Here is a 57671-nt window from a genome sequence, read left to right on the forward strand (position 1 = left end):
GGGCATACCGTTCACCAATATTACCTCGGCGTTAGGCAATTACAATCCGCAGGCGAGTATTGCTGCAGGGCGGATAAAATCGAATGCGCAATATTTCCAGTATAAAATGAGGATGTTCACCGGCATGCAGGGGTATACGCCCATCCTTACGAACGTCTCTCTTGTCTTCGACAACAGCGTCGATACCCTCGCTGCCGTGCGGCGTCCGTATCTCTATGCCAGCAATATTACCAGCGGACGGCTGGTGCTGTCGATAAGCAATTTCTATGACCCGATAAACACGAGGATACTCGCACGCAATCGCCAGACCGGTGCCGTAGTGCGACTCAATGTCATCGATATGACGGTGGCAACCTACGATACGATCCGCGCCGTGACCGCCGATATCGCACTTCCGTTCGGCAATTATGACCTTGTCATAAGTAATACGACCGATCCGAACCCCGTCGTTTGGCTCAAGGCCATTATGGGCGGTTTGCCGGAGGGTGAGCCGATCGATCTCATATCGATGCATCGGACCTACAAGCCGGATGTCGATGGGAAGGTGAGCCTTACCGTATCGCTCAACATCGCCGGCAGCAGACAAATGGATTTCGAGGTGTATAACTCTTCCGGTGCGCTTGTCCATCGCACGAGCGGCAGCGGTCTGCCCGGGGAGAACACCATCGTATGGTCGCCGCGCGGTAGCCGGATACCCCTCGGTATCTATGTCTATCAGGTGCGCATCTCATCCGACAGCGGCACGGTGTTCAGTAAACGCGGCATGTTCGTCGTCGCGAAATAACCGCGTTCCGACACGTGCTATTATTTACAAAATCCCCTGTACACGTATAATGTCATGAACGAGGAGCATTCATGACGATACGTTTTCACGGTGTGCGCGGCTCGACCCCGGTGCCCGCCGCCGACATGATGAAATACGGCGGCAATACCGCCTGCGTCGAGGTCCGCTCAGCTAAGGGCACGATATTAATACTGGACGCCGGTACCGGTATACGCGGCCTCGGACACTCGCTGATAAAAGAATTCAAGCGCAAGCCCATAGAGGCGCATGTTCTTCTCAGCCATACGCATTGGGACCATATCCAGGGATTCCCGTTCTTCATGCCCATCTTCAACAAAGCGAACCGCTTCCATATCTACGGGAAATCGCGGTATACGAAGTCGCTCGAAGAGATAATGTCGGGGCAGATGGAGCATAAGTATTTCCCGGTCAGTCTGAATGAGCTCGGTGCGCATATGGATTTTACCAAGGTCGAGGACGGGACATTCACCCTCGGCAGGGATGTTCGGGTAACGGCCATGGAGCATACCCATCCCGGCGGCGCATATGGCTACCGCATCGAGGCGGACGGGGCCGTGCTCGCATATTCGACCGATACCGAGCACCCTGGGAAAGATCTCGACGAACGCGTCATCGATCTTGCCCGCGGGGCGGATATCCTCATACATGATTCGCAGTACGACGATGAGGATATCGTTACGCATGCGGGATGGGGGCATTCATCGTTTCGGCAAGCCGCTGCTGTTGCAGCCAAGGCGGGAGTGAAAAAGCTCGTGCTTTTCCATTACGATCCGCTCTACACCGACGCCAAGGTCGATTCGATCGTGCGGAAAGCGAAAAAGCTGTTCAGGAACACCGTTCCTGCGCGCGAGAATTCGTCGATAACGCTCTGAATTGCCCGGGGCCGGACTTGAACCGGCATGGCCGTTACAGCCAACGGATTTTAAATCCGTTGCGTCTACCAATTCCGCCACCCGGGCGTTCTCGTCGGCCGGGCGAATGCGTAGCGCCCAAGCCATCCATGCGCGAGTCGGCATCCATGCCTCGCGCAGCTGGCACATCCTTGTGCCACGCGTGGCGCATGGTAGCACAGTGACGTCAAAATGCAATACCGAATTGACAATTTCGCTGCAACGGATTATAGTGAACACATGCGTATGGAAATATTTGAGGAACTCCTGCCGCTCGCTGCGTGGGATACGCATACGCATCTCGAGTCATCGCCGAAGATCGGCGCCCGCGATATCTGGGACATCGTACATTACTTCTGGTTGAGGCAGGAACTTGAAGCGGCGGGGTATCCCGCGCAGGCGGAAAAATTACCTGAGCCGGAGCGTGTCGAAGCGCTTGCGAAGGCTTTTTCGGAATCCCGGACGACGCATTGGAACCGCATCGTGCGCCGCATGCTCAAGGACCTCTACGGGGTGACTATCGACGGTACAGCGAGCATTCACGACGCGAATGAGCGCATCAAGGCGAACGCGGCCGATCCCGCATGGCCCAGGCAGATATGTGCGCGCGGTTCTCTGTTCCGTATCGTGGCGGGTATTACCGCGCCCAATGACCTTGCATCGCTCGCGGGCATCATCCATTCAGTACCCGTATTCGACAGATTGAACGATCGTGTCATCGATGCCGTGCTCGTTTCGCAGAAGCAGGCGGACAAGGCCGCGGAGGTCGCCGCGGAACTGGACAGTGCCGTCGGCGCGCTGTACGACCAGGGTATTCGTACCGTACGTATAGCACCGTACCCGTTCGACGGCATGGACGGCGCTGCGAAAGTACCCGTGCTCGCTGCAACAGGCAATACGCGTGATGCGGTGAGGCTTGTCCTCGGGCATGCGCTTTTCTCCTCGCTTGCACGTCGGTCGTTGCACGTGCAGCTTTTTACCGGTGTTCGGCGCAGGCCGACCATTGCCGTTTCCGTGAACGATACCGAGCGCATACCGCGCATGAACGAGATATTCGAAAAATACCCGACGATAATATTCGAGGTGCTCAATGCCGCGGAGCTGTCCGCGGTCGATCTCGTGCAGTCGGCGCGCGCGCGGAGGAACGTATACTGCGGGGCGCCGTGGTGGTTCTCCGTACGTGCAAGCATCATACGCGCGAACATGCAGTACCGCATCGAGGCACTGCCGGTGTCCCGCTCACTTCTGCTCGCGTCCGATGCGCGCGTGATAGAATGGGTGTATGCGAAAACGATATTCGTGAAGCTTCTGCTCGCGGATTTCCTTTCCGCATCGATTGAGCGTGACTGGCTCGACAGGGCGGATGCGCTCTATGCGGCGTCGTGGTGGCTGTCGAAGACGGCTGAGCGTATCTACCGTGAGGATGCCCCGGCGAAAGCGTCCGTACCGCCGAATTAGGCGCGTCCGAAGAATTCCCCGTAAATGGCGGCTACTGCTTTCGCATTGTCCTTCGCCTTAATGCCGAACATCATGCTCACTTCCGACGAGCCCTGATTGATTATCTCGATATTGACGTTCGCTTTCGCGAGCGCGCCGGTGATGCGCCCTGCGATGCCGACGATGTGCCGCATGCCTTCGCCGACGACCATGAGAATGGCGATACCGCGTTCGACGGCCACATCATCGACCTTGAGCTCATTGCGAATCTTCGCGAGCACGCGTTTTTCCGTCACTGCATCGAAGAATTTTTCGCGGACGATGACGGAAAGATTGTCTATGCCCGACGGCATATGCTCGAAGGGTATCTTCTCTTCCTCGAGGATCTTCAAGAGCCTGCGCCCGAAGCCTATCTCGCGGTTCATGAGGTATTTGCTGAGGTAGATGCAGGCAAAACCAGCGTCGCTCGCGATGCCGACCACCGGCGTGTCCGTTATCGTGCGGCGCTGTACGATGCGCGTTCCCGGCGCCGACGGATTATTCGTGTTGCGCACGTTCACCGGCACACCGCCCTGATACGCGGGGACGAGCGCTTCTTCGTGGAATACGCTGAATCCGGCATACGAAAGCTCGCGCATTTCGCGATAGGTGAGCTCGGCTATCGGCGCGGGATTCTTGACGATAGCGGGCGATGCCGCGAACACGGAATCCACATCGGTGAAATTCTCGTACACCTCGGCGCCCACGGCACGGGCGAGTATGGCGCCGGTAATGTCGGAGCCGCCGCGGGGAAAGGTCACGATATCGCCGCGGGGGGAAAAGCCGAAAAATCCGGGAAATATCACGATGCCCTTCGCGTTCTTGAGCTTCTTGAGCGAATCGTATGACTTCTCGAGCACCTGCGCATTGCCGAATTCATCGCTTACCATGAGACCGGCGGTGCGCGGGTTGACGTACTGTGCTTTCACGCCGCGACTGACGAGATATGCCGCGACGAGCTTGGCGCAATTGTCCTCGCCTGCCGCTTTCATGTTGTCGAGATATTTCTCCCTGTCGCTCGTATGCGAAACGAGCCGTGAGCGGAAATCCTTCTCGATGGTGCCCATGATGTCGTTCGGTACGGAAAGTTCATCGGCTATCTCACGGTAGCGCGAAATGACGGCCATTATCTCCTTTTCTGCGCTCTTCGTCGACAGATATTTTTCCGCCGCTGCGATAAGGAGATCGGTGACCTTGGTGTCCGTCTTGCTGCGTTTTCCCGGCGCGGAGACGACCACATACTTTCGTGCGCTGTCCGCAAGGACCACATCGCATACGGTCTTTATCTGCTGTGCCCCGGCAAGCGATGTGCCGCCGAATTTCGCGACTTTCATGGTAATCCTCGTGTTGAATGAATGCCGCGGGGATAATATCAGATGTGGGGGATGCTGTCAAATGCATACAGAGAAAAATTCATTGTCATAAGGGAAAAGAGAAACCACGGAGATCACGGAGAAAAGCCTGAGAGATCAAAGTCGAGAAGTTGACCATTTTCTCCCGAGTGGTGAACCTGTTGCAATTTTCTTCTCAAATATATTTCCACTGTACTCTCTTGTATTCTCTGTGCCCTCGGTGGTTTTCTTTTCTTGCGTGATAATGCGGGTGTACCGATAAATGTCTAGCGATAAGATAATGTATCCTCTGATACCTTACGGAATTCTATTGACATAATTCCGGCGGGTGATAGAATCACGAACTACTATTGAGCTTGAGGAGATATCTATGCGAGCGGGGTTGCTTCTATTATCATTCCTTGTGTGCTGTACGGTCGGCTTTGCTGCGGACGCAGCGAAAAAACCGGTCGTCAAGAAGGTCCGCGTCGGCGTGCTCGATTTCAAGGCGAATAGTGTCGCTGCCATGGAAACGACGCTCGTCAACGACATTTTCCGCAATGAACTTGTCGACAGCGGAAAGTACGATGTGCTTGACAGGAAGAACATGCAGAGCATCATGTCCGAGCAGGAATTCCAGCAGACAGGCTGTACGGACAGCGAATGCGCAGTGAAGCTGGGTAAAATGCTCAATATGGAGTATATGATAAACGGCGTGCTCGCGAAAACGAGCGGCAAGTACTTCCTGAGCGTCGAGATGATATCGGTGGAAAGCTCGAAGATAGAGAAAACCGCGCGTGTGCAGTTCGAGTCGATGGATAAGCTCGAGAAGGCTATCGTAGAGCTCGTAGAAGGTTTGACAGGAGAGAAAAAACCGGAAGATATTTCGAGCTATTCATTTTATATTGAGGGGATATACGCCGGTTTTCTGATAACATACGGCAGGATGAGTTATTCTGTCCCAACGGAATTGCCCTACGAAACGGGAATGGGCGGCGATATATTCCTCCGCGGCCGCCTTTTCGGCAAAAAGAACGACGTGCTGAAATTGACATGGATGATCGGGTGTGAAGCATACATAACATCGATAAATACGAATAACGGCGGAGCCGAGCGGAGCCCGGGTCTTTCTGCCGCTTCAGCTATATGGATAAACCCCTATATATGTCCGCTTGTCGGCGTTACGCTCAAGCTCGGCCCGGTGAATACTATCATCGCCGGCCAGGCGGGGTATCTGTTCCTTATGGAGCGTGCGACGCTTAACGGTATCGAGTATACTCAGATGTTCAGCATGATGACGCTTGGCGGCGTTATAACATTCGATATTAAGTTGTTTGATGTAGTCGGGATATTCCTGAAAAATGAATTCACCTATCACGTTTTCCTGGGAACAGGCGGGTATATAGACACCGGCAGTATCAACTATAATTCGTTCAAAGGCTCGAGCACGCTCGGGATAATGTTCTAAGGGAGATGAAAATGAAATACTCTATACAGCTGCTCTCGGCTCTGTCCGCGTTCATCATACTCGGCACTGCCGGGTGTACGCCCAATGCGCGGCCATTCGAGCTGCTCATGGGCCTTGCCCCGCTAGGGGATGTTGATTTTCTGAATCTGCCGAATGTAACGCCTTCATCAGTAACGGTGTATTCGAACGGGGCGGGCATATATGACCCTCAGATATTCATGAATGACAGCGGATATGACCTGACCGTAACCGGCACCAATGTTTTTGTCTTGAGAAAAGACAGATGCGATGTCGTCTCAACAAACGGCATACTCCTTCATACGGTAATTATCTCGAATACTCAGATGGATTATTTCGGCATTGAATCCTGCGTTGGGAGTTTTTACATGACAGGACGGACTGCAACCGGGATGAAAGTTTACTTTAAAACAAACCTGGCTGCTTCTTCAAATATTAATCCCGGCGATTACGGCTGGGGCGGCAGCGAATTCTATGATTTTCAGGCAAAGTACATGAAAATTAATCCTGCTGACGGGAGCTATTGGTTCATACGCTATCATCAGCCGATACAAACGGAAAATCCTTATCCCGAAAGTGATAGCCCGCCGATTCAGGAACAGATACGCAAGTATCGATACGCATTCAGTGTTTCAAATTTGACGCATTCAGCACTGTATGATAATAATATGCGCTTCCTTGTCGGGCTTCGTGTCCCGGCCGGTCAATGCTTCGGAATGGCTTTCCATCGCGGTAAATTGTATGTGATGTATCGTACGCCCACAATCGATAACGGTACTGTCCGCTGGGATAATGGCGAGGCGAAAACAATATTTATCATCGATCCGAGAACGTTAACGTATGTCGGCAAAGTCAGTCAGAGGATGAGCGGTTATGCGAACGGACTTGCCAGCGACGGAGTGAATCTGTATACAATTGGCCAGCCGTTTATCGAGAACTTTTCAGGATATAGCGGGACGTTCCTGGTAAAGATGAATATACCGAACTGACGCTACATGACCGGCAGATCGCTCGCACCCATGAGGTATTCATCGATGAAGCGCACTCACTCCTTGAATTCCGATGGGATTCAGCTATACTGACCGCATGAATGAGAACACCGTAGCGAATTGGATAAGCCTTGCGGAATACGATCTTGCCACCGCTGATTCGATGTTATCGGCAGCGCGGTATCTCTACGTGGCATTTACCTGTCAGCAGGCGATTGAAAAGGTTCTGAAGGCATATTATGTGTATCGATACGGAAAAACGCCTCCGTATACGCACAATCTGAACAAACTTGCGGAAGAAACCGGTCTTGCTGAGGCTATGAGCGAAAAGCAGATATCATTCCTTGACTCATTGAACGCTTATTATATTCAATCGCGGTATACTGAAGAAATACAAACTCTTTCGGTATCGTTCACGCACGAAAGAGCGGTTGCACTTATCGCAGAAATGAAGGAGGTGTACCAATGGCTACGGTCAAAGATAGCGATACGATAAGATCGGTGACAGCCCGATATGCATCATTGGTGCAGAGTTCTTTTCCTGGTGCCAGGGTATTCTTATACGGATCGTACGCAAAAGGCAGCGCGACCGGTGCAAGCGATATCGATATTGCGGTTGTGCTCGACATTGCCCATGGGGATAAGATCGAATATGCGACACGATTATTCGGCTTGGCGCGAAAGGTCGATGTTTCGATAGAGCCGTTCTGTGTTTTCCGTGATGAATACGATGATCCGCCGGCTGCAAGTATCCTTTCCGAGATCAAACGAACCGCCATACCAGTTGCGGCATGATGACTCGTCGTTCCGAACACTACATGACCGGAATGAAACGCACCTCCATCCTGCCGTTCGCCTATGCTCATATGGCAAACATGTTTTCGAGACAATTTTCTATTGAGGTGTGCACACACGGGGCTGAAGCCCCGTGTGCTCTTTCATTCTATATGTACAAAGCACGGGGTCTTGGCCCCGTGCTTCTTATCCCTACATGACCGACAGATCGCTCGCACCCATGAGGTATTCATCGATGAAACGCGCCGTACGGCGGCCTTCGGATATTGCCCAGACGATGAGCGACTGCCCGCGGCGCATGTCGCCTGCGGAGAATACGCCCTTTACGCTCGTCATGCCGTTCGCGTCGGTCTTCACATTGCCGCGCTCGTCGAACGCCGTGCCCATATCGGTGAGCATGCCTTCCCTCACGGGGCCGAGAAAGCCTATCGACAGGAGCACGAGGTCGGCCTCTATGGTGAATGCGCTGTGCGGCACTTCCTTCATTATCGGGGCGCCCTTCGCGTCCTTCTGAGAGAAATCCACGCGCACACATTCTATCTTCTTTACCGCGCCGTTCATGCCGAGAAAACGCTTCGTGAGCACGGCCCAATCGCGTACGACGCCTTCTTCATGGCTCGATGTTGTCTTTAAGAGCATGGGGAATTTCGGCCAGGGATACATATCGGTGCGCGAGTCGGGGGGCATGGGAAGCACTTCGATCTGCACCACATGTTTCGCGCCCTGGCGGTTCGCCGTGCCGACACAGTCGCTCCCGGTATCGCCGCCGCCTATCACGACGACGCTTTTATCCCTTGCATCGATGACGGCCTCGCTGAACGCTTCACCGGAGATGCGCTTGTTTGATTGCGTGAGATACTGCATGGCGTAATAAATGCCCGACATCTCGCGTCCGGGTATGGCAAGGTCGCGCGGTTTTTTCGCTCCGCCGGCGAGGCACACCGCGTCGAATTCGGCGGTGAGCTTCGATGCGGGGTATGCCGGCGATCCGACGTCGGTGCCGGTGACGAATGATATCCCTTCTTTTGTGAGGAGATCGATGCGGCGGTCGAGCACCCATTTCTCGAGCTTGAAGTCGGGTATGCCGTAGCGCATGATACCGCCGGCGAGCTTTTCCTTCTCGAACACGGTCACCGTATGACCTGCGCGATTGAGCTGTGATGCACACGCTATGCCTGAGGGGCCGGACCCGACAACGGCGACCTTCTTTCCCGTTCTCTGTACGTGCGGACGCGGCGTTATGATGCCTTGGCGGAACGCATACTCTCTGATGCCGAGCTCATTTTCGCGTATCGATACCGCCGCGTGGTTGATGCCGAGTACGCAGGAATATTCGCACGGGGCGGGACAGACACGGCCGGTCACTTCGGGGAGATTATTCGTCGAATCGAGGAGCTCGAAGGCGCGGCGGTGGTCGCCCATCATCATGCGGTCGTTCCATTCCGGTATGATGTTGCCTATGGGGCAGGCCCAGTGGCAGAACGGTATCCCGCAGTCCATGCAGCGCGACGTCTGCGCCGTCGTTTCCTCGACCGAGCGTTCAAGTGCGACGTGTCTGTAATCCTTAAGGCGTTCGTACACCGGGCGGTATTCCTCGTGACGGCGGCCTATCTTCAGGAACGCATGCACATCCTTCTTAGCCATCGTATGCTCCTGCCAGACGCATCTGCTTATTGACGTCCTTCGTCTCAAGTATGCGCTTGTATTCGAGCGGCATCACCTTGATGAACCGTTTCTCTGCCGCGCTGAAATCGTCGAGCGCCGTTCTTGCCGCAGGGCTTCTGGTGTATCGGAAATGATTATGGATGAGGGAACGCACGAGCGTCGTGTCATAGTCGTTGAGTCCGGAGAGCTCGACCATATCCATATTGCATTTATCCCTGAAGTCGCCGTCGATGTCGTATACATATCCGATGCCGCCGGACATGCCCGCGGCGAAATTGCGTCCTGTCCTGCCGAGAATGACCACGCGTCCGCCGGTCATGTATTCAAGGCCGTGATCGCCCACGCCTTCGACGACGGCATAGACGCCGGAATTACGTATGCAGAACCGCTCGCCGGCAACGCCGCGTATGTACGCCTCGCCGCGTATGGCGCCGTAGAACGTCGTGTTCCCGATGATGATATTTTTCGCGCTGTCGTATGAAGCCTGCTTCGGCGGATAGATGATGATGCGCCCGCCGAAAAGCCCCTTGCCGACATAGTCGTTCGCCATGCCCTCAAGTTCGAAGGTGATGCCGTTGGTGAGGAAGGCCCCGAAACTCTGGCCGGCGATGCCGGTGAAACGGGCATGTATCGTGTCGTCGGGAAGCCCTTCCTCGCCGACACGCTTGCAGACCTCGCCCGAGAGCATGGCGCCTGTCGTGCGGTTCACATTGCGTATCGGGAGCTCGATAGAAACGGCCTTCTGTTCGTTAAGCGCGCTTGCCGCTTTTTCGATGAGCGTCCTGTCAAGCACGTTCTCGATGCCGTGGTCCTGCATTATCGTTCTGCGAACGGCGACGTTCTTCGGCACGTCCGGGCGATAGAATATGCGCGAGAAGTCTATACCCTTCGCTTTCCAGGGGAGTATGGCGGTATTCGTTTCAAGGAGGTCGCTCCGCCCGATGAGCTCGTCGATGCTTTTTACGCCGAGTGCGGCCATTTCCTCGCGTGCGTTCTCCGCGATGTAGGTGAAGAAATTGACGAGATGATCGACCTTCCCGCGGAAGCGCCGTTCGAGGAGTTCGTCCTGTGTGGCGACGCCGACCGAACAATTATTGAGATGGCAATGCCTGAGCATGACGCAGCCGAGCACGATAAGCGCGCTCGTGGCGAATCCGTATTCCTCCGCACCGAGCATGGCGGCGATGACAAGGTCGCGCCCCGTGCGTATCTGGCCGTCGGTCTGGAGGCGCACACGGCTCCTCAAGTCGTTCATGACAAGTGTCTGATGCGTTTCGGCGAGCCCGAGCTCCCACGGGAGCCCCGCGTGTTTTATCGAGCTTAACGGCGAAGCGCCGGTACCGCCGTCGCCGCCGGCGATGAGTATCATATCCGCATGGCCTTTTGCCACACCGGCAGCAATGGTGCCGACACCAATCTCGGACACGAGCTTTACGCTTATGCGTGCCGATGGATTAACGTTCTTGAGATCGAAGATGAGCTGCGCGAGGTCCTCTATGGAATAGATGTCGTGATGCGGGGGAGGGGATATCAGCGTTACCCCCTCGGTGGTGTAGCGCGTACGTGCTATCACCGCATTGACCTTATGGCCGGGGAGCTGTCCGCCCTCGCCGGGCTTGGCGCCCTGCGCAATCTTTATCTGCAGTTCATCCGCGTTGATGAGATAATTCGTCGTTACGCCGAAACGTCCGCTCGCCACCTGCTTTATCGCGCTCCGGCGCGAATCGCCGTTGGGGAGTTTCGTGAAACGCGCGGGGTCCTCGCCGCCCTCACCGGTGTTCGACATCCCGCCGATGCGGTTCATGGCAATGGCTATCGATTCATGCGCGCCGCGGCTTATCGAGCCGAAGCTCATCGCACCGGTGACGAATCGCCTGGTGATGTTCTTCGCAGGCTCAACATCCGAGAGCGCTATCGCCTTCGTCTTTTTGAACATGAACATGCCGCGGAGCGTGCCCGCATTCTTCGACTGATCGTTGATGAGTGCGGCGAATTCCTTATAGCGCGCGTAATTGCCGGTGCGTGTGGCTTCCTGTATAGCCGCTATCGTCTCGGGGTTCCAGAGATGATATTCACCGTCGCGCCGCCATTGATAGAGTCCGCCGCTCACGGTCTTCTTCGCTATGCCGTATGCGGTCGTGTGCCGCATGAGCGTCTCTTCGGCGATGGTATCGAAGGTGATGCCGCCGATGCGCGAGACGGTTCCCGCGAAACAGCGTTCTATCACTTCCGGGCCTACACCGAGCGCCTCGAATATCTGCGCGCCGCGATAGCCCTGCAGGGTGGATATGCCCATTTTCGAGAATACTTTGAACAAGCCCTTCTTTATCGCTTTGATATAATTGTACACCGCTTTGGCATCATCGATGGGTACGGCGAAATCCTTTACCGCGTGGCGCACCGCTTCGTAGGCGAGATAGGGATTGACGCAGTCCGCGCCGTAGCTGAAAAGAAGTGCGAAGTGATGGACCTCGCGCGGCTCGCCTGTTTCGAGTATGAGATCGGTCTTTACACGAAGTGAAACCTTTACCAGATGATGATGCACCGCCCCGACGGCGATGAGCGCGGGAATGGGGGCGTTATCCGCGTTCACGGAACGGTCCGAAAGGATGATGAACGATATGCCGTCGCGTACGGCCTGTTCAGCTTCGGCGCAGACACGGTCAAGCGCCGCTTTGAGATCGTTCTTCTTTGCATCGAACACTATCGGTATACGCCGGGTGCTGAATCCGCGCGATGCTAATGTCTCCAGCCTGAGCATTTCCTCATCGGTAAGGATGGGGTTCTCAAGCACAAGACGCTTTGCATGCTCCGGGCTTTCTTCGAGGATATTGCCCTGCGGCCCGAGATAGCTTTTCATGCTCATCACTATCTCTTCGCGTATCGGGTCTATCGGCGGGTTCGTTACCTGCGCGAAGAGCTGCTTGAAATACGTGTAGATATGATGCGGCATGTTCGACAGCACCGCGGGCGGCGTATCATTACCCATGGAGCCCACCGGCTCCTCAGCGTTCTCCGCCATGGGCTTCATGATGATACGCATGTCCTCGCGCGTGTAGCCGAATGCCTTGAACTGCGTCACCGCATTGTCGATGGCAGCCGGTGTTTTTGCTGCCGGCGGGATGTCGCTGAAGAGTATCGTGTTCGCCGTCCATTCGCTGTAGGGCTTCTGGGAAGCGACGGTATCCTTCACCTCGGCATCATCGATGATGCGACCTTTTGCGGTATCGACGAGGAATATCTTTCCCGGTTCTATGCGCCCTGAAACGGCGATATCCTCCGGCGGTATATCGAGCACGCCGACCTCGGAAGCCATGACCACCATGCCGCTCTTTGTCTGTATGTAGCGCGCCGGGCGCAGGCCATTACGGTCGAGGAGCGCGCCCACTTCGGTGCCGTCGCTGAACGCAAGCGCAGCGGGCCCATCCCACGGCCCCATGAGCAAGGCGTGATAGAGATAGAAATCCTTAAGCTTCTTATCGATAAGCTTATTATTCTCCCATGCCGGGGGGACGAGCATCATCATCGCATGCGCGAGCGAGCGTCCCGAGAGGAGCAGGAGCTCGAAGGCATTATCGAGCGCGGCGGAATCGCTGCCGCCGGGGACGATGAGCGGGGAGAGATGCTTTATCCTGTCGCCGAAGAGCGGGCTCTGTATCACCTGTTCGCGCGAACGCATCCAGTTGACGCTGCCCTGCAGGGTGTTTATCTCGCCGTTGTGCGCGAGATAGCGGAAGGGCTGTGCAAGGTCCCAGGTGGGGAAGGTGTTGGTGCTGTAGCGGGAATGTACGATGGCGATCGCGCTTTCTATCGACGGGTCGGAAAGCTCGGGGAAGAATTTCTCCATCTGATCGGGCATGAGAAGCCCTTTGTAGGAGAAGGTGCGGCAGGATAGATTCGTTATATAGAAGAACTTTTTCTGTTCAATGGATGAAGCGCGTACTGTATTTTCCGCCATCTTCCTGACGAGATACAGTGAACGCTCGAAGGACAGCGTGTCCGTCATAGCCTTGCGGCGCGCGATGAAAGGCTGTTCTATGACCGGTTGGCTTGCCTGCGCGGTCTTGCCGATCTCTTTGCCGTTGACCGACACCGTTCGCCAGCCAATGATGGAAAGCCCTTCGGCGTTCACGGCACTTTCGAGGGCGCGCTTGCATGTATCGCGCTCTTCTTTCTTTTGCGGGAGGAAGACGAGGCCGGTACCGTATTCGCCGACAGCGGGGAGTGAGAATCCGGCGTCCGCGGATACCTTCTCGAAAAAGCGATGCGGCATCTGCATGAGAATGCCTGCGCCGTCGCCTGTCTTCGGGTCCGCCCCGGTCGCCCCGCGATGCGAGAGACGCCGCAGTACTTCAAGGCCCTGCGATACTATCGTGCGGGAACGGCGTCCCTGAATATCGCAGACGAAGCCCACGCCGCAGCTGTCGTGCTCGAATGCCGGATCGTAGAGGCCGTGAGTACTCATGCAGTATCCTTCTCGTTGCGCTCAAAGGCTAAGAGCGTGCACCGCCCGTTATTTCAGCCGATAGCAGATGACCTTCTGCTCCTGGGCGTCGGCGGCTACACCGATGCCTTTTGCGTTCGTCGTATCGATGACCCTGATGACATCCTTCCATTTCGCGCGTGACGGCACCAGTTCTTCCAGTATGGAGGGCGAGCCCTCAAAGAACGTATGGTTGAAGAAACTGTCCGCCTGCCGCGGGAAAAGGGCGAGATAGAGCATATCCCATTCCACGAGCTCGTTCAAGAAATGCGTTCCGAGCGATACATCGGGGACAAGGTCTTCGCGCATCATCACGAGTTCACAGAGTATCGTCGTCCTGTTTATCTCGGGGAATGTCACCGGTATGCCGAGTTCGGGTGAGCTTGTGCCCCAGCGCCCGGGGCCGATGAGCATGACATGCATGCCGACCGGGGTGAGCCTGTTTATCTCGCCGATGGCATGCGCTATCTCGTAGCGTTCGCGTTCGGGAAGTTCGCTGTATTTCTCGGGCACGATATAGATGATGCGCCCGATGCGCGACATGCGGCTCTGGCCGACGACGGCCGAGCGCGCCTGCATGATGATATCGTCGTGAGCGACCTCTATCGCGGGGATCTTGGCGACATCGGCACCCTTTACCTGGAGCGGGCGGCATTGCACGAGATTGATGCGATAGTTCTTCTCCGCATCGAAGTTGGCCGTATATTCTATATCCACGGGATAATCATACGCCCCCTGCAGGATCGAGAGCATATCGCGCATATCCTTGGCGAATGGTGTCGATGAAAGCAGCGTATCGAACGTAAGCACGCGGTCGGTGCGAGATGAGCTTCTCTCCGATGTGCCGGTCGTGGTGAAAAGATCGAGCATCGCTTCCGGGACGGCGCCTGCGATGTCGGTGAAATATCCCGACACGAGCTGATTGGCCTCAAGATCGAGATAGTCGACCTTGCGCTGCGAGTATTGGCGTACCGCATCGAAGCTCGCTTCCGGGCGGCGTGATGGATCGTTCAGTGCGACAAGCCGCGTATAGTCATCGTCCGCGCGATTAACGGCACGCGTGCCGAGGCCGAAGACGAGACGGAGCACGCCCGCTTTCGGATCTATGCCGCGATTCCATACGAACGGATTGAACGAGAAGCCGACACCGGCCATGGACGGGTAGTAATGTCTGCCGTATGCATCGCCGGATACGCGCATGACGAGGAGCGCCATCTGCTCGTCCTTGTCCAGAAGGCCGCGGCTTGCGCGGTAGCTCAACGCGCGTTCGCCCATGGAGCTCGCGTAGATGGAGCGCACCGCCGCGAGGAAATCCTCAAGACGGCGTTCGAGCGGCCCCTGATTGGCGCAGAACACGCTCTCGTATTTACCGGCGAATGAATTGCCGAAATTATCCTCAAGGAGAGAACTGGACCGTACGATGAACGGCGATTGGCCGAAATGATCTATCATCTTTCGGAAACGCTCGACTATGTAGTCGGTGAACCGCCCGGTGAGTATCCTCCGCCGCGCCTCCTCGGCGCCTTCGAGGAAACGTTCCGGGTCGCGCTGCTTCTGGCGCATCCACCACACGCCGTTGCGCACGAGGAACGTGTAGAACACGTCCGAACCGATAAAGAAGCTGTCATGCGTTTCGAGTACATCCATGAAACGGGCATCGGTCTTCCTGAGTATGGAGCGCGCGAGGAGCATGCCGACGGATTTGCCGCCGATGAGGCCTGAGCCGATCATTCGCTTGGCGATGGCGAGCACATCCTCGAGCGTCATGTACTTGCCGACGAGCGAAAGTATCTTCTCGTCGCGCGATATTATCATACGGCAAAGCTGCGTGAACACCGCGTTCACGCGGTCTATGCGGGCGCGTCCGGCACGCACTTCCTTGAGTATCTCCTCCGCCTCAAGCGCGGTGCGCGCGGAGAAGTCCATCGATTCGTCGATGTCGGTGAGGTCGGCGTCGTTGAGTATATCGGCGATGACGGTGCTCGATGTTATGGGAGTGAACTCGTCCCTGCGCATCTCATGCAGAAGATGCATGGTCGGTGAATAGCGGTGCTGCACCTTGACGGGACGGACATAGATGCGTGCGTTATGGCGTATCACATCGAGGAGAAGCTGCGTCGTTTCAGCAATGGGCGTCGTCGCATGCTGCGAGTGGCGGTCGCGGTAGAGGGCGAAATAGGTTATCGTTTCAAGGTCGTAGAGATAGGGGCAGGTGAGCATGAAGAAATTGCCGAGCATGCGGTCCGAATACCAGTCACCGGCCAGTTCCGAGAGGCAGTCGAACACGTAGAACGCGCCGCGTCCGCATTTCTCTATCACCGAATGGATGGCGGCTATGAACGTTTCGAAACCTTCTTCGGGTTTGAGCGTATGTATCTCCGTGCACTGTTCCTGGCCGAGCAGCGCCGCATGGCTTGCGAAGCGGAAGTAGATGAGCTTCTTGCCGGCCTTCATTGCGGCCGCGGCATAGGGGCGGACGAACGCCGAATAATCCTCGATGGAGTCGATCTGCCAGACGACATTGTCGCCGGGGATGAGGCCTTTCAATACGCTGTCAAGGCCGCTCATGCCGGTGGATAGCTTTATGTCTTGGGTGTCCATGATGTTGTGACCGCGGTAGATAATACATCAAAAAATCGTGTAGTCAAGGACATTTGAAAACTCCTTGTATTCACTCAAAAGCCGCGGAAGATACTCGACGGCATCAGGTGTGTATATTTCATACATCATCGATGCCGGGAGGCGTCTTCCGCCCTCGAACCGAGATAGAACAGAAAGCGAACACAAAGCGAACGTAAAGCGAACAAGGTCCGAAGCCGCTTTGGACCGCCCTGCCGCCGCTACGGGTGGCCGCGTATTGTTGAAACCATGTCGTCCTCCTGTCGTTTTCCGTTTTCATCGCCCGCTGTGCGAACTGTTCCGCGGGTCATGCGTGGGAATATACGAAGGAGGGGCGAATTCGTATAGAGTAGGAACCTACTGTTTTTTCGAATTTGATCTTGGAGCCGGAAAGATAGGAGAAAATATGTTGGAAAGAGGAACCTCGCGACGACGCGAAGCCGCGACGGGAAGCAAGACGAAGAGAAGAGATATCACGCAGAGGCGCAGGGAACGCAGAGAATTAGGAAGAAGAATATTACGTGACGACGTGATAGCTGTTTTACAGACCGTTTACAATTTACAATGCGGATTATGCCGTCTTTGAGAAGAGCGGTGTTGAAGTTGAGAAGCAGGCCGAGTTTAAGGTTGGTCAGCTTAAGATACGTAAGCAGTTGCTTCTTATGCACAGCCTGTACGAAAAGTCTGAGATGATGTATAATGCGTTGAAGAAATAATGGGCGCGCGCTTTGGCAACATTCGACGACTTGTTACCGTCAAGTCTCCACCGGATGATAACGATCCATTAGAGACGAAGTAGCACAAGCAAGCATGTCGCATGCCCTCTCCAAAAGATGATGGCAGCCGGAGGGCTGAATGGTTAGCGATCAGCCCTCCGGCTGACTGGCGAGTGCAATTTCGCTGGAATATGGTATAGTAGTAGTGGTATGCGTAAGTTAAAGATATATCTTGACACGTCAATAATCAGTAATCTGTTCGCTGATGATCGACTTGACTGGAAACAAACGACGAATGAGTTATTTGATGCAGTGTTGCCAACGGGCGAGTATGAGTTTTATCTATCAGATGTCGTGATTCGTGAGATTAATAAAACGAACGATGCTGCCCTGCGTGAACGAATGATGAATGCGGCAAAGAATAAAAACATTACAATGGTGCACTATAATGAATTTGAGGTGCTGTCACTGGCGAAGCAATACATTTCCGAGGGTGCATTGCCGCCGAGATCAGTTGATGATTCACTGCATGTTGCGATAGCGACAATATCGGGCATGGATATTTTACTGAGTTGGAATTATCGACATTTATCAAATATTGAGCGTGAGCGTAAACTGCATACAGTAAATATCAATGAGGGCTATACGCTGCCGCTGCGCATCACAAATCCGCTGGAGGTTATCCATGACTGACAGTAAAATGCTTGAGATGGTGCGTGAAATAAAGGATGACTCATACGAAGAAGTGAAACATTTGCCGCTTGATGAACAATTAAAACAAATATTGCATGACAGTCATGTCGTAGCAGATCGATTGGGGTTCATACCTGCGATACCAAAACAAAAAGAGACGGAACACGCATAATTGTTAAACAGGCGTGTGTCGACCGTTCGTCCGCGAGGCTTCACTATTCGCTGCGTCGCCGCGAGCGCTGTTCTTCATGCATTCGATATTCGCAATATCGGTTGATTTTTACCCGCCGGTGCGGTACTATACGCATGCAGGAGCGAAAACGCAGGTGAAAAACGCCCTTCATTTAAATCTCAAGCTGAAACAGCAGCTTCGCTTAAGCCCGCAGATGATACAATCCATCGGGCTTTTGACGCTGTCCAATCTTGACCTGCTTGCGCATATAGAGAAAGAGCTTGCCGAGAACCCGCTCCTTGAAAGCGACGAGAAAGGCAATACGGTCGAGATAGACCAGAACATCATGAACGACCCCGATATGCCGAGCTATGAATGGGTCGATTACCTCGAGGATTCGTCCGACCTCGGCATGCCGCGCGATAATGACAAGGAAGATTCGAAGCGCCGCTTCATCGAGGGTGGCATTGCCGAGGAAAAGGAAACGCTTTACGACCATCTCCTTGGCCAACTGCGCATGTCTCTCGGCGATGAGAAGAAGATCGAGCTCGGCGCGAAAGTGCTCGGTTTCATCGATCGTGAAGGGTATCTCTCCATGTCGAGCGATCTCATCGCGCTTGACCTCAATGAGCCCCGGGAAGATGTCGACAGCATACTTGATCTGATAAAGACGTTCGATCCGCCCGGTGTCGGCGGGCGCGACCTGAGAGAAGTGCTGCTTCTCGAGCTCGCTGCCTATTCGCCGAGGCAGCCCCTCGCGGAGCGCATCGTCGCCGATCACCTCGATGCGCTCTCGCAGAAGGATCATGCGCTTATCGCAGCAACGCTCAATGTCGGCGTCGATGATGTAGCGCGTTCCGCAGCGGTCATCCAGACCCTTGAGCCGTTCCCCGGCCGTGCGTTCGATACGACGAAAGTGCGGTATATCGTCCCTGATATTCGGATAGATAAAAAGGACGGCGAATGGCACGTTGAGCTCATCGATGATTTTCTTCCGGCACTTTCCATAAGCGAGAAGTACAGCGCCATGCTCAAGAAGAGCCCCGGCGAGGACGGGGGGAAATTCGCCTCGGAAAAGCTGTCGTCCGCATTGGCGCTCATCTACGCGATAGAACAGCGGCGGCGCACGCTCTATAAGACCGGCAAGGCGCTCATCGAACTGCAGCGGGATTTCTTCGAGCATGGTCCCGAGCATATGAAGCCGCTCCTCCTTCGCGACGTGGCAGGAGCCATAGGCATGAGCGAATCCACGGTGAGCAGGGTGAGCAACAGTAAATATGTCGAAACATCGTGGGGCATATTCCCGGTCAAATTCTTCTTTTCGGTGTCGGTACGGTCGTCATCGGGAACGGATTCCAAGCAGTCGGTAAAAGAGAAGCTTCGGCGCATCATTGCCGAGGCCCCGGACAGTCTGTCCGATGAGAAGCTCAAAGCGGTGCTCTCGGAACGGGGTATACATATCGCCCGCCGGACGGTTGCAAAATATAGAAAAGAGCTTAAAATACTTTCCTCGCGCGACCGCTGACAGGATTGTTTCGTGCACGAGTGACGTCGTTCTACAGGTCGCGTACGCATGAACATACAACGGAGATACGCACAATGCATGTGAACATCCAGGGACGACACGTGAAAGTGGGCCGCGGGCTCAGGGAACATATCGCCAAGCGCATGGAGAAGTTGAAATTCTATTCGAAGAAGATAATCGACGCGCATGTGCTTCTCATGAAGGTGAAGTTCGATCATACGGCGGAAGTGACCGTTCTTCTCAATGGGAAATTCTTCCGCTTCGCAGAGACGGCATCGACGTTCCACGAGGCGATAGACCTGGTGTTCGTCAAGATAGACCGGAAATTGAGGAGCACCAAGGCGATCATCAAGCATCATAAGCATGATGCGGGGCTTAAGAACGCCATCGCGCGTGCCGAGCCGGTGGAAGAGACCATTCACATCGATTATGCACCGTTCTCGGATAAACCGATGGACGAGGTCGAGGCTGTCCTTGAATTCTCGCTCGAGCGCGATCCTGTTTCCGGCTATTTTCCCGTCGTGAAGAACCGCGATATGATGAACGTGCAGGTGTCGCGCATACCGGTATTCCTTTTCCGCAACGGGAAGGATATCGTGGAATACCGATATCAGCCGGGGAATATCGTTACGACGGTGCTCGGTTTTGACGGCTGGTACGAACGCATCGTGGCGGTGTCCGGCGGGTCTTCCGTGAATTATGCGAAGAAGAAACGTGCTGTCGTTCCCGAATGCAATGTGGCGACCGCATCGCGCACCGTTGCCGCGGGCGGCAGCAAGCGCTTTCTTGTGTTCCGCAACAGCGTGACCGGGTCGATAGAAGCGGTATGCCGGGACGGAAAGAAGATCGTCATCATCAGCGAAGGACGCTGAGGCCCCGAACATCCTGGAAGGAGGCGACGTGCGATGAAACTTGTCGACTGCATGGATGAGCGCTCCATCATCCTCAATATAGCGGAATTGGAAAAGGAAGCGGTACTGAGCCGGATAGTCGCCGTGCTCGCCGAGAACAACCTTATTGCGAATCAGCAGGAAGTGGAGAAGGCCATACTCGCCCGCGAGCGGCTCATGTCCACCGGTGTGGGGAGCGGGATCGCCATTCCGCACGCAAAAACGGACAAGGTCGACAAGATAACGATAGCCTTTGCCACCTCGAAGGCCGGGATACGATACAAGGCCGTCGACAAGAAGAATGTGCATGTCATATTCATGCTCATATCTCCCAAAGAGGCGGCGAGCGAGAACCTGAAGGTCCTCACCATCATCGCGAAGATACTGCGCGGCAATACCGCGCTCACCGAGAAGCTCCTCAAAGCGGAGAACCCCCGCGACGTCATCGATCTTATCGCCAAAGAGGAAGCCAAGATACAATGAGCCGCGTTTCTATTGAACGCCTCCTTGCGATCAATGACAAGGCCGAGAATACGCTCAAAATGCGTTCGCTCACCGGGACGACGGGGTTCGACAATAAACTTGCGAGCTACCACATCAATCGCCCGGGCATGAACCTGTTCGGCTACTTCGATAATTTCGGCTATGACCGTATACAGATATTCGGCAGGGGAGAGATAGGGTATCTCGCGAAGCTCATTGCCGCGGACGATTACCGCACCATCGATGAGATGTTCTCCTATAAGATACCGCTGTGCGTGTTCACGAACAATCAGGAGCCGCCGCCCGCGTTCACCGACCGCGCCCGCGGGCATTCGATACCGGTATTCGTCACCGAGCACTCCACCGGCGACCTCATTGAACGGCTTACCACTATCCTCGAAGAGGAATTCGCCCCGCACACGACGCTGCACGGCGTGTTCGTGGAAGTGTTCGGTGTCGGCGTTCTCATAAAGGGGAAGAGCGGCGTGGGGAAGAGCGAAGCGGCGCTTGAGCTCATACAGCGCGGGCACCGCCTCATCGCCGATGACAGCGTCGATTTCCGTGCGCTGCGCGGGAGCATGGTCATCGGTTCGAGCAATCGCGTGCTCAAATACAATATGGAAGTGCGCGGCATCGGCATCATCAATATCGCGCGTCTGTCCGGCATGTCGGCGATACGCAACAAGAAGCGGCTTGAGCTCATCGTTATACTTGAGGACTGGAAAGAGGACAAGGAATATGACAGGACCGGGCTTGAGGACCACACCGAGAGCATTCTCGGCGTCGAGATACCATCGCTCTGCATACCGGTGCGCCCGGGACGCAATATCCATATCCTTATCGAGACCGCGGCGAAGAACGAGCGGTTGAAGCTGCTTGGGTATCACTCCGCAAAGGAATTCAATAAACGCGTTATGCGCCTCTTCGAGGGAGAAGAGGACGATACGGGTTTTTGATCCGTGGGACCGATTGAAATAAGGAACGGAAGTTTTATGACGCTTACGACGGTACTCGAGGTTAAGAACAGGAACGGGCTCCATACGCGCCCGGCGGGCATGCTCTGCAATATCGCCAACCGTTCGAAATACGGCGACATCGGGATATTCATGGTGCACAACGGCATGCGTGTCGACGTGAAGAGCATATTGAACGTTCTCACCCTGGGGGCGGTGTTCGGCGCCAAGGTCGTGCTCGAGATAGAAGGCGAGGATAAGGACAAGCCGATGATGGAAGCCTCGACAAAGGAGATCTCCGAATTCTTTGACTCCGGCTTTGACAACATTGCCCCCGATCTTGAAGCGGACGAGGCCGCGGATTATTGACAGTTGCCGGAACAGGGATTTTTCTTACATTAACGCCGAGCGGATCTCGTACGAGGAGAATTGACATGGGTACTATCGCAGAAACATCGGATGCAGGATTTGAAGCCGACGTGCTCAAGAGCAGCGTGCCTATCCTCGTCGATTTCTGGGCACCGTGGTGCGGTCCCTGCCGCATGCAGACGCCGATACTCGAGAAACTTGTCCCCCGGTATCAGGGGAAAATAACCTTTCTCAAGCTCAATACCGATGAGAATCAGGATACTGCCGTCAAGCTCGGCATAACGGGCATACCGACGATGATCATCTTCAAAGGCGGCCAGCCGGCGGAACGACTTGTCGGTCTGCGTACCGAAGCACAGCTCATACAGATCCTCGATGCTATGATCTGATCGATACACGACAGGAGGCCTTCATGTTCGTGCGAAATTGTGTGCTCGCGGCTCTGATCGTTCTTGCGCTCGGCTGCGGAAAAAAGGATGCCGTTGTCAGCGGCGGTGTCATGCCGGTCAGTGCGGCGGCGTTCGATGCCGACGTGCTGAAGAGCACCGCGCCTGTCCTCGTCGATTTCTGGGCGCCATGGTGCGGTCCCTGCCGCATGCAGGCACCGGTGATAGAGAAGCTCTCTCAGGACGATGCCTATAAAGGGAAAGTGAAATTCATCAAGTTCAATGTCGATGATGACAATAAGATCCCGTCATCGTACGGCATTACGGGAATACCGACGCTCATCATATTCAGGAACGGAAAACCGGTCGAGACGATGGTGGGCCTGCGCACGGAAGATCAGCTTAGGGCAGCGCTGAATAAGGTGCTATAAGAACAAGGGCTCATGAGCCCTTGTTCTCTGCCGTAGATGTCCTGTTCTATTTCCCCGCTTTTTTCTTCGCGTTCTCGACTATCGTCATGAAGCGCTTGCCGTACTCCACATAGATGCGGTACATCTCCGCTTCCGGCGACTGTATCGATGTGTCATGGAATACGAGCGCCATATGCGGTTCAATGGAAAATCCGCCGTCATAGCCGCGCTTCACCATGTCATCGATGATGCGAATGACATCGCCCTCGCCCTCGCCGGGGTATTTCCAGTCGACGTTCGCGTAGAAGCCGTTCGCCGGCATATCCTTGAACACACCGTCCTTGATATGCACATATTCGATGTGGTCGCGTACGGCGGAGTAGAATTCCCATGCGCTCTGCCGTTTATCGGCAAGACCGGCCTGCCTGTCGTATGCGGCGACGGGATTGCCCGTGTCGAATACGAGCTTGAACGCTTTTGACTTGATGTTCTCGATGAGCTTCAGCGTATGCGCCTGTGAAAGCCCGCCGTAATTCATGCAGTTCTCATGGAGATACATGACGCCCGCGTCCTCGCACATCTTCGACAGATGCGTCACCTTGCGGAATATTTCCTTTTCTATCTCGGGTGTCGGCGGGTAATTATCGAGGGCCATCTTGAAGCTCATGGCGCGTATGTACTTCGTGCCCAGGCGCTTCATGCGCGGCAGCGCACGCGTGAGCTCCTCGATGCTTTTCTGAAAATCCTCTTCCCTGTCGGGATACTTCGCCCAATTCGCCACGGCGCTCCCGAAACAGTTGATAGTGACCCCGGCGTCCTTGAGCTTGCCGGCGACCTCATCGAATTTCGCGTCGGTAATATCGGTCATATTAATGCCTTCAATGGCGCGGGATTCGATGTTCGTCCAGCCGAGCTCTTTCGTCGCCTTGATCTGAACGTCGATGGTCTTGCCAGCCTCGTCGGCGAATCCGGTAAAATACATCATGTGCTCCTTGAGTTATTGTGAATGAATTATAGCATTCCTCAGGGATTTTACTATAGACAAAGCCGCGAAATATATGGATAAATGCGTTTCAGAGGGCATTTCGCTTGACGTTTGCTCCCGGCTGCAATACAATCGGACCGGACATTGGTCGATGCGATAGTGAGCGAACAATAAACGTGAAGCAATGAAAAGAATATTCATCATACTTCTCCCGATCTGTCTTTCCGCATCGGACCTCGCCGTCATTGTCACCGAGGGCCGAATGCCGCTTGCCGACGTATCGGTGACCGTGCTTGAGACGGGACGGGAGATGTTCACCGATGAAAAGGGCAAGGCGGTGATGGCAACGCTCACCAACGGGACGTATACGGTGATAGCGTTCCTGTCAGGATACGGGCGTGAAGAGCGAATGGTCGCGATAGGAAGAACGAATGTCAGTATGGCGATAGCGCTCACCGCCGCGGTCACCAATGCCGCCGCGGAGATAATCGTTACCGGGAAACGCAATCAGGGGACGGTGACCGGCCAGTCGTCGATGAAAAAGGACGCGATGTTCCGCACCACGCAGATAGCGATGAACGATGCCGCAAGCGCGCTCCAGTCCCTCCCCGGCGTTGCATCGTCGGGCGGCACCTTCGACAGCCGCATGTTCATACAGGGCGGCGACCAGAGCGAATGGTTCTCGATGATGGACGGTATTTATATCCCCGTGCCGCAGCGTTTCGCGGGCCGCATATCGATGTTCAACCCCTCTGTCATCGATCGCGTCGATCTCTACACGGCGGGGTACCCCGCTTCGTTCGGACAGGGATTGTCGGGCATACTCGATGTGAGAACGGTCACCGGCGACCGTTCGAAATGGACGGGGTTCATCGATCTCGGCATCGCCGCGTTCGAGGCGAAGTTAGAAGGGCCGATAAACAGCAATCTCACGGTATTTTTTGACATACGCCGCACGTACTACGACTTCGTGGCGCCGATATTCATAAAGGAAGAATGGCGCGAGAACACGCAGTTCCCGTATCTCCTCGACGGGCTGTGCAAGCTTTCCTGGTTCATTACCGAAGAGGACATCCTGGCGCTGAGCCTCTACGGCTCATCGGAGGGGATGGATTGGAACATGGCGATAACCTTTGACGGGCTGGTGACATCGTCCCTGCCTCCCGGTGCGGCGGGCATCGATCATTACGCGGTCTTGAACGGCATCGTGGAGCTGCGCTACGAACACCGTTTCGGCGAGAACGATTATGCGGAGGTGTTCGGCGCCGTCATGCCGCGTGCATCCACCGCATGGCGTACGAGCGACGGCCTTTCGTCGACGTTCAGCAATACGGACAATGAGATGTTCTATGAGGCGGGTGCGAACTGTTATATCAATTCGCTTACGGGGCATAAGATAGCCTTCGGCGGCATCTATGTGCCCCTCGTTGCGAGCGCGTGGTATCGCAACGATTATTATGCGACGAATGCGAGCGGGAAATATATACCGTACAGCAATTACAGCCGCGGCTATCCGGATATCGTTGCCCACTATGCCGGCGCCTATGTCATGGACGACTGGTCCATTGTCCCGTCGCTTATTTTTCAGGCAGGCGTGCGGGGGGAGTATTTCTTCTATACGCCGGAGTATCAGATAAACCCGCGCGGCGGCATCAAATGGGAAATGACGAAGGACGTGTCGCTTTTCGCCCGCGGCGGGGCCTATTCGATGTTCCCGCTCAACTGGAATTACATCAATACCAATACGGGCAATCCCGCGCTCTACAGCCAGAAGGCCGTGCATGCGATAGGGGGCATCGAATTCGGCAATGCGCAATATGCCGCCAAGGCGGAGGCGTTCCATAAGCGGTACACCGATGTCGTCGAGCGCGATCAATCGAACCGTTACCGCAACAGCGGGGATCGTACCGTCTACGGCGCCGACGCATACTTCCAGAAAAAAGAGGAGAAGAACGGCTGGGTGAACGGGTGGGTGTCGTACACCTATGTGCATGGGCTTGAGAGCATTCGCGGACTTGCGGTGCCGCTGCAGCCGAGCAATGTATGTTTCATCCCGCCGTATCTTCGAGAACATACGGTAGCCGCCATTCTCGAGCTCACCTATCGTGCGAACGATGCGACGCCGTATCTCAACTGGCTCAACGGCGTGAAATTATCGTTCGATTTCCGGCTCACCAGCGGCAAACCCTATACGCCCGGCATCGGGGTGCTCACGAACACGGGACCCGGGTACACGAACTATTCAGTCATCTACGGCGCGTACAACAGCATGGTGTCGCCGCTCGTGCACAATCTCGATATCAAGCTTACCATACCGATATCTCTTTTCACGCTCATCGATCTCTTCAATGTGGAGACGACGAGCGCAACGTACATTTCCTTCGTCAATGTTTATGCGATGCGCAATGTGCTCGATTATTCGTTCCGCATAAGCGCGTCAAAATCGCTCGAACAGCGCGAGATCCTTGATTTCCCTTTTCTCGCGACATTCGGCATGCGGATTGATTTTTAACGGTATATCCCATATACTCTACGCCTCATGAGAAGGCTCCCGACAAAAATACTGCTCCTTGTTTCATGCGCGTTTTTCGCCGCAGGCGTGTATATGCTGAGCGATTCCATAGTCCGGCGCTCGCAGCGCGCGGCGGAACATATCGATGCGATCTTTGACCGACGTGCCATTATCCCGGCGGTAACATCGTTATCACTCGCCATGCTCGCGTTCATGGCCGGCATGGGGATACTGCGTGCCGACGGTTCAGCGATGATACAAAGGACGCGCCGATGACCGATGCCGCTCTTGAGCTCAGGAAGCTCCCCTCCGCATCGCTCAGGAAGATATTCTCTGCATGGCATGCGCCGTTCGGCAATTTCAAGGAATTGGCGAAGCGCTTCTCCGACCCCGCCATTGTGCTCACGCAGATAGCGGCCCTTTCGGAGCGTCAGCGGCGCATCATCGTGCTCCTTTCGTTCGAACACGCCGAGGTCGATGCCGGGTCCCTCGTTTCCAAACTGCATGAAGCCGTTAAGCGCGAGGTCGACGCCTTTCACGATATTCAATGTCTCGCCGAACTCGGTTTTGTCTATCTCAGGCGTAAACGGGGGCGGCTCAATCAGGTCGAAGACAAGGTATTCCTGTTCCCGCCGCTCAAAGGCATCGTGCATGCCGCGGTGCTCCGCGATGTGACCGATGCGAGTCCCGGCACGGGCGAATACGACAAGGTGGCGCTGAAAAAGCACGAGCGCGCCGTGCGAACGCTGTATGAGGCCGGCGGATCGCTCACCTGCCGTTTTGCGGACTCGATATTCACGCTGCCCATGATAGCCGAACTCGCTCATGCGCGCATACTCTCGCTCTATCTCGTCAATGACCCGGTCATGCTTGCGGCCGTGCTCTCCCCGTCGGTGCGTGCCGATATCGAACGGCGCAATAAACGCGACGCATCGCGCCTTGAATTCGAATACAACCATTACGGTCTCGTGAACGATATCGAGTCCTTTCTCTACGCCCTCGAATCGCATCGCATACGCAAGCTCAAGAACGGCGCGTATGATCTCTCGATCATCGAGAAGAACGGCATGTCGCTCGTGACCCCCGGCATATCGGTCGCCGAGATCGCGGGCATGGCTGCATCGCTTTTTCTCGCAAAAGAGAACGGCGACGGCGATCTTATCATCTCCGCTGAGTATGCGAATTGGCGGACGGAGCGCCCCGAATGGAAGATGGAACGGGTACGCTCGCTCTACCGGGAAAAAATGCCCGAGCTTGCCGATGTGAAGGCCATTATCAGCGCCGAGCCGATGACGCTCGCGACACTTGCTGCCGAGCTCAACCGGCGCGTACCCCGCTATTCGGCGCCCGAGGTCCTGCGCATCGTACGCACGCTCTTCGTACTCGGTGAATGCGAGGCGGGCGGGGTATCCGGCGCCCATATCGATTCCGTACGTACCCATGAGATATCATCAGGCGGGAAATGCCTTGTCAGCAACAGCTTCGAAGCGGTGGTGATGATGCCCGCGGCTTTCGACAGCGAGTTCATGTATCTGCTCATGTCGTTCGCGGTGCGTACCGAGCGTGCGCAGGTGCACACCTTCGTATTCACCGAGGAAAGCGTTCTGAAGGGCAAGCACCTTCTCGCCGGCGAGAGCGATCCGCTCGGTCATTTCCTCGAGCTCTTGAAGAACGCGCATGCCGCAGGGAAACCGCTTTCCAGGAACGTCGAACTCTCGCTCAGGCGATGGTACGATCGTTCCCCGGAGATAACGGTGCATATGCATGCGGTGCTTCTTGAGGCGGACAGCCCCACACGGCTCGCCGAGCTTGCGGTGAGCGCGAAAAAAGAGGGGCTGCATCTTGAGCGTATCGCCGAGCGTCATGCCCGCATCGTCTCGCCGGACGCGCACCCGCGGAAGATCACGCGGTTCCTGCGTAAAGAGAAGATGATAGCACGCATCATCGATTGACATGAATAGGCATTCTGCCATCGAGAACAGCGGGTTGCAACCCGCTGCGCATGATCCCTTGTTCCGAACGTGATCATTCGTAGATCGTTTTACGGGACCGTTGTGCTTGGACTTCGCGGCACCGGGGCGTTCTCTTCTTCCCGGCGTGCGATCTCTTCTGCATTCGGATATACGATGCGTCCGTGCAGGGACGACATTATCTCGTTCACGAACGTATCCTCGATATGAGCGAGGTCCTTGAGCGTAAGCCCGCTTTCGTCGAGTTCCTTATCCCGTATCTTGTCATTGATGATGGCGCGCACGAGTTCCAATATCTTCTCGCCGGTGGGGTTGGGTATCGTCCGCGAGGCGGCTTCCACCGAATCGGCTATCATGAGCACCGCCGATTCGCGTGTCTGCGGTTTTGGACCCGCATATTGATAGAAGTCCTTGTCGATGGTCCCGCCGTGCTTGAGCGCCTGATTATAGAAATATTTTATGAGCGATGTGCCGTGATGCTCCTTTATGAAATCGATTATCTTCTCCGGCAGGTCGTTCGCCTTCGCGAGCTCCACGCCGATGCGCACATGCGATTTTATTATCGTCGCCGAGAGCGAGGGCTTGATGTTCCGGTGCCGGTTCTCCCGCGGCGTCACGTTCTCGATGAAGTAGACCGGGTTCTCCATCTTGCCGATGTCATGATAATACGCCCCCACGCGCGCGAGGAGCGAATTCGCGTGTATGCGTTCACAGGCGGCCTCGACCATGCTGCTTAAGGTGAACGAATGATGGTAGGTCCCGGGCGCGGTGATCTGGAGCTGCCGAAGGAGCGGCGCGTTCAGATCGGAGAGCTCGAGGAGGCGGAACACGGTGGCCGTGCCGAGCATATGCTCAAGCCCCGAGAGGAGCCCTGCCGCGATGATGCCCTGCGCAATGCCGATGATGACAGCGATCACCGCTTCCGCCGCTGTCACCGCAAGCGTGACCTCGTTGCGAAGACCGTCGATGACGCATCCTGCCGCAAGGATGAGACCGACGGCGAGCCCGCCGGTGAGTATCTCGTTGCGTTTGGTGAGGTTCTCCGTTATGAGTATCGCCGCGACCGAAGCGCAGAGGAGGATGAACAGATCGAAGACCGTTCCGTAGGTGACGGCCACCGCGAGGAATGAACCGATGAACGCCATGAAGAACGCCGGGCGCTTGCCGAGTATGAGCACGTTCATGACGCTGAAAAGCGGCACCCAGGCGATGAGATACATCGGCACGGAGACCGCTTCCCTCGATACGAGCGTCGGCACGAACTGATAATGCATAAGATGCGCACTGATCGCGATGACCAGATATTCCACTGCAAGGAGCGTGAATTCCTTCACATCGGTAAGTATCGAGGATACGTAGCGGGTGAGATAGAGCACCGCGAGGATGACGAAAATGGCGAGGAACGCGGAATCGAGAACGATAAGACGCAGATTGTAATAGGCAAGGTCCTTGGCGAGCGCCGAGAGGAGCGCTATCTTCTCCTCAGTGATGACATCACCCTTGGCCACGATGACATAGCCGCGTTTATAGACGTCCATGACCGGCTTCGTCTTCTCGAGCAGTTCCGTGAGCTTACGCTCCGTAAGAACGTCATCGTAGATGATGGTGGGCCTCAACAGGGAGGAGGACAGCTCGGCGAGCGCGGCGATCTTGTCGCTCGGGAGGAAATCGAACTGGGAGAGCACGATGGCGCGCATATCGCGGACGGTGTCCTCAAGGAAATTGATGGCATCGACATCGACCGTCGTCGTTGATATCTCCTTGTCCGTGTTCCGGTACAGGGTGATGCCGTTGCGCATCTTGAGTATCGTCGCATCGGCCAGGTTCGCACGCGCGATGACGCCGCGGTCATACAGCCGCGCGAGTATCGCGATCGTCTTTTCTTCATACCGGCTCGCCTTCGAGTAGAGAATGAGGTTCTTGAACGCCTCGAACCCGATGCGTATCTGCGTATCCGTCAGAAAGGTGCGATAGGATTCCGCGAGGGACTGCTCGCTCTTTTCCGCTTTTTCGAGCGCGGTGAAGACAGCCCGGACATTGCTCATGGACGCCTTCACGATGTGCGCGCGTACTTCGAACACGGGCCGGAAATTATTGATGATGAGCTCGCGGCGCTTTTCGGTCTCGCGCCTGTTCTCGAAGCGTATGGTCTTCGACGCGACGATGTTCTCCGGGGCGGTATCGCCCGGCTTGAAATTGGCCCGCGCGCCGGCATATCCGCGTGCGAGCAAGATGAGCGTGGCGAGGAAGAGCACGATCACAAGCGCGTATTTATAGTACCGTATCGGGTCGAAGCGGCGGTGTGTCGTGCGGCCGTTCTTCGCCATCTATGCTTTCCCCGATTCGTATGCAGCGAGCACGTCGCGCACCAATGGGTGTCGGACCACATCGCGGCGGTCGAATTCCTGCAGGGCGATGCCGCTGATGCCGGCAAGGATGGAGAGCGCATGCACGAGCCCCGACTGCGTGTTCTTCGGCAGATCGATCTGCGTGATGTCGCCGGTGATGACCATTTTCGAATTCTCGCCGAGCCTGCTTAAGAACATCTTCATCTGTGCAACCGTGGTGTTCTGCGCTTCATCGAGGATGATGAATGCGTTGGAGAGCGTTCTCCCGCGCATGTATGCGAGCGGGGCCACCTCGATGCGGTCCTCCTCGTCGTAGCGTTTTATCGCCTCGTACGGCAGCATGTGATTGAGCGCGTCGTAGAGCGGGCGCATGTAGGGGGATATTTTCGCTTCGAAATCGCCCGGGAGGAAGCCGAGACTTTCCCCCGCTTCTACCACCGGCCGCGTGAGTATGAGGCGCTCATAGCGTTCTGTGACGAGATAGAACACGCCGAGCGCCACCGCGAGATAACTTTTCCCGGTACCGGCCGGACCTGCAGTGAACGTGATATCGTGCGTTTCCATCTTTTCGATATATTCGGCCTGCGCGGGGTTCTTCGGTACGATATGGCGGCCGTTCCTGGGGATCTTTATCTTCTTTGACAAGGTCTTTCCGCCGGGGTAGGCGGGGTCTTCGAGCTTACGCTGTATCAGCTGCTCCACCTTGTATTCATCGAGAAGGACATCGCTCCGGGTGAGGGCGAGCAGTTCTTCGAGTATGCCGCGTGCGGAATGAACGCTCCCGGTCTCCCCGCGAAGCGTAAGCGTGGTGCCCTTGGCGAATATCTCAAGCCCGCAGAGCGCCTCGATGCGCTTGATGTGCGTGTCGTGACATCCGCATACGGCCGTGAACTGTGATGTCTCATCTATGGTGATCGATGCTGTCATTGGTACAAGTGCCTTCGGGCGCGGCCGGCGGCCATTCCCCGATGGCAAATTCTATCAGAACCGGGGGGCAAGTCAAGCGGTAAAACGACGGCAACTCGGCTCATGTTCGGCTATTATGCTCTATTTCAGGGATAAAGAGCGCAAATGCCGCAATAGCGGCGAGACGGCCGGTAAGCGGCTCGAACGATGCCCCCGCGGCGAGGAACAGCGCCGCCGCAAGAGCAGTCTGCATCCAAGGGGTCTTTTTCTTACGATCGAACAGCACATAGAGAACAGCGACCGACAGGATAATGACAATGGTTCCCGTTACCGGTGCAGGGAATACCTTTCCGATGCCGATGGCGTACGCGATACGGTCCGCCACGGCTTTCCCGTACGAACTCGCTATCGATGCTGCGGCAAGTGATGCGGTGATGAACACGGCAATGGCGAGGGGCGCGGTGTTGAGCCCGTTCCCCCGTACCTCAAGAACGATGCGCGCTGAAAAATAGATAATGGCCGCGGTATAGAAATACGCTGATGCATGCGAGAAATAGCGCGATACGGCGAAAAGGGAGCCGTGAGCACCGCTCATCATGACGAGGGTATGGATAGCGGCGGAGACGGCGGATGCACCTGCCATGATGATGAGCGCACGATACGTTTCATCATGCGTTCGCCGGAAAGCGGTGTAGACGCTTGCTGCCACGAATACGAGGTAGCACACGGCCAGCGCGCGTATCACGAAGGGGATGACGGGCGGGTACGCTCGCACGGATGCGAAGACGAATACGGCGATAAGGAATCCGGCGAGCGAAATACCCCTGACAATATCGGTTTTGGTCTTGCGCTGCGAGGAAAGTATATCGAAGGCAAGGAGGAATACGAAAATGCTGCCGGCGAGATAGGAAACCGCTCCGACCAATTCGCTGACGACGGGGACATAGAGGAGCGCCGACACCAGACGATTGAGAACGAGATCGAAGAGGAGCACCGCACAGAAGAGCCTGAGAAAAAAACCGCTCTTGAGCGGTATGAGCTCGAAAACCCTCACGCGATCAATACCGGTAATGGTCCGGCTTATACGGGCCGTCGACCGGCACGCCGATGTAGTCCGCCTGTTTCTGCGTAAGCCGCGTGAGCTTGACGCCGAGCTTTTCCAAATGCAGCCGCGCAACTTCCTCGTCGAGCCTTTTCGAGAGGCGATAGACACCCGGTTTGTACGTGTCCTTATTCTTCCAGAGATCGAGCTGCGCGAGCGTCTGGTTGGTGAACGAATTGGACATGACGAACGAGGGGTGACCCGTCGCACAGCCGAGATTGACAAGGCGCCCTTCGGCGAGGAGTATGATGCAGTGCCCGTCGGGGAAATAGAATTTATCGACCTGCGGCTTTATCGTAACGCGCTTGACGCCTTTTTCGTTCATGAGCTTTGAAACCTGTATCTCATTATCGAAATGCCCGATATTGCAGACGATCGCTTCGTCCTTCATCAGTTTCATGTGTTCGAGCGTGATGATGTCCGCGTTGCCGGTCGTCGTTACGAAGATGTCCGCTTCCTTGACGACGTCTTCGAGCGTTTTTACTTCGTAGCCCGCCATCGCCGCCTGCAGTGCGCATATCGGATCGATCTCGGATACGATGACGCGGGCGCCGAACGCGCGGAGCGACTGGGCGCTCCCTTTGCCCACATCGCCGAAACCGGCGACGAAGGCCACCTTGCCGGCCACCATCACATCGGTAGCTCGTTTTATGCCGTCACAGAGCGATTCGCGGCAGCCGTAGAGATTATCGAATTTCGATTTTGTGACCGAATCGTTCACATTGATCGACGGGACAAGAAGCTCGCCCTTCTCATGCATCTGATAGAGCCGATGGACGCCGGTAGTCGTCTCTTCGGAAACGCCGCGCCATGATTTGACGACCGTATGCCAATGCTTCGGGTCTTCCTTGAAAACGCGCTTGAGCACGGCATAGAGGGCTTCCTCTTCCTCGCTCTCAAGCTTCTTGTCGAGGAGCTTCGGGTCTTTCTCGATCTTGAAGCCGAGATGTATCATGAGCGTTGCATCACCGCCGTCGTCCACGATAAGTTCCGGCCCGAGGTTGTTCTCGAATGTAAGCGCGTTGTAGGTGAGCTCCCAGTATTCTTTGAGCGTTTCACCCTTCCACGCGAATATCTTCCTTCCTTTCTCAACAAGTGCGGCCGCGGCATGGTCCTGCGTCGAGAAGATATTGCAGCTTGCCCAGCGCACGTTCGCGCCGAGTTCGACAAGCGTGTCGATGAGCACGGCCGTTTGTATCGTCATATGGAGGGAGCCCGTGATGCGTACGCCGGAAAGCGGTTTTTCCCTGCCGTACTTCGCGCGCACCGACATGAGGCCGGGCATTTCCTTCTCGGCCATTTCTATCTCTTTATGCCCCCATTCGGCGAGGGTCAAGTCCTTTATCTTGTAATCGGTGCCTTCTTTCAATGATGTTTTCATGTTCACGATTTTCTCCTCGAATTCATAGCGCGTGATATACTATATGATTGAAGGTGAAAAGTCAATTGCGATCGGTTCTCAGTGTCATGGCGTGCAATTTTATCCATCGCCGGGTATATTTTGTGCATTGACAAAGCGCCGACGGGCATCTACACTGATGTCAGCAGCCTATGGAGTCATACTCATGTGGAAAAATATCATGGCGATAAGTACACTGGCGGTCGCGAGCCTCGTGGGATCGGTAACGATCGGTTTTGAGAAAGGCAAGGATGATACCTTCACGTTCCTCAATGATTCCTATGCTTCGATAATCGCCGATGGCGCGCTATCAGGTTCGGCCTCGCTTCGCATCGATACCCGCAAAAGCACGTCGGTGTGGAACCCGGGATTCGCGACCGCGCAGGGCCTCCTGAAAGCAGATACTGAATACGTGATATCGTTCACCTGCAGGATACTCGAGGCGGAGAAGGATGCATTCGTCCACGCGCTCATACGCCCGCTCGATACACCCAACGAAAAACTCGATGCCGAGCGACTCAATTTTACCGATATCGGCATTGTGAAGAAGCTGAAGATGAAATTCAGGACAAAGGACAATAATACCTACGCGCTTCAGATACACACCAGGAACAAGGTGCTGTGTCTTATCGACGACATCGTGATCACCGAAGGGACCGGCGAAACGTTCACCGGCATAACAGCCGGAAGTTCCTATACGAAACCGCTGTCGACAGCGACAGGGTCCGCGGACTTCACTATCGATATGCCCGCACGAGCGGAGAAGACCGTATCGGTCGCCGATTTCGGGGCATCGCCGGCATTGAGCGATAACCGCAGGCAGTTCGCGGACGCGATCGCGTTCTGCGCCTCCAATCGCATCGGCAGGCTTATCGTGCCCAGGGGCGTATATCGATTTACCGATAACAACCCGATACGCTTCGAGGGTCTGACCAATTTCGAATTCGACGCGCAGGGGTCGGAATTCATCTGGCGCAAGGAACGCGGCACGCTTGTGGAGATACATACATGCGAGCGCGTATTGTTCCGGAATTTTTTCATCGACTGGGATTGGGAGAAGGACCCTGTCGGAAGTATCGTCAAAGCGACCGCGGTCGATCTCAACGCCCCATCCATCGATCTTGAGTTCGTCGATCATACCCGTTTCCCGCGGCGCGACATGCGCATAGGCATCCTGGAGGCGCTCGATCCAGCGACGATGTCGGTTGGCTATGAGAACGGCTTTACTATCGGATTTGAATTCTATAAGGGACGCGCCGACACGCCCCCGGCAAAATACGAATGGCTCTCCGATAATTCGATACGCCTCTACGGAGTATCATCCGATCAGAAATACAAAATGACAGCATTTGTAAAACCGGGCGTCCTATTCCGTATCCGCCATTATGTCTATGATATGGTCGGTATCTCGATGGGGAATAATACGCATCTGACATTGTCGAATGTGACCGTGTACTCATGCCCGAGCCATGCATATCATTCGTTCGGCGAGCAGCATCATTGGCAATTCCTCAACACGCATATCATTCGCCGTCCGGGGACGAAGCGTCCGCTCACGTGTTCAGCAGACCATCATCACATTTCACAATCGCAGGGTTTTTTCAAAATGGATGGATGCGAATTCTCGCTCGGCGGCGACGACTGCCTCAATGTGCATGATACCACGGGGTTCGCGTTCAAGACCGGCGAGAGAACGCTAAAGACCAAGAATTACGATCCCGGATCGCTCCGTGTCGGTGATACGGTAGAACTGCGCAATGACGACTATTCGCCGACAGGACATATCACGAAACTTGCCGAAAAGAAGGGCGCCGGAGGGCGCAACGGAGTGTACGACCTCACGTTCGAGGATGCGCTGCCTGAGCAGAAAGGGACCGGTTTCATCCTGTTCAATAAACGCTACGGTTCGCGGAACATCATCATACGCAATTCCTATTTTCACGACAATAAAGCCCGCGGCCTCCTCATCCTGGCGAACGATGTGACCATAGAGCATAACCGGTTCTTCCATAATGAGATGGGGGCGATTAAGATAGAGACCGGATACACGTTCAATGTGTGGAGCGAGGGCTACGGCGCATCGAACATCGTCATACGCAACAATAAGTTCGAGAACGTGAACCCCATCGGCGCCTATGTGAACGAGAAACAGCCTGTCATCTACATGAGCGTGTATCTGAAGAGCGATCCGTCGGTAGAGAAGACGCTCTACCCGATACTGAACACCATCCTTGTGGAGAAGAACGAATTCATCAATAACCCCGGCGTCATCGCCTATGTCTGTTCGGCGGGGAATGTCGTTATCCGGGAGAATGTGATACGCAATACGGTGCCGCGGATCGAAATGCAGAAATATCGCGGCGCTGTCGGCGTTTCCCATGCGGGCGATGTGAAGATCATCAACAATACCTGGGTGCGTACGTCGCACGCGCCGAGACCGGGCGTGTTCACGGATGATGAGACGACGAGGGATATCGAGATCGAGGGGAACACCATTGTTGATAAATAGGGCATTGTACATCTGCACGCTCCTCATCATGGCAGCGGCCGTGTTCGCCGATGAGATACAGGTCATAGACGGCAAAGAATTCATCATCAGCAATGGCAACGCGTACAGACGGGAGAACGGGCACTGGCAATTGTTCGATCGCCTCTATGACCCCGATTTCTACCGCAAGAACTATATCGAACGCGGCGGAAAGGTGTTTCGCGCTGCGGACGGAAGGGAATGGGAGATGTCACGTTCATTCGCTGCTGATCTTGAGGGCGTGAACGACATTCGGGGGCTTATCGGTGAGAAATGCCGCTTTACCGAATTCACGCTGCAGTCGCCGAGAACGCCGACGGTCAAGGAATATGTCGCGTTGCGTGCACGAATCCTGAAAGGTGAAAGCGGCTTCCTTGACAATGCGATAACGCTTGAGACGAACATCGTCCACGGAGGGACGCGGTCGCTGAAATGCATGAGCGTGCCGGCGGGTTTCGGGATGGTCTGCGCCAAAACGTCGGTGAGTACCGAGTTCATTCACTTCCGAAAAGGCGACCATTGCTGGTATTCTGCGTGGTACTATATCGACGAGGGGATGCCGTTCACGATAGTCGATATCGAAAGTTCCTGGATAGCACAGTCTCCCGGCCCGCGCATAGCCATCGACGACAGGGGCGTGGCATATATCGAGCTCAAGTGGGCCGAGAAGCCGAAATACCGCCCGAAAGACAGCTCGGTCACCGTACCGCGCAAGCGCTGGTTCCACATCGAACTGCATCTGTTGTTTTCCGAGAAGGCCGATGGCATCATCGAGCTATGGCAGGACGGCAGAAAGACCGTAGACGCTGTCGGCAGAACGCTCCCGCTCGCCGATACGATAATGAACAGCCTTGAGATCGGCATCAGTGCGAATCTGCATGACCGCAAGACGGTTTTATATGTCGATGATGTGCGGATCTCTGAGCTGCGGTCCATGCATTGAACGGAAAAGGTAGAATGTACATGGGAAGACCAACTGAGGCGTCCGTTATCCTGCGTTCATCGAGCAATTGGTGGCAGATAATTGCGCGAAAAAAACCACGTAGCTCTCCGTTGTTCCCGCACGTGAAAGAGTTGTTCGACGGTATGAGGGGCTTGGAGATCGGCGGCCCAAGCGGTCTGTTCAATGAATATTACCCGATCTACCCGATCGCTGCCGCTGTTGATGGATGTAATTTTTCATCGCGAACGATGTGGGAAGGGAAGCTGCATGAGGGGGAGAATTTCAGCTACGGGGATAGGGTCGGTCATCAGTACATTCTCGACGCCGTTGATCTGAACACGATCCCGTCAGGGAGCTATGATTTCATTATATCATCGAATTGTCTTGAACATGTCGGTAATACGATCAAGGCTGTGGTCGAATGGCTTCGTGTGCTGAAATCGGGCGGCGCGATCCTGATAGCGGTGCCGAACAAGCGATACTATTTCGACCGCAAGCGTCCGGACACGACCATGGAGCATGTGCTCAATGATCACAACGCGGATATTGATGAGCATGACCTGACCCACCTGGAAGAGATCGTGCGCCTTCACGATTACCGCAAGGACAGATCGGCAGGGTCCCCGGATGATTTCCGAAGGCGGTCAATGAACAATTTCGAGAACCGGTGCCTTCATCATCACATATTCAGCATGTCGTTGCTCGAGCAGATAGCCGATCATTGCGGTATACGTGTCATTGCACTGGAGGAGCGGCTCGACCTCACGCTGATCGGACAGAAAAGATAAGTGCCGTAGTCCCTGTTGATCGGGACGTATCCCGCTTATCGTGTACCGCAGGACATTATCTCCCCGATATACATGCGGTGATAATCCTTCTTCGGATAATTCTTATCGATCGATGCATCGATGAAATTCCGCGGGTCGATGTCCTGGAAATATATCTTCCTGCAGTCGATGATAAGCCGCGCCTGCGAGAACGCCACGCCGGCAGTCGTTCCCACCGCGGTCAATCCAGTGACTTTTGCCTTGTCGATATCACGGCCGGACTTGGCGCCGCAGACATTGAGCGCTTCCCGGTATTGTTCCTCGAAGAACGAGAGCGTGAATGATCCGGCCCGCTCAAGGAAACCGTATGTGTGCCGCCCCGGGCGTACCACGCACCAGGCGATGTTCCTGTTCCAGAGCACGCCCAATCCGCCCCAGCTTGCCGTCATTGTGTTGTACGATGCTATCGTGCCTGCCGTGATGAGCATCCATTCCCTGCCGATCAGCGAAAACACATTGTCGATCGCTTCGGTCTTGATGTCGGTGAATCCGATCATAATGATGTCCTTGTTTGGGATGCGTCGCACCGGGGATTGTATATCACCGAGCATCTGGTTGCAACCATCTGTTCTCGATGGTCCGGGCATTCCCTTGTGTTGCATTAATCCGGAATGATGCTATAGTATACGCGTAACGTGTTGCGTCTTGTATCGATCTTACTGCCGGATCCGGCCTTCTTTGCAAAGTCCCAGCGCGTACCGAACCGGATGTATCAAATACCGCGGAAAACCGCAGAACAATATGTGCCGGAAAAAGATCAACGAGGCACACCATGCAATTCACTGACTTCAAGCTTGACGAGCGCTTATTACACGCCGTTCAGAAACTGGATTACAGCACCCCGACGCCCATTCAGGAGAAAGCGATACCGATATGCCTTGACGGGCATGACCTCATCGGCACCGCGGCTACCGGTACCGGCAAAACAGCCGCGTTCGTACTGCCGATACTCCACAGGCTTATCACCAACCATGCGGAGCACCGCTCTCCGCGCGTCCTTATCGTAACGCCGACGCGGGAGCTTGCCGAGCAGATACGCATGGTCGTGAAAGGGCTGTCGCACGGCACGCATATACGTTCTGCATCGGTCTACGGCGGCGTCGGTTTTGACGATCAGCGTCGCGCACTTACCAACGGTACGGAGATAATCGTCGCCTGTCCGGGACGGCTCCTCGACCATATGCAGCGCATGAAGGTCGATCTTACCCATGTGGAGACCGTCGTTCTTGATGAGGCCGATCGCATGCTCGATATGGGATTTCTCCCGGACATCAAACGCATACTCGATGCGCTCCCGCGCGAACGCCAGACGCTCCTTTTTTCGGCGACATTCGCGAAAGAGCTCATGGACCTCGTGCATCATTACCTTCGCCATCCAAAACGCATCTCGGTCGATACGGAAAAACCCGCCGAGACCGTCGATCATTGCTTTTATCCGGTGCGCCAGCATCTGAAGACACCGCTCCTCATATCGCTCCTTAAGACGACGGAGCATCGGTCCATATTGATATTCACCCGCACGAAACATCGCGCCAATCGATTGAAGGACAATCTCGAACGCGCGGGCTTTGCCGCCGGCGTGCTCCATTCCAATAAATCGCAGAATCAGCGGCGTCAGGCCATGGACGGATTTCGCAGCGGACGGCTTGCCATGCTCGTCGCCACCGATATCGTCGCGCGCGGCATCGACATTAATACGATATCGCATGTCGTTAATTATGATATCCCGGATACGGCGGTCAACTATATACACCGTATCGGTCGTACTGGGCGCGCAGCACGCGAGGGAGATGCGATAACGTTCATAACACCCGAGGACAATGCCGAGGTGCGTGAGATAGAGCGTCGTCTCGGCAAGCGCGTCGAGCGGCGGGAACTCCCCGGATTCAATTACAATGCTGAGCCGCCGCCCGCATCCGAGCGGATGTCGTACGGCACGGGGCATCAGCAGGGAAGACAGGGCCATAATGGCGGAGGACGCGGCGGACGTTCGGATTTTCCGCGCGGCGGACATGCCGGTAATAGAACACATACCGGCTCCGGGCATGGTCGTCCCCCCGCAGGTACGCACGCTCAGGGCGGGCATGATCGCCCCGCGCACGATGCACAGCCCAAAACGAATGATCACGGCGGGATCGGAACGCGCGGCCTTCACGGCGGATATGGCGGTCAAGGGCACCGGAAGCCGGGGAAACGCCCGCATGGCCGCAATCGGCGGTTTCGGTAGACATGTGTCCATGCCTGTTTTATGAGCGTATCTCATGATTCGGCTGAGATAGTGCGTTTCGCAAGGATATTGACATGTACTATTTGCATGATAGATTGACAGCATGAAGAAAAGGAACGATACGGAAAAGCTCCTGCTCATCCTGCCGGCCTTCAATGAGGGCAAGGCGCTGCCGCCGCTCCTCGCAGCCTGTGAGCGTACGCGGGAGATCATCCCGCATCTGATCGTTGTCGTCATCGATGACGGCAGTTCCGACGATACGGCTCATGTCGTGCGCTCGTTCCGCCGCCCTTGGTGCAGGCTCGTGCAGCACAGGAAGAACATGGGGCTTGCCGCGGGCATGCGCACCGGGATAGCCTATGCGGTCAAAACGTCGGGCAAGAACGATCTCATCGCCGTCATGGACGCGGATAATTCGCATCAGCCGGAGCAGCTTCCGCAGATGTGCGGGAAACTGCGTTCGGAAGTGTATGATGTGATCATCGCTTCACGATATCAGCCGGGTTCGAGGTCGGCAGGTATTCCGCCCCATCGCCAGCTCTTCAGCAATGTGATGAGCGTTGCGTTCCAGATGATCGCCCGCGTGCCCGGCGTACGGGACTATTCATGCGGGTTCAGGGTATATACTGCGGCGGTGCTGAAAAAAGCGCTCGACAAATACGGTACTATCGATGCGTTCATAACCGAAAAGGGCTTCGCCTGCATGACGGAGATACTGCTGAAACTGGCGCATCTGCCCGGCGTGCGTATCGGCGAATGGCCGATGGACCTTCGGTATGACAGAAAGCCCAGCGTTTCAAAGATGAACGTATGGAGCACCATTCGCGATCAGATAGCACTGGTCATGCGTCACCGCTGATGTCATGCCGCGCATAAGGGCATGGATCAGAGCACGAACGCGCTTTACCGCGCCCGTGCGATAATGGATGCTATCGGCGAATCGAATACGACGCGCATTGATCTTCGTATCGAATAGGGAAGACTGTTCGTCGCTCTTCGATCGAGCATGACTATCGATCCGCCGTTCGTATAAAATGCCTCGAGGTCCCCCGGGCGAACATTCGTAAAATACGGAGCATGGAAGGCATATCCGTCGTATATCATTACCGGCTGTACATATATCTGAAATAAAGGGAAAAGCGCATATGGCGTTTTCGTGCGATTGAGCTCGGTGATGATCGGCCGATGTTCCTCCCATCCCGACCAGTCGATATCCTTCCATTTTGGTGTGAATGCCGCAACAGCCATGCCGGCAGCGACGATGGAAAATCCTATCACTATCTGTTTCCCAAAACGCCATGATGTCGTTCCTGCGGCAATGAGCACGGCCATGCCGTAATAGATGGGGAGCACATAGGCATATCGCTTTATGCTCGCAAGCTGATACAAGCCGAGTATCACGAATATCCAGATGACGGCATACCATCGCAGAGAGAACGCTCCGTCGTGCTTTCGCCGTACCGTACGCACTATCGTGTCGATGACGGCGTAGAGCAGAAAGGGGAGATACGGCCAATACGTATCGCCGATCTTCCTGAAATTGATATCGGCGCTCATTATCTGGGCCCCGTGGCCGGAGCCTTTCCCCGGAAGGAAATACGCGAGCTGGCGCTCCCAGAAATACGTACGAACGAACACCTCTCCGTGGCGGGATATCATGCCGATATGCCAGGGGAGTACAACGGCAAGGAAGGTGATCATGGAGCTGTACAGGAACGGGTCGCGCAATCGGGCACGGCCGTTGGGGAGCGCAAGGCAATAGATGCCGACAGCGGCGAGGGGTATTATCCCGGAAACGCCCTTCGTCATGACAGCGATACCGATAGCCGCACCGAAGAGGAGATAGTATGACCGATGCCGGTCGGCGAAAAAGAAGAGCAGGAAGGCGATATAGAGCGATGCCGCAAGTACGCCGTCAAAGCCGACGCGGCGGGAGAAATGCAGAATCTGGAATGTCGTCCCCGCGATGAGGCTCGCAGCGAAGGCGGTTCGCTCCCCTGCATCACGGCGCAGCAGCACATAGCCGAGCATCACCGATACAAGGCAGTAGAAGGCGATGAAGGACCGTGCGCCGAACGATGTGGCGCCGAACAGTTTTATCCCGAGCGATGAGAGCATGAGCATGAACGGCGGCTTTTCAAAGTAGGGCGTGCGAAGGAGCGTATCCTGTATCCCGAAGATGTCCCCGCGCACGGCGAAGTCATGCGCCATGGTGACATGATACGTATCATCGAAGAATTTTATCAGATTGGCGCCGAGCTGTCCGAAGAACGTACAGGCGAGAACGGCGATAAGGAAAGCGAGCCGGACATTCGGTGACCCGCAGAACGACAGTATCTGTTTTATGGAACGCATAGATGGGAGCGAGTATATCGATTTTCATCGGTTATGACAAGTATCGTGTTTGATTTTCCCATGATGCCGATATACACTTGTTCCATGTCAGATCTGCAGCATGGGAATTACGACGCCATTGTCCTCGGCGGCGGTCCGGCGGGACTTTCCGCAGCGCTTCGCCTTGCCGAGCGCGGCATACGCACGATCGTCATCGAGCGGGGGAAGATAGGCGTAACACAGAAGACGTGGCTCACGTTCGACTATGCGCTCAACGAGCACGGTCTTGCCGATGCGGTGCGGCATCGCTTCGAGAAAGTGACGTTTTCAAGTTATCTCGGCAGCAGATATACCATGACATCGCCGTTCCTTTTTCCCATCGACGAAGGGAAGGCGCTTATCATGCTCGCGGAAAAAGCGCGTTCGCACGGCGCGCGGATAGCGGAGCAGGAGGAGTTCGTCAATTACCGCGTCGATGAGCTCGGCGTTATCATCGTCACATCGAAACGGGAATACCGCGCCCGTATCGCCGTTGATTGTACGGGGCGAACATCGCCGCTGCCGCGGAGCACCGGATGCATGAACGAATCCATCGATATGGGATGTCTTGCGTTCTTCCTTAAAAAAAGCTCGGGCTACGATGCCGCTGAATGCCTTCTCTACGATTCGTTCTTCCCCGGTTCGGATTATTTCTGGCTGGTACCGCTCGGCAAGGACATGCTCATGGCAGGCGTATTCTTCTTTTCTGCGCTTACACCGGCGAACATGGCGGAAAAAGAAGCCCTCCTCCAGAGATATATCCGCATAAAGAAGGTCACGGGTACCGTTCTCGAACGGCGTGCCGGCAATATCCCCCTCGGGGAGCAGCGCAGCATCGCATCGGAACGCATGATATTCTTCGGCGACAGCGGGCATACGCCGCTGCCCTCATCGGGTTTTTCCTTCTCGCGCAGCCTTGAAGAATCGAAGATACTCGGGGAATTCTGTGCGCTGTATCTGGACGGCAAAAAAAAGATATCCGACTATACGACGATGACGCTTGCCGCGAAGATACCCGGCATTGAGCTCCATCTGGTGATATCCGATATGCTCGCGAAATTCTCGGACGGCATGCTCAACAGGGCCATCGGGGCTATGAACAGGCTTGATGAGTCGTTCATCGTCGATTTTCTCTCCGGCCGCGATATGAGCGTGGTGTTCTGCGCGAAGGCGCTCATCGCCATTTCCCAGACATTCAGCGTGAGCGAGCTCACCGCTCTCTCGCTCAAGCAGAAGTACCTGACGATACTGCATCGATTATACCATCTCCTGCCGTCGATACCGCAGGCGAAGCTCGTAACACAACTCACCGATTTTGCACGCACGGTCATCCATTCGCTCAGGGATGAGTAGCACGTCTGCCGTGTTGTCCAACCCGGAGCGTTTGACAAACCGGTCCTGTAGACTATAATCGTATCATGTATATACGATCTCATATCGTCCTTGTGTTCGTCTTATGTGCGCTCATGCCTCTGTCGGCCCTCGAGAACTCGGCGCGCGTCGTGCGTGTCATCGGGACCGCCGAGGTGTTGCGGCTTAAGGCGGCAACATGGATGCTCTGCGATGTGAACATGCGGATACTCGAAGGCGAGCGTGTCCGCACCGGGCTGCGTTCCAATCTCGAGCTTGAGCTTTCCGACGGCACGGTCATAAAGACCGGAGAAGCGACCGTCGTCGATCTTTCGGTGGTGAATCTCGAGACGAAAAGCCGCCTCGATCTGCTCACCGGGAAATTGCTCAGCAAAATAACGAAGATAACCGGCGATCGATCGTTCGTGATAACGACACCGACGGCGCTCGCATCGGTGCGCGGGACGGAATTCGGCGTAAGCTTCGAGCCGGGGACGAAAGAGAACAGGATAGTCGTGTTCGAGGGGGCCGTTGCCGTAAGCCCGTCGGGGGCGGCGAGCAATGAAATGCTCACGCTCAAACGCAATGAAACGGTCACGTTCAGCAAAGCGGCGATACCCGTGACGGCGGAGATATACAATCCGGTCAAGGATGCCGACGTGTGGGACCTTAAGAAATACACGAAAACACGGCTTGAGATGATCAATATCGACAGGAATAAAAAATGGTAAGCGTGCGGTTCGCTTTCGTGATCGCTTCGGTGTTCGCCGTGTCGGCACTTGCCGCGGTGAGCGGCGCATCGACCGCCCCCGATCTCGGCTACCGCTATGTGTTCTCGAAACAGGCGGTGTTCGCCCGCATACCGAGATCGTATTCCAATGTAACGGTCACGATAACGAAGGGCGGCTACCCCCTCATGAACCGTGATGTGCGCTTTTCCACAACTGACACACGCATCGTTCGTTTCAAGAACGGTGAGAGCGATGTCGTGAAGACCGATGACCGCGGCACGGCGCGCGCGGCATTCACGCCGGTGTCGAGCGGCACGGTCACGATGCTCGTCGAAGTACTCTCGCCGCGGGGTTCTGAGATGAGCCAGCGGGGGAGCATATCCGTTACCGCATTCTCGATGCGGGAGCTTCTTCTCAGGCCCGCGCTCCTCTATCTTTTTGTCATCACCGCGACGGCATTCCTCATAGCGTTCTTCCGCCGTACACGCAAAGGCGTCGAGCGTACGACCTATTCATTCGTCGGCATGTCGACGTTGTTCGGCCTTTCCATGACGGTGAAACGCATACACCTCATACCGATACTTGCCGCCATCGAATGCGTCATCATGTTCCTGCTTTTCCTCCCGCAGACATCGCTCCTGGCCGGGATGTTCCTCGCGCTCATGGCGCTCACCGCCTTCGTCATACCGCGCGACCGCGGCTACAGCTTCTTCTTCATGTTCGGTGCCCTCATCGGCATGACCTTTATTTTCCGTGACCCGACGCTCGGCGAGCTTTTCTCGTACATCCATGCCCCGGCATTCCTTTCCGCATGGTATTTCATGCCGATACTGTTCTTCATCGCCGTGATCTTCTTCAGCGGGAATTTTTTCCCGTACCTGATACTGACGCTCTACGTGACGCTGTTCACGCCCGATCTCATCGCCATAGGAGTATCGCTCGCCATGATGTATCTGGCCGATATCGCCTATGTCCTTAAGACGAAATACCGTTTCGATACCCGCATCTTCTATCGCATCAATTTTCTGAAATTCGAGGAGTAATATGCGCCGAATACTCTGCCTTCTGGCCCTCATGGTGCCGCTTTCCGCGGCGACGAACGTCTATCACATCGCAAAGCTCGAGTATCAGGTCATCGATAAATGGTATGCCCATTATATCGAGACGCAGTACAAAAAAGCGAAGGATGCGGGGGCTTCTCTCATCGTGTTCGAACTTGACACCCCGGGCGGGTATGTCGTTGATGCGCTCAAGATAAAGGGCATCATCATGGATTCGCCCGTCGATACCGCGGTGTTCGTGAACCGCAACGCGATCTCTGCAGGGGCGCTGATATCGCTTTCTGCGAAGTATATTTATCTCTCGCGCGGTGCGGTGATCGGTGCCGCCACGCCGGTGCTGCAGGCATCCAATTCGTTCATCAAAGCGTCCGAAAAGGAAGTGTCGGTGATGCGGGCGGAGATGCGAAGCGCTGCCGAACGGCACGGACGCAATCCGCGTATCGCTGAGGCCATGGTGGATGAGAGCATCGGGCTTACGAAGAAAGTCGACGGCATCGATATTGAAAAGGGGCGACTCCTGACACTCACCACCGACGAGGCGGTCCGTCTCGGCTTCGTGAACGGGAGCGTTTCATCGGTGCGCGATATCCTTACTGCCCTCGGCAAAGCGGATGTGCCTGTCATAAAAGGCGAACCGACCACGCGCGATCGTTTCATCGGCTTCCTTACGAGTCCCGTTGTACTCATGCTCCTCCTCGCCATCGGCATCATCGCGGCGTTCGTGGAGTTTAAGACGGCGGGTTTCGGCGTCGGCGGTAGCGTCGCCGTGCTTTCGTTCGCGACGTTCTTCATATCGCAATTCCTCCTCGGCGATTCGAACTGGATGGCCCCGGCGATTTTCTTCGTCGGCGTCGTTCTTATCGTCGTCGAGGTGTTCCTGGTCCCCGGTTTCGGCATTCCCGGTATTGTCGGCATCGTGCTCATGTTCGTCGGGATAGTCATTTCGTTCGGCATCAAACGTCTCGAATACGGCATTGTCGTACTGCTCGTTGCCATCGTCGCGGCGACGATAGTGAGCGTATTCATCGCAAAAAAGCTTCCGAAGTCACGGTTATTCAGCGCGCTATCGCTTACCGCTGACGAAAAAGGTGCCATTGCGAACGATAATCTCGAAAGGCTCCTCGGGAAGACCGGCACGGTCATCGGGACGCTGCGACCGGCCGGACAGATCGAAATAGACGGCAATAGATATGACGCGGTCAGCCAGGGAAGCTTCATCGAATCCGGGACCACGGTCAAGGTGATAAAGGTCGAGGGTCATAGGGTAGTGGTTGCATAGTATGCTATTTAAGGAATAAATATTGTGAATTTTACGGATGATATCTCGATCGTGCTTGCCGGCGAGGCGGGGCAGGGGATAGCGTCCATTGAGAAGATCGTCGTGTCGCTCGTAAAGAATGCGCATATGCACATCTTCGCGACGAAGGAATATATGTCGCGCGTCCGCGGCGGCGTGAACTCGACAAGTATCCGTATTGCGTCAGAACGAGTCTCTGCGTATACCCAGCGCATCGATATCCTTATCCCGCTGACCGGTGAGACGACGACGCATCTGGCAAAACGCATTTCCAAGCGAACCGTCATCATCGGTGAAAAGAACGATCGGTATCCCGGGATCATCGATGTCCCGTTCAGCGATATTGCCCGAGAAGCCGGCAATTCATTATATGCGAACACCGTAGCGGCAGGCATGTGTGCAGGCCTGTTGTCGATCGATGAATCAATTCTCGAACGGACGATACGCGCGTCGTTCCATGGCAAGGATGAACATGTCGTATCCGCGAATGTGGCAGCGGGTGCCAAAGGATATGCAGCAGGCAGAGAATTATCGAAAACGATACGCATATCGATCAAGCCTGATAGTTCCGTTGCTGATGATATCATCCTGAGCGGCACCGATGCCATTGCTGTCGGGGCCGTTGCCGGCGGATGCAATTTCGTTTCAGCATATCCTATGACGCCGTCATCGGGCGTGTTGACCGCGCTCGCGGGACTGTCGAAGACGAATGACATCATCGTAGAACAGATAGAGGATGAGGTAGGTGCGCTGAACATGGTGCTCGGCGCATGGTATGCCGGTGCGCGCGCAATGACGACGACATCGGGCGGCGGATTCGCGCTCATGACGGAAGCGGTAAGCCTCGCGGGCATGATAGAAAGCCCGGCGGTGATCCTTGTCTCACAGCGCCCGGGTCCTGCCACCGGGCTTCCGACACGCACCGAACAGGGCGATCTTGATCTCGTGCTCCATGCCGGACACGGGGAATTCCCGCGCATTATTCTGGCACCGGGAGATACCGCCGAAGCGTACGAATTATCGAGAACGGCGTTCGATCTTGCGGACCGATATCAGGTGCCGGTGTTCATACTGTCCGATCAATATCTTGTAGACACGTACTACAATATTCCCAAGCCCGATACTGCTCGGACGCCGTCGTCATGCGTGCTGCGAACTGATTCATCGTATCGCCGATTCGCTCTCACAAAAAGCGGGATTTCCCCGCGCGGGATACCCGGATATGGCGAGGGGATAGTGCGTGTTGATTCGGATGAACACGATGAGGACGGACGGATCACCGAAGACCTGGATGTCCGCAATGACACGGTGCAGAAGCGTCTTTCAAAGTTCAAGGCCATGAAAAAAGACGAGCTTCCTGCCGTATTGATCGGTCCGAAAAAACACAGCACGCTCATCGTCGGATGGGGCTCCACGAAGGAGATGGTGCGCGAAGCACTCACGGGCATCGACGATGGAAAGACGGCGTATCTCCATTGCCCGCAGATATTCCCGTTCCCGGTGACAGCCAAACGTATCATCGATGCGGCGAAAAAGTTTGTCGTGATCGAAGGGAATGCCACCGGTCAGTTCGCATCGCTTATACATCGGGAGACCGGAAGACGTGCCGATGATGCGGTGTTGAAATATAACGGCCTGCCGTTCTCAGTAGAGGAAGTCATGGCATCGATACAGCGCGTGACGAAAAAACGGGGAAAACGATGATGTCCTATAAAAAAGAGAACATCGATATCGCCTGGTGCCCCGGCTGCGGGAATTATCCCATACGCGATATGCTCGACAGCGCCCTCGGAGAATTATCGATCGACCGGAAGAATTTCGTCATGGTGTCGGGCATCGGGCAGGCCGCGAAATCGCCCCAATATATGGACGTCCATTATTTCAACGGCCTTCACGGACGAGCGCTCCCGCCGGCTACCGCAATAAAAGCCGCGAACCCATCGCTTACGGTCGTCGTTGAGAGCGGCGACGGCGATATGTACGGCGAGGGCGGCAATCATTTTATTCACACGATACGCAGGAACCCGAATATCACCGTCATCGTTCATGACAATATGATATACGGGCTCACGAAGGGGCAGGCGTCCCCTACGACGATGAAGTCGATGGTCACACCGGTGCAGGTCAACGGCGTGTTCAATGAGCCGTTCAATCCCCTTGCGGTGGCGATATCGCTTGACTGTTCGTTCGTAGCGCGTGCCAATGCCGGCGACAAGGAAGAGACGAAGGAGATGTTCAAACGCGCGATAGCACATCAGGGCTTCGCGCTTGTCGATGTATTTCAGGCGTGTGTTTCATTCAACAAAGTGAACACGTTCAAGTGGTACAAGGACAACACCTATTATCTCGAAGGTCATGACACGAGCGACCGCATCGCGGCGTTCAGGCGTTCCTTGGAAACGGAGCGGCTGCCGCTCGGGGTTTTCTATCAGCACGAAAAGCCGGTATTCGAAGCGGAATTATCATGTTATCGGACAGATAAGCGACCGCTGTTCCAGAGAACTGCCACCGCAGAGCGGATAGACGCGATACTCGACGGATATCGCGGCGGATGAAATTCTCTACGCGAGGCCGTGCGTGAGCATTTGATTGATCGGCTGTCCCGCGGGGACCATCGGCATGACATTCTCTTCTTCCGAGACGTGTATGTCGAGCATGAACGGTCCGTTGTGCGAGAACGCTTTGTCTATCGCCGCTTTCACATCGCCCTTCTTCGTTACGCATTCACCCGGTATGCCGTACGCGTCCGCAAGCTTGATGAAATTCGGTATATAGACCGGGCATTTGTCCGACGGGTGATTGCAGTCCGGTGCGCACGACGCTTCCCTGCGGAGGCACGTTGCCGAGTACACTTTATCGAAGAACAATTCCTGCCACTGCCGGACCATGCCGAGATAATGATTGTTGAGTATTATTATCTTCACCGGCAGATCGTAATGCGCGACGGTGGCAAGCTCCTGAATGTTCATCTGTATGCTGCCGTCGCCGGTGACGACGATGGTCTTCTTCCCAGGATTGGCGAATTGCGCACCGATGGCCGCGGGGAGGCCGAATCCCATGGTGCCGAGACCGCCGGAGGTAAGGAAGCGCCGGGGTTCGCTGAATTGATAGAATTGCGCCGTCCACATCTGATGCTGGCCGACATCGGTGGCGACAAAAGCGTCCTTACCGAATACTGAAGAAAGCGTTTCTATGACGTACTGCGGCTTTATCTCGCTGCTGTCGCGGTCATAGCGGAGCGGGTTGTCGCGCTTCCACGCAAGCACCCTTGTCCGCCATTCGTCGATGCCGCAATGCGATACATCGGCGATGAGCTCCGTGAGGACATTCTTCGCATCGCCGATTATCGGGAGGTCGACGGCGACGCTTTTATCCACCGAGGTGGGATCGATATCGATATGGATTATCTTCGAATGCGGGGCGAAGCTTTCGAGCTTACCGGTAACGCGGTCGTCGAAGCGTGCACCGATCGACATGATAAGATCGCTTTCTGTGAGCGCGTGATTCGCCGCATAGAGCCCGTGCATGCCCGGCATACCGAGAAAAAGCTCTTCCTGCATGGGATAGACGCCCATGGCAAGGAGCGTCGTCGTCACCGGGATGCCGGTCTTTTTGACGAACGCTCTCAGCTCATCCGAAGCACCTGAGGATATGATGCCTGCGCCGACGAGGAGCACCGGCCGCTTGGATTCCATTATCATCTTCGCGGCCTGTTTTATCTGACGGGGATGCCCTTTGTAGGTCGGCTTGTAGCTCCGGATATCCACGGTCTCAGGATATTCCATCGCATGGGAGGTTTTCACTATGTTCGACGGCATATCAACGAGAACCGGTCCGGGTCTCCCGGTACGTGCGATATAGAACGCCTCTTTCAGAATGCGCGGAAGGTCCTCGATGGTCTTGACGAGGAAATTATGATTGGTTATCGATCTCGTTATCCCGATGATATCGGCTTCCTGGAACGCATCGTTGCCGATAAGGCTGGTCGGCACCTGACCGGTTATCGCGACCATGGGTACGGAATCCATATAGGCGGTAGCGAGACCAGTGACGAGATTGGTGGCGCCGGGACCGCTCGTGGCGAGGCACACGCCCACCTTGCCGCTCGATCGTGCATAGCCGTCGGCAGCATGCGCCGCAGCCTGCTCATGACGCGGTATGATGACGCGTACATCCTTCTGCTTCGCGAGCGCATCGAAAATGGGAATGACCTGTCCTCCCTGATAGCCGAACAGATATTCCACGCCCTCGCGACGCAACGCCTCGATTATCATTTCAGAGCCAAGCATCTTCTTCATGCCGCGACCTCGCTTGCATTTGCCGCGCTCAAAGCGCAGCGCAGATACTGTATAATAAAACGCGATAAACGTCAAACGCAGTACGGACCGACGCGAATTCCCGCGAAGAGCGGCCCGATTCCGGCCGGAAACCATTGACAGTACGGGTACTTGCGGCTATACTATCCACCCATTATGAGCATTCGTATATCACAAAGAACGGGCGGTATCATATTCTGCTCGCTCGCATATGCTGCGGTCACCGCGGTGTGGTTCCTCTCGTATGCGGCGTCCCCCGGGACCTTCGTGTCGGCATATCCGAAGCCGTCCATGGCGTATTATTTCACGATGATCGCCGCTCTATTCGCGTTCGTGCTCTGTTATGTGAGGAAGGAAAGCCGTCCGCTTGCCGCCGTGTTCATTATTTTCGCGGCCGATTCCGCGACATCGCTCCTGCTTTCAGTCGTCGGTCCTGTCGTTTTCCCGAAACTCGCATCCGACCTTCCATCAAAATTGACCTTCGATGCGCTCCATTTTTCCGTTGAGATAGCCCTCTATTGTCTCGCCTTGCTGCCGATATTCCCCGTGCTCTCCGTGCGCTCATCGTCCCCGCGTGACGGTGTGGCCCGCGTACTTGCTTTTGCGCCGTTCGAGCGAACGAGCCGTGTCAGGCGCAGCATCATTACCGTGCTCTTCGTGCTTACCATGCTCATCCTCATCATGCTCATCGTCCGTACGTGGATGAAGCCGGTGACGGGCGAACCGCTCATGCGCATCTGGCCCTTCCTCATCATATTATCGATACTGGTGGCCGTGCTCAATGAGCTCCCGTTCCGATGGATAATGCCGCGGGCGATACGATCGGTGAGCGGGTCATGGCTCATCGGCATCCTCCTGCCGGCGCTGGCCTGGGCGCTTTATCACGCGTTCTTCGGCGAGGGCATGCCCCGCGGTGCGGCAGGTTTCATCATTTCGTTCGCCGGGGCGATATGGTTCCAGATATTGGTCGATGAATTCCGGACGCTTCGATTTGCGGTCATCATGCATGCGCTCATCGAGCTCTACGCATTCGGTCAATTATATGCACGATAGGCCGCTCTATAATAAGGAGATCTCATGAAGGTCGCGATGTTCTCGGATTGCTATATCCCTATTATCAACGGCGTCGTCACCGCCATTGCGCAGCTCAAGGACGGTCTGGAAAAGCGCGGGCATGAAGTCCATGTCGTTACGGTCCGGTATCATGGGCATAAAGGGAAGGAGCCGAACGTGCTTCGTCTCCCGACGCTGCCGTTCTCCTTAGGAAAGCAAAGCTATGGATTAGGGCTCGATCTCTTCGGCATGGCGACGAGGCGGATGCGTTCCGTCGGCGTCGAGCTCATTCATTCGCACACGGAATTCCTGCTCGATGAGTCCGCGCGAAGCGCAGCACGGAAACTCGGCATACCGATAATCCATACGTTCCATACGATGTGGCATGACTATGTCCATTACATACCCGGCGGATTTTTGAACTACGAGCGCATCAAACGGATGTATAAAGTACGGCTCGCCCCCTGCGCGGCGATAATCGCGCCTTCGATAAAGGCGAAAAAGTACGTGCTCGATATCGTGCCGGACATGCCCATCGAGGTGATACCCAACGGCATCGATACGTCGAAGTTCCGTTCATCCGTGGTGACGCCCGAATTCATACGCGATGCCCGCGCGCGGTACGGGCTTAAGGACGGGGAAAAGCTCATGCTCTTCGTCGGGCGCATCGGTCCGGAAAAACGCGTCGTGGCGCTCCTCGATGCGATGCTGCCGGTGCTTAAGAAGCATGCGAACGTGAAGATGGCGTTCGTGGGCGACGGGGGCGATCTGCATACGCTCAAGCACCGTGTCGATCATGAAAAGCTCCACGGCCGTGTCATGTTCCCCGGCTTTGTGACCTGGAAGGAGATATTCGCCATCTATTCCATCGCTTCGCTCTACGTGACCGCTTCGCTTTCCGAAGTGCATCCGATGACCGTTATCGAAAGCCTCATCTGCGGGCTGCCGCTCGTCGCCCGTCGGGACGACAGCTATCTCGATCAGATAATCGAGGGAGAGAACGGTCATCTTGTTCCGAGCGAAGAGGAGATGACGCGCGTGGTCATGGACCTTATCGTTGATGACGAACGTCTTCTGGCATACTCGAAGAAAAGCGCGGCCTTTGCTTCGAAATTCTCGGCGGAGGGGCACACCGTCGCTGTTGAGTCGTTCTATCGCCGTGTCATCGATGCATATCCCGGACGGATATCGTAACGCGCCGGCAGCGGGGGATCATGAAACGCAAGAACGGGAAACCGATGAACGGCGATACGTCACGCCATTATGACATCAACTGGCGCGATCTTGTTTCCGCGCCCGCCGTTGAACTGAAATTCGGCACCGAGCGCAAACGGTTCCCCCTCTCGGCGAACGCATCGCCCGCGCGCAGGGACCTGTCGTTCAGCAATGAGCATATCTCGCTTACCGGCGTCTGGAAGAACCTCGATGCTTCCGGGTCCGCGCTCTCGCTTTCTCTCACCAATGTCTCCCGCCAGTCCCTGCGGATAACACGGCTCATCTTTCCCGCGGAGAACGGCATCGATAATTTCCTTAAGAATTTCCTGCCGAAGAACATATCGTTCCTTCGTAACGGTTATCAGTCATGGTCCACGGCGAGGAGCTATCGCATCAAGGACAGGCCGCTTCGTCCCTGGCTCCATATCGTGTCGAGCATATCGGGCAACCTGTCCAATCTTCCGTCCCATACGCCGGGCATATTCTCAAGCGAGATGTACTCGATAATCGCAGATTCATCGAACGATGCGGCGTTCCTGGTGGGGCAGGCGGGGCGCTTCGATCAGCTCTTCTATATCAAGCTCCATCTGTACCCGCGAACGAAGAAAAGCCACTTCGAGGTCATATTCGACTTCGGGAGGAAGATGCTGCAGCCCGGGCAGACCGTTGCGCTCGATGAGATAATACTCGCGAAAGGGGAGAAGATATCCCTTCAGCAGCGGTATTTCGATTATATCAAAAGATCCATGGGATATAAGCCGCCGAAAAAAAGCTACACCGGATGGAGCAGCTGGTACTATTATTTCAATAATATCACGCCCGAGGTCATCTATAAGAACCTTTCCATCATCAAGAAGTTCAATATCCCTCTCGACATCATTCAGATAGACGACGGGTATATGAAGATTGTCGGAGACTGGTTCGCATTGAAGCCCGCGTTCACGGGGAAAATGGGCGAGCTTGCGGGGGCGATACGCTCGGCGGGATTCACGCCGGGTATATGGACGGCGCCGTTCGTTGCGGATAAGACATCCGACCTCGCGCGTTTCTATCCCGAATTCCTGCTCCGCACCGAATTCGGCAAACCCATAGTCGCCGGATATAATCCGACATGGCCGGGGAAATTCTATTACAGCCTCGATGTAACGCACCCCCTTGTCGAGGATTACATCACGCAGGTCATTCGCACCTATACGAAGGAGTGGGGGTTCTCGTACCTCAAACTCGATTTCATGTTCGCCGCATGCGTCCGCGGCGGGAATCACATGAACCTGAAGCTCTCGCGGCCGGAGGCGCTCAAGCACGGCATGGAGCTCATCAAAAAAGCCGCCGGCAATTCGGTCACCCTTTCCGGCTGCGGCATGCCGCTGTCGCCGGGCATAGGCCTTGTCGACTCGATGCGCGTGGGCCCCGATACCGCGCCGTATTGGATGGAGATAGCCGGTTCCATTCTGCAGACGGCCGCCATGTACGGGGTGCGCAATTCCATACGCAATACCTTCGTGCGCTGCTTCATGAACAAGCGGCTCTGGGTGAACGACCCCGACTGTCTCATGCTCCGCGAACATCGTACCAAGCTCACCCGGCATGAACGGACGAGCCATGTGAACGCGGTGCTCATTTCCGGCGGCTCGCTTTTCTTCAGCGATAATTTTGAGGAGCTGCCGCCGCGCATCATCGACAGGATACCCACGATACTTGCTGTCGCCGCGAAATGCTACCGCGGGGAGACGATACCGCTCGATTACATGGAAAAAGAGATACCGGAGATGATATATAACACGTCCGGCTATATCGGTCTCTTCAATTTCTCATCGGGCGAGCGTACGTTCACCATTTCCGCACGCGGCACCGCGGTGCTTCCTCCGATAAAGGCATTGAAGAACGTATGGACCGGCGATATGGAATTCCCATTGTCCAACGGCACGATAGTCCCGCCGCGCGTGAAGCATCATGCATCGCAGTTGTACGAGATAATACCGATTTCCCGATAGGGCTCTGACTGCGTGATGTTACATCTGTCCATGCATGAGCGTCATCTGAATCAGGAAAACGGCTATCCCCGCGATATAGCCGATGAACGCGAGTGCGCCTATTCTTTTCAGATACCAGAAAAAATCGATCTTCTCGATGCTCATCGCCGCCACACCTGCCGCCGATCCGATGATAAGGATACTGCCCCCGGTGCCCGCGCAGTAGGTGAGGAATTGCCAGAAAAAGCTGTCCGTGCCGTGCAGTGAAAGCGGGTACATCCCCATGACCGCCGCCACGAGCGGTACATTATCGACGACGGCTGAAAGCAGCCCGATGACGGAGATGATGATAACATCATTGCCTATCGCTGCCGACAGGAATTTCGACAGTTCTGCAAGGGAGCCGTTCGCTTCGAGCGCCGCTACGCAGAGCAGTATACCGAGAAAGAAAAGGACGCTCGCGCTGTCTATCCGCTGAAGCGCATTGGCTACCGAGAATTTCTTTCGCGATTCGTTATCTTTCCCCCGATGCATTATTTCGGTCGCTATCCACAGGACGGAGAGCCCGAAGAGGATGCCGATGAACGGCGGAAGATGGGTGACCGTTTTGAACACCGGTGTGAAAAGCAGTACCCCGAGGCCGAGGAAGAACACGACGTTCTTCTCGCGCGAGACCACGCCCGCATCGTTCGCTGCGATACGCCCGCGGACAAAGAACGATGCTGCTATGAGTGGAACGAGAAGACACGCGATCGAGGGGAGGATATTATGCTGTATCGTCGGCAGCGTTGTTATATTCCCGCCTATCCAGAGCATGGTCGTCGTAACGTCGCCGATGGGGGACCATGCCCCGCCGGCATTCGCCGCAATGACTATCATGCCGGCGAAGGTAAGCCGGTCATTCCTGTCGGACAATATCTTCTGCACGAGGGAGACCATGACGATGGCGGTAGTGAGATTGTCGAGCACCGCTGAGAGAAAGAACGTGATGCTCGCGATTATCCAAAGGAGCGTTCGTTTGTTGCGTGTACGGATACGGCTTGTGATGACCTCGAACCCGCCATGTGCATCGATGAGTTCGACGATGGTCATAGCCCCGAGCAGGAAGAACAGTATCTCTGCTATTCCCTCGAAATGCTCCTTGAGCGAGAGAATGACCTCATGTTTATCCGGCTGCCAGAGGACGTATACTGTCCATGCCAGTATTCCCGCTGCAAGCGCGCTCGCAGCCTTGTTCACCTTCAGCGTATGCTCGAGAGCGATGAGCGTATACCCGGCGATGAATATGGCGATCATTACGAATATCATTGACGCCTCATGATAATAAAGTAGTCTACGTATACGGCATAACATGTGATATGTCAATATTATTTTTGTCCGTGTGAAGGGATAGGAGATTTACCCGGATTCCCGGATTCAC

The 57671-nt window shown here is 55.4% G+C and carries 46 protein-coding genes, 1 tRNA gene and 1 pseudogene; 33 read left to right on the forward strand and 15 right to left on the reverse strand.

The window, feature by feature from the left end; translation table 11 throughout:
• Together AABZ39_04500 and AABZ39_04505 are read left to right on the forward strand one after the other, a co-directional pair.
• The coding region (locus AABZ39_04500) for a hypothetical protein (GenBank protein ID MEK6794013.1) at window positions 1–784 on the forward strand (784 nt) is incomplete at its 5' end.
• Between the two features lie 71 nt (window positions 785–855).
• Window positions 856–1677 carry an MBL fold metallo-hydrolase gene (locus tag AABZ39_04505; GenBank protein ID MEK6794014.1) on the forward strand — a complete coding sequence of 274 codons (822 nt, stop codon included), beginning with the start codon at window positions 856–858 and terminating at the stop codon, window positions 1675–1677.
• 2 nt (window positions 1678–1679) lie between these two features.
• Here the strand turns inward: AABZ39_04505 and AABZ39_04510 are convergent.
• Window positions 1680–1764 (reverse strand) — tRNA-Leu (locus AABZ39_04510).
• Window positions 1765–1935: 171 nt separating this feature from the next.
• On the opposite strand from AABZ39_04510, the gene AABZ39_04515 reads away from it, so the two are divergent.
• The gene (locus tag AABZ39_04515) at window positions 1936–3153 is read left to right on the forward strand and encodes a hypothetical protein (protein ID MEK6794015.1); all 1218 of its coding nucleotides are present in this window, start codon (window positions 1936–1938) and stop codon (window positions 3151–3153) included.
• On the opposite strand, the gene AABZ39_04520 is transcribed toward AABZ39_04515, so the two are convergent.
• Entirely contained in the window at window positions 3150–4505 is a 1356-nt protein-coding gene (locus AABZ39_04520) for an aspartate kinase (protein ID MEK6794016.1), read from the reverse strand. The genes AABZ39_04515 and AABZ39_04520 overlap by 4 nt on opposite strands.
• Window positions 4506–4893: 388 nt before the next feature.
• Between AABZ39_04520 and AABZ39_04525 the strand changes: the two genes are divergently transcribed.
• From AABZ39_04525 to AABZ39_04540, 4 genes are all read left to right on the forward strand, one after another.
• Entirely contained in the window at window positions 4894–5970 is a 1077-nt protein-coding gene (locus AABZ39_04525) for a CsgG/HfaB family protein (GenBank protein ID MEK6794017.1), read from the forward strand.
• A gap of 11 nt (window positions 5971–5981) precedes the next feature.
• The gene (locus AABZ39_04530) at window positions 5982–6977 is read left to right on the forward strand and encodes a hypothetical protein (protein MEK6794018.1); all 996 of its coding nucleotides are present in this window, start codon (window positions 5982–5984) and stop codon (window positions 6975–6977) included.
• Between the two features lie 73 nt (window positions 6978–7050).
• Entirely contained in the window at window positions 7051–7473 is a 423-nt protein-coding gene (locus AABZ39_04535) for a HEPN domain-containing protein (protein MEK6794019.1), read from the forward strand.
• Window positions 7443–7772: a nucleotidyltransferase domain-containing protein gene (locus AABZ39_04540; GenBank protein MEK6794020.1), complete on the forward strand. Its 330-nt coding sequence runs from the start codon at window positions 7443–7445 to the stop codon at window positions 7770–7772. Before AABZ39_04535 ends, AABZ39_04540 begins: the two co-directional genes overlap by 31 nt.
• 192 nt (window positions 7773–7964) lie before the next feature.
• On the opposite strand, the gene AABZ39_04545 is transcribed toward AABZ39_04540, so the two are convergent.
• From AABZ39_04545 to AABZ39_04560, 4 genes and pseudogenes are all read right to left on the reverse strand, one after another.
• A complete protein-coding gene (locus tag AABZ39_04545; protein MEK6794021.1) occupies window positions 7965–9416 on the reverse strand; it encodes a glutamate synthase subunit beta in 1452 nt (483 codons plus the stop codon).
• The gene (gltB, locus tag AABZ39_04550; GenBank protein MEK6794022.1) at window positions 9409–13902 is read right to left on the reverse strand and encodes a glutamate synthase large subunit; all 4494 of its coding nucleotides are present in this window, start codon (window positions 13900–13902) and stop codon (window positions 9409–9411) included. Before gltB ends, AABZ39_04545 begins: the two co-directional genes overlap by 8 nt.
• 48 nt (window positions 13903–13950) lie before the next feature.
• The gene (locus AABZ39_04555; protein ID MEK6794023.1) at window positions 13951–16521 is read right to left on the reverse strand and encodes a PEP/pyruvate-binding domain-containing protein; all 2571 of its coding nucleotides are present in this window, start codon (window positions 16519–16521) and stop codon (window positions 13951–13953) included.
• A gap of 575 nt (window positions 16522–17096) precedes the next feature.
• Window positions 17097–17207: pseudogene (locus AABZ39_04560) on the reverse strand (GxxExxY protein).
• Window positions 17208–17465: 258 nt separating this feature from the next.
• Between AABZ39_04560 and AABZ39_04565 the strand changes: the two are divergent.
• The 9 genes from AABZ39_04565 (at window position 17466) to trxA (AABZ39_04605) (ending at window position 23157) form a co-directional block, all read left to right on the forward strand.
• Window positions 17466–17948: a hypothetical protein gene (locus AABZ39_04565; GenBank protein ID MEK6794024.1), complete on the forward strand. Its 483-nt coding sequence runs from the start codon at window positions 17466–17468 to the stop codon at window positions 17946–17948.
• The gene (locus tag AABZ39_04570; GenBank protein ID MEK6794025.1) at window positions 17941–18120 is read left to right on the forward strand and encodes a hypothetical protein; all 180 of its coding nucleotides are present in this window, start codon (window positions 17941–17943) and stop codon (window positions 18118–18120) included. The genes AABZ39_04565 and AABZ39_04570 overlap by 8 nt, the downstream gene beginning before the upstream one ends.
• A 76-nt stretch (window positions 18121–18196) precedes the next feature.
• Complete coding sequence (gene rpoN, locus AABZ39_04575; GenBank protein ID MEK6794026.1) at window positions 18197–19645, forward strand: RNA polymerase factor sigma-54; 1449 nt, start codon at window positions 18197–18199, stop codon at window positions 19643–19645.
• A gap of 74 nt (window positions 19646–19719) precedes the next feature.
• The gene (raiA, locus tag AABZ39_04580) at window positions 19720–20517 is read left to right on the forward strand and encodes a ribosome-associated translation inhibitor RaiA (GenBank protein ID MEK6794027.1); all 798 of its coding nucleotides are present in this window, start codon (window positions 19720–19722) and stop codon (window positions 20515–20517) included.
• Between the two features lie 33 nt (window positions 20518–20550).
• Entirely contained in the window at window positions 20551–21018 is a 468-nt protein-coding gene (locus AABZ39_04585; protein MEK6794028.1) for a PTS sugar transporter subunit IIA, read from the forward strand.
• Entirely contained in the window at window positions 21015–21974 is a 960-nt protein-coding gene (gene hprK / locus AABZ39_04590; protein ID MEK6794029.1) for an HPr(Ser) kinase/phosphatase, read from the forward strand. Before AABZ39_04585 ends, hprK begins: the two co-directional genes overlap by 4 nt.
• A gap of 36 nt (window positions 21975–22010) precedes the next feature.
• Window positions 22011–22340, forward strand: a complete 330-nt coding sequence (locus tag AABZ39_04595) for an HPr family phosphocarrier protein (protein ID MEK6794030.1) — start codon at window positions 22011–22013, stop codon at window positions 22338–22340.
• Between the two features lie 65 nt (window positions 22341–22405).
• Window positions 22406–22729 carry a thioredoxin gene (gene trxA / locus AABZ39_04600; GenBank protein MEK6794031.1) on the forward strand — a complete coding sequence of 108 codons (324 nt, stop codon included), beginning with the start codon at window positions 22406–22408 and terminating at the stop codon, window positions 22727–22729.
• 23 nt (window positions 22730–22752) lie between these two features.
• Complete coding sequence (gene trxA, locus AABZ39_04605; GenBank protein MEK6794032.1) at window positions 22753–23157, forward strand: thioredoxin; 405 nt, start codon at window positions 22753–22755, stop codon at window positions 23155–23157.
• Window positions 23158–23203: 46 nt separating this feature from the next.
• Here trxA (AABZ39_04605) and AABZ39_04610 read toward each other — a convergent pair whose 3' ends face one another.
• Window positions 23204–24121, reverse strand: a complete 918-nt coding sequence (locus tag AABZ39_04610; GenBank protein ID MEK6794033.1) for a sugar phosphate isomerase/epimerase family protein — start codon at window positions 24119–24121, stop codon at window positions 23204–23206.
• Between the two features lie 184 nt (window positions 24122–24305).
• Between AABZ39_04610 and AABZ39_04615 the strand changes: the two genes are divergently transcribed.
• Genes AABZ39_04615 through AABZ39_04625 form a run of 3 tightly spaced genes read left to right on the forward strand, consistent with a single transcriptional unit; the run spans window position 24306 to window position 28585 of the window.
• A complete protein-coding gene (locus AABZ39_04615; protein ID MEK6794034.1) occupies window positions 24306–26633 on the forward strand; it encodes a TonB-dependent receptor in 2328 nt (775 codons plus the stop codon).
• Between the two features lie 27 nt (window positions 26634–26660).
• Entirely contained in the window at window positions 26661–26909 is a 249-nt protein-coding gene (locus tag AABZ39_04620; GenBank protein MEK6794035.1) for a hypothetical protein, read from the forward strand.
• Window positions 26906–28585 carry a hypothetical protein gene (locus tag AABZ39_04625; protein MEK6794036.1) on the forward strand — a complete coding sequence of 560 codons (1680 nt, stop codon included), beginning with the start codon at window positions 26906–26908 and terminating at the stop codon, window positions 28583–28585. The genes AABZ39_04620 and AABZ39_04625 overlap by 4 nt, the downstream gene beginning before the upstream one ends.
• Before the next feature lie 89 nt (window positions 28586–28674).
• Here the strand turns inward: AABZ39_04625 and AABZ39_04630 are convergent, their stop codons facing one another.
• The 4 genes from AABZ39_04630 to ahcY form a co-directional block, all read right to left on the reverse strand.
• Window positions 28675–30930 (reverse strand): HDIG domain-containing metalloprotein, encoded by a 2256-nt coding sequence (locus tag AABZ39_04630; GenBank protein MEK6794037.1) that lies wholly within the window; start codon window positions 30928–30930, stop codon window positions 28675–28677.
• Entirely contained in the window at window positions 30931–31878 is a 948-nt protein-coding gene (locus AABZ39_04635) for a PhoH family protein (protein ID MEK6794038.1), read from the reverse strand. It lies immediately after the preceding gene.
• A 100-nt stretch (window positions 31879–31978) separates the two neighbouring features.
• Window positions 31979–32911 (reverse strand): hypothetical protein, encoded by a 933-nt coding sequence (locus AABZ39_04640; GenBank protein MEK6794039.1) that lies wholly within the window; start codon window positions 32909–32911, stop codon window positions 31979–31981.
• A 4-nt stretch (window positions 32912–32915) separates the two neighbouring features.
• On the reverse strand, window positions 32916–34340 hold the full coding sequence (gene ahcY, locus AABZ39_04645) for an adenosylhomocysteinase (GenBank protein ID MEK6794040.1): 1425 nt from the start codon (window positions 34338–34340) through the stop codon (window positions 32916–32918).
• Window positions 34341–34524: 184 nt separating this feature from the next.
• On the opposite strand from ahcY, the gene AABZ39_04650 reads away from it, so the two are divergent.
• Genes AABZ39_04650 through AABZ39_04660 form a run of 3 tightly spaced genes read left to right on the forward strand, consistent with a single transcriptional unit; the run spans window position 34525 to window position 38616 of the window.
• On the forward strand, window positions 34525–36867 hold the full coding sequence (locus AABZ39_04650) for a right-handed parallel beta-helix repeat-containing protein (GenBank protein MEK6794041.1): 2343 nt from the start codon (window positions 34525–34527) through the stop codon (window positions 36865–36867).
• Window positions 36854–37828, forward strand: a complete 975-nt coding sequence (locus tag AABZ39_04655) for a heparin lyase I family protein (GenBank protein MEK6794042.1) — start codon at window positions 36854–36856, stop codon at window positions 37826–37828. The genes AABZ39_04650 and AABZ39_04655 overlap by 14 nt, the downstream gene beginning before the upstream one ends.
• A 20-nt stretch (window positions 37829–37848) precedes the next feature.
• Window positions 37849–38616 (forward strand): methyltransferase domain-containing protein, encoded by a 768-nt coding sequence (locus AABZ39_04660; GenBank protein ID MEK6794043.1) that lies wholly within the window; start codon window positions 37849–37851, stop codon window positions 38614–38616.
• A gap of 35 nt (window positions 38617–38651) precedes the next feature.
• Here AABZ39_04660 and AABZ39_04665 read toward each other — a convergent pair whose 3' ends face one another.
• Complete coding sequence (locus tag AABZ39_04665; GenBank protein ID MEK6794044.1) at window positions 38652–39152, reverse strand: flavin reductase; 501 nt, start codon at window positions 39150–39152, stop codon at window positions 38652–38654.
• A gap of 275 nt (window positions 39153–39427) precedes the next feature.
• On the opposite strand from AABZ39_04665, the gene AABZ39_04670 reads away from it, so the two are divergent.
• On the forward strand, window positions 39428–40882 hold the full coding sequence (locus AABZ39_04670; protein MEK6794045.1) for a DEAD/DEAH box helicase: 1455 nt from the start codon (window positions 39428–39430) through the stop codon (window positions 40880–40882).
• A 103-nt stretch (window positions 40883–40985) separates the two neighbouring features.
• On the forward strand, window positions 40986–41741 hold the full coding sequence (locus AABZ39_04675; GenBank protein MEK6794046.1) for a glycosyltransferase family 2 protein: 756 nt from the start codon (window positions 40986–40988) through the stop codon (window positions 41739–41741).
• A 44-nt stretch (window positions 41742–41785) separates the two neighbouring features.
• On the opposite strand, the gene AABZ39_04680 is transcribed toward AABZ39_04675, so the two are convergent.
• Window positions 41786–43237: a glycosyltransferase family 39 protein gene (locus tag AABZ39_04680; GenBank protein ID MEK6794047.1), complete on the reverse strand. Its 1452-nt coding sequence runs from the start codon at window positions 43235–43237 to the stop codon at window positions 41786–41788.
• 84 nt (window positions 43238–43321) lie between these two features.
• On the opposite strand from AABZ39_04680, the gene AABZ39_04685 reads away from it, so the two are divergent.
• From AABZ39_04685 to AABZ39_04710, 6 genes are all read left to right on the forward strand, one after another.
• The gene (locus AABZ39_04685; protein ID MEK6794048.1) at window positions 43322–44608 is read left to right on the forward strand and encodes an NAD(P)/FAD-dependent oxidoreductase; all 1287 of its coding nucleotides are present in this window, start codon (window positions 43322–43324) and stop codon (window positions 44606–44608) included.
• 65 nt (window positions 44609–44673) lie between these two features.
• On the forward strand, window positions 44674–45336 hold the full coding sequence (locus AABZ39_04690; protein ID MEK6794049.1) for a FecR family protein: 663 nt from the start codon (window positions 44674–44676) through the stop codon (window positions 45334–45336).
• Complete coding sequence (locus AABZ39_04695; protein MEK6794050.1) at window positions 45330–46379, forward strand: hypothetical protein; 1050 nt, start codon at window positions 45330–45332, stop codon at window positions 46377–46379. Before AABZ39_04690 ends, AABZ39_04695 begins: the two co-directional genes overlap by 7 nt.
• 1 nt (window position 46380) lies before the next feature.
• Window positions 46381–47676 (forward strand): NfeD family protein, encoded by a 1296-nt coding sequence (locus AABZ39_04700; protein ID MEK6794051.1) that lies wholly within the window; start codon window positions 46381–46383, stop codon window positions 47674–47676.
• Window positions 47677–47700: 24 nt separating this feature from the next.
• Entirely contained in the window at window positions 47701–49398 is a 1698-nt protein-coding gene (locus tag AABZ39_04705; protein ID MEK6794052.1) for a 2-oxoacid:acceptor oxidoreductase subunit alpha, read from the forward strand.
• Window positions 49395–50249 (forward strand): thiamine pyrophosphate-dependent enzyme, encoded by an 855-nt coding sequence (locus AABZ39_04710; GenBank protein MEK6794053.1) that lies wholly within the window; start codon window positions 49395–49397, stop codon window positions 50247–50249. The genes AABZ39_04705 and AABZ39_04710 overlap by 4 nt, the downstream gene beginning before the upstream one ends.
• A 6-nt stretch (window positions 50250–50255) precedes the next feature.
• Here the strand turns inward: AABZ39_04710 and ilvB are convergent, their stop codons facing one another.
• Window positions 50256–51992 (reverse strand): biosynthetic-type acetolactate synthase large subunit, encoded by a 1737-nt coding sequence (ilvB, locus tag AABZ39_04715; protein MEK6794054.1) that lies wholly within the window; start codon window positions 51990–51992, stop codon window positions 50256–50258.
• Between the two features lie 174 nt (window positions 51993–52166).
• On the opposite strand from ilvB, the gene AABZ39_04720 reads away from it, so the two are divergent.
• Genes AABZ39_04720 through AABZ39_04730 form a run of 3 tightly spaced genes read left to right on the forward strand, consistent with a single transcriptional unit; the run spans window position 52167 to window position 56272 of the window.
• Complete coding sequence (locus AABZ39_04720) at window positions 52167–53063, forward strand: CPBP family intramembrane glutamic endopeptidase (protein ID MEK6794055.1); 897 nt, start codon at window positions 52167–52169, stop codon at window positions 53061–53063.
• 24 nt (window positions 53064–53087) lie between these two features.
• Window positions 53088–54257 (forward strand): glycosyltransferase, encoded by a 1170-nt coding sequence (locus AABZ39_04725; protein ID MEK6794056.1) that lies wholly within the window; start codon window positions 53088–53090, stop codon window positions 54255–54257.
• Window positions 54258–54277: 20 nt separating this feature from the next.
• On the forward strand, window positions 54278–56272 hold the full coding sequence (locus tag AABZ39_04730) for a glycoside hydrolase family 36 protein (protein ID MEK6794057.1): 1995 nt from the start codon (window positions 54278–54280) through the stop codon (window positions 56270–56272).
• Window positions 56273–56290: 18 nt separating this feature from the next.
• On the opposite strand, the gene nhaD is transcribed toward AABZ39_04730, so the two are convergent.
• Window positions 56291–57559 carry a sodium:proton antiporter NhaD gene (gene nhaD, locus AABZ39_04735; protein ID MEK6794058.1) on the reverse strand — a complete coding sequence of 423 codons (1269 nt, stop codon included), beginning with the start codon at window positions 57557–57559 and terminating at the stop codon, window positions 56291–56293.
• Window positions 57560–57671 lie beyond the last annotated feature (112 nt).

This window comes from Spirochaetota bacterium (genome assembly GCA_038043445.1).
Classification (GTDB): domain Bacteria; phylum Spirochaetota; class Brachyspiria; order Brachyspirales; family JACRPF01; genus JBBTBY01.

Bases quoted from the DNA above. Each gene is read 5' to 3' on its own strand.
- AABZ39_04610 (MEK6794033.1), bottom strand. From the start codon at position 24,121: ATGATGTATTTTACCGGATTCGCCGACGAGGCTGGCAAGACCATCGAC.
- AABZ39_04595 (MEK6794030.1), top strand. From the start codon at position 22,011: ATGACGCTTACGACGGTACTCGAGGTTAAGAACAGGAACGGGCTCCAT.
- AABZ39_04540 (MEK6794020.1), top strand. From the start codon at position 7,443: ATGGCTACGGTCAAAGATAGCGATACGATAAGATCGGTGACAGCCCGA.
- AABZ39_04615 (MEK6794034.1), top strand. From the start codon at position 24,306: ATGAAAAGAATATTCATCATACTTCTCCCGATCTGTCTTTCCGCATCG.
- AABZ39_04535 (MEK6794019.1), top strand. From the start codon at position 7,051: ATGGGATTCAGCTATACTGACCGCATGAATGAGAACACCGTAGCGAAT.
- AABZ39_04530 (MEK6794018.1), top strand. From the start codon at position 5,982: ATGAAATACTCTATACAGCTGCTCTCGGCTCTGTCCGCGTTCATCATA.
- AABZ39_04725 (MEK6794056.1), top strand. From the start codon at position 53,088: ATGAAGGTCGCGATGTTCTCGGATTGCTATATCCCTATTATCAACGGC.
- AABZ39_04570 (MEK6794025.1), top strand. From the start codon at position 17,941: ATGACTGACAGTAAAATGCTTGAGATGGTGCGTGAAATAAAGGATGAC.
- AABZ39_04730 (MEK6794057.1), top strand. From the start codon at position 54,278: ATGAAACGCAAGAACGGGAAACCGATGAACGGCGATACGTCACGCCAT.
- rpoN (MEK6794026.1), top strand. From the start codon at position 18,197: ATGCATTCGATATTCGCAATATCGGTTGATTTTTACCCGCCGGTGCGG.
- AABZ39_04700 (MEK6794051.1), top strand. From the start codon at position 46,381: ATGCGCCGAATACTCTGCCTTCTGGCCCTCATGGTGCCGCTTTCCGCG.
- AABZ39_04505 (MEK6794014.1), top strand. From the start codon at position 856: ATGACGATACGTTTTCACGGTGTGCGCGGCTCGACCCCGGTGCCCGCC.
- AABZ39_04665 (MEK6794044.1), bottom strand. From the start codon at position 39,152: ATGATCGGATTCACCGACATCAAGACCGAAGCGATCGACAATGTGTTT.
- AABZ39_04650 (MEK6794041.1), top strand. From the start codon at position 34,525: ATGTGGAAAAATATCATGGCGATAAGTACACTGGCGGTCGCGAGCCTC.
- AABZ39_04685 (MEK6794048.1), top strand. From the start codon at position 43,322: ATGTCAGATCTGCAGCATGGGAATTACGACGCCATTGTCCTCGGCGGC.
- ahcY (MEK6794040.1), bottom strand. From the start codon at position 34,340: ATGAAAACATCATTGAAAGAAGGCACCGATTACAAGATAAAGGACTTG.
- AABZ39_04680 (MEK6794047.1), bottom strand. From the start codon at position 43,237: ATGCGTTCCATAAAACAGATACTGTCGTTCTGCGGGTCACCGAATGTC.
- AABZ39_04670 (MEK6794045.1), top strand. From the start codon at position 39,428: ATGCAATTCACTGACTTCAAGCTTGACGAGCGCTTATTACACGCCGTT.
- nhaD (MEK6794058.1), bottom strand. From the start codon at position 57,559: ATGATATTCGTAATGATCGCCATATTCATCGCCGGGTATACGCTCATC.
- AABZ39_04625 (MEK6794036.1), top strand. From the start codon at position 26,906: ATGACCGATGCCGCTCTTGAGCTCAGGAAGCTCCCCTCCGCATCGCTC.
- AABZ39_04565 (MEK6794024.1), top strand. From the start codon at position 17,466: ATGCGTAAGTTAAAGATATATCTTGACACGTCAATAATCAGTAATCTG.
- AABZ39_04525 (MEK6794017.1), top strand. From the start codon at position 4,894: ATGCGAGCGGGGTTGCTTCTATTATCATTCCTTGTGTGCTGTACGGTC.
- trxA (MEK6794031.1), top strand. From the start codon at position 22,406: ATGGGTACTATCGCAGAAACATCGGATGCAGGATTTGAAGCCGACGTG.
- AABZ39_04695 (MEK6794050.1), top strand. From the start codon at position 45,330: ATGGTAAGCGTGCGGTTCGCTTTCGTGATCGCTTCGGTGTTCGCCGTG.
- AABZ39_04620 (MEK6794035.1), top strand. From the start codon at position 26,661: ATGAGAAGGCTCCCGACAAAAATACTGCTCCTTGTTTCATGCGCGTTT.
- AABZ39_04520 (MEK6794016.1), bottom strand. From the start codon at position 4,505: ATGAAAGTCGCGAAATTCGGCGGCACATCGCTTGCCGGGGCACAGCAG.
- hprK (MEK6794029.1), top strand. From the start codon at position 21,015: ATGAGCCGCGTTTCTATTGAACGCCTCCTTGCGATCAATGACAAGGCC.
- AABZ39_04635 (MEK6794038.1), bottom strand. From the start codon at position 31,878: ATGACAGCATCGATCACCATAGATGAGACATCACAGTTCACGGCCGTA.
- AABZ39_04585 (MEK6794028.1), top strand. From the start codon at position 20,551: ATGAAACTTGTCGACTGCATGGATGAGCGCTCCATCATCCTCAATATA.
- AABZ39_04515 (MEK6794015.1), top strand. From the start codon at position 1,936: ATGCGTATGGAAATATTTGAGGAACTCCTGCCGCTCGCTGCGTGGGAT.
- AABZ39_04545 (MEK6794021.1), bottom strand. From the start codon at position 9,416: ATGGCTAAGAAGGATGTGCATGCGTTCCTGAAGATAGGCCGCCGTCAC.
- AABZ39_04555 (MEK6794023.1), bottom strand. From the start codon at position 16,521: ATGGACACCCAAGACATAAAGCTATCCACCGGCATGAGCGGCCTTGAC.
- gltB (MEK6794022.1), bottom strand. From the start codon at position 13,902: ATGAGTACTCACGGCCTCTACGATCCGGCATTCGAGCACGACAGCTGC.
- ilvB (MEK6794054.1), bottom strand. From the start codon at position 51,992: ATGAAGAAGATGCTTGGCTCTGAAATGATAATCGAGGCGTTGCGTCGC.
- trxA (MEK6794032.1), top strand. From the start codon at position 22,753: ATGTTCGTGCGAAATTGTGTGCTCGCGGCTCTGATCGTTCTTGCGCTC.
- AABZ39_04630 (MEK6794037.1), bottom strand. From the start codon at position 30,930: ATGGCGAAGAACGGCCGCACGACACACCGCCGCTTCGACCCGATACGG.
- AABZ39_04710 (MEK6794053.1), top strand. From the start codon at position 49,395: ATGATGTCCTATAAAAAAGAGAACATCGATATCGCCTGGTGCCCCGGC.
- AABZ39_04660 (MEK6794043.1), top strand. From the start codon at position 37,849: ATGGGAAGACCAACTGAGGCGTCCGTTATCCTGCGTTCATCGAGCAAT.
- AABZ39_04720 (MEK6794055.1), top strand. From the start codon at position 52,167: ATGAGCATTCGTATATCACAAAGAACGGGCGGTATCATATTCTGCTCG.
- AABZ39_04690 (MEK6794049.1), top strand. From the start codon at position 44,674: ATGTATATACGATCTCATATCGTCCTTGTGTTCGTCTTATGTGCGCTC.
- AABZ39_04675 (MEK6794046.1), top strand. From the start codon at position 40,986: ATGAAGAAAAGGAACGATACGGAAAAGCTCCTGCTCATCCTGCCGGCC.
- raiA (MEK6794027.1), top strand. From the start codon at position 19,720: ATGCATGTGAACATCCAGGGACGACACGTGAAAGTGGGCCGCGGGCTC.